This is a genomic window from Escherichia sp. WS3227_2, from assembly GCF_046486495.1.
Classification (GTDB): Bacteria; Pseudomonadota; Gammaproteobacteria; order Enterobacterales; family Enterobacteriaceae; genus Escherichia; species Escherichia coli.
In genome coordinates this window covers 230,066-287,736 of record NZ_JBJQLG010000003.1, presented here as the reverse complement: position 1 = coordinate 287,736, position 57,671 = coordinate 230,066, and the positions used below count along the sequence as shown (strand labels likewise).

General features: G+C 47.4%; 46 protein-coding genes and 1 pseudogene (2 of these 47 running past the window's edge). 9 read left to right on the top strand and 38 right to left on the bottom strand.

Going from position 1 to position 57,671, the window contains the following annotated elements; genetic code table 11:
• The 9 genes from ddpX to ACJHXB_RS06625 all read right to left on the bottom strand — a co-directional run.
• On the bottom strand, window positions 1-320 hold the 5' portion of the coding sequence (ddpX, locus tag ACJHXB_RS06665; RefSeq protein ID WP_001285824.1) for a D-alanyl-D-alanine dipeptidase. 262 nt of this gene lie to the left of the window's left edge; 320 of the gene's 582 nt are visible here — the first part of the coding sequence; it begins with the start codon at window positions 318-320; its stop codon lies beyond the left edge, outside the window.
• Window positions 321-577: 257 nt separating this feature from the next.
• A complete protein-coding gene (dosP, locus tag ACJHXB_RS06660) occupies window positions 578-2,977 on the bottom strand; it encodes an oxygen-sensing cyclic-di-GMP phosphodiesterase DosP (protein ID WP_001604573.1) in 2,400 nt (799 codons plus the stop codon).
• Window positions 2,978-3,001: 24 nt separating this feature from the next.
• A complete protein-coding gene (gene dosC, locus ACJHXB_RS06655; protein ID WP_410233478.1) occupies window positions 3,002-4,384 on the bottom strand; it encodes a diguanylate cyclase DosC in 1,383 nt (460 codons plus the stop codon).
• Between the two features lie 375 nt (window positions 4,385-4,759).
• Window positions 4,760-6,079 (bottom strand): family 10 glycosylhydrolase, encoded by a 1,320-nt coding sequence (locus ACJHXB_RS06650; RefSeq protein WP_000350347.1) that lies wholly within the window; start codon window positions 6,077-6,079, stop codon window positions 4,760-4,762.
• 130 nt (window positions 6,080-6,209) lie between these two features.
• Window positions 6,210-7,745, bottom strand: a complete 1,536-nt coding sequence (gadC, locus tag ACJHXB_RS06645; protein WP_000246026.1) for an acid resistance gamma-aminobutyrate antiporter GadC — start codon at window positions 7,743-7,745, stop codon at window positions 6,210-6,212.
• 155 nt (window positions 7,746-7,900) lie between these two features.
• Window positions 7,901-9,301 carry a glutamate decarboxylase gene (locus tag ACJHXB_RS06640; protein WP_000358930.1) on the bottom strand — a complete coding sequence of 467 codons (1,401 nt, stop codon included), beginning with the start codon at window positions 9,299-9,301 and terminating at the stop codon, window positions 7,901-7,903.
• A gap of 361 nt (window positions 9,302-9,662) precedes the next feature.
• A complete protein-coding gene (locus ACJHXB_RS06635) occupies window positions 9,663-12,446 on the bottom strand; it encodes a M16 family metallopeptidase (RefSeq protein WP_001469134.1) in 2,784 nt (927 codons plus the stop codon).
• Window positions 12,447-12,502: 56 nt separating this feature from the next.
• Complete coding sequence (locus ACJHXB_RS06630; protein ID WP_000832474.1) at window positions 12,503-14,875, bottom strand: TonB-dependent receptor plug domain-containing protein; 2,373 nt, start codon at window positions 14,873-14,875, stop codon at window positions 12,503-12,505.
• 37 nt (window positions 14,876-14,912) lie between these two features.
• The gene (locus ACJHXB_RS06625) at window positions 14,913-16,598 is read right to left on the bottom strand and encodes an ABC transporter ATP-binding protein/permease (protein ID WP_000628565.1); all 1,686 of its coding nucleotides are present in this window, start codon (window positions 16,596-16,598) and stop codon (window positions 14,913-14,915) included.
• Window positions 16,599-16,800: 202 nt separating this feature from the next.
• Here ACJHXB_RS06625 and ACJHXB_RS06620 point away from each other — a divergent pair, with 202 nt between their 5' ends.
• Window positions 16,801-16,923 (top strand): hypothetical protein, encoded by a 123-nt coding sequence (locus tag ACJHXB_RS06620; protein ID WP_122987202.1) that lies wholly within the window; start codon window positions 16,801-16,803, stop codon window positions 16,921-16,923.
• On the opposite strand, the gene ACJHXB_RS06615 is transcribed toward ACJHXB_RS06620, so the two are convergent.
• The 22 genes and pseudogenes from ACJHXB_RS06615 to ACJHXB_RS06510 all read right to left on the bottom strand — a co-directional run bounded on the left by ACJHXB_RS06615 (window position 16,889) and on the right by ACJHXB_RS06510 (window position 37,751).
• Window positions 16,889-18,046, bottom strand: coding sequence for an anaerobic sulfatase maturase (locus ACJHXB_RS06615; protein ID WP_001604576.1), 1,158 nt, complete (start codon window positions 18,044-18,046; stop codon window positions 16,889-16,891). The two genes, ACJHXB_RS06620 and ACJHXB_RS06615, sit on opposite strands and share 35 nt — an antisense overlap.
• 51 nt (window positions 18,047-18,097) lie before the next feature.
• Window positions 18,098-19,780, bottom strand: coding sequence for a sulfatase-like hydrolase/transferase (locus ACJHXB_RS06610; RefSeq protein WP_001303114.1), 1,683 nt, complete (start codon window positions 19,778-19,780; stop codon window positions 18,098-18,100).
• Window positions 19,781-20,181: 401 nt separating this feature from the next.
• Window positions 20,182-20,943, bottom strand: coding sequence for an acid stress response transcriptional regulator YdeO (gene ydeO, locus ACJHXB_RS06605; RefSeq protein ID WP_000060482.1), 762 nt, complete (start codon window positions 20,941-20,943; stop codon window positions 20,182-20,184).
• Window positions 20,944-21,017: 74 nt separating this feature from the next.
• Window positions 21,018-21,215 carry a two-component system connector SafA gene (gene safA / locus ACJHXB_RS06600; RefSeq protein WP_001309504.1) on the bottom strand — a complete coding sequence of 66 codons (198 nt, stop codon included), beginning with the start codon at window positions 21,213-21,215 and terminating at the stop codon, window positions 21,018-21,020.
• 247 nt (window positions 21,216-21,462) lie between these two features.
• Window positions 21,463-23,742 carry an acid resistance putative oxidoreductase YdeP gene (ydeP, locus tag ACJHXB_RS06595; RefSeq protein ID WP_000726668.1) on the bottom strand — a complete coding sequence of 760 codons (2,280 nt, stop codon included), beginning with the start codon at window positions 23,740-23,742 and terminating at the stop codon, window positions 21,463-21,465.
• A 332-nt stretch (window positions 23,743-24,074) separates the two neighbouring features.
• Window positions 24,075-24,989, bottom strand: coding sequence for a fimbrial protein (locus ACJHXB_RS06590; protein WP_000520700.1), 915 nt, complete (start codon window positions 24,987-24,989; stop codon window positions 24,075-24,077).
• A gap of 58 nt (window positions 24,990-25,047) precedes the next feature.
• Window positions 25,048-25,551: a fimbrial protein gene (locus ACJHXB_RS06585; RefSeq protein ID WP_000825458.1), complete on the bottom strand. Its 504-nt coding sequence runs from the start codon at window positions 25,549-25,551 to the stop codon at window positions 25,048-25,050.
• A 12-nt stretch (window positions 25,552-25,563) separates the two neighbouring features.
• The gene (locus ACJHXB_RS06580; RefSeq protein WP_000876770.1) at window positions 25,564-26,094 is read right to left on the bottom strand and encodes a fimbrial protein; all 531 of its coding nucleotides are present in this window, start codon (window positions 26,092-26,094) and stop codon (window positions 25,564-25,566) included.
• A gap of 13 nt (window positions 26,095-26,107) precedes the next feature.
• Window positions 26,108-28,759 (bottom strand): fimbria/pilus outer membrane usher protein, encoded by a 2,652-nt coding sequence (locus ACJHXB_RS06575; RefSeq protein ID WP_410233477.1) that lies wholly within the window; start codon window positions 28,757-28,759, stop codon window positions 26,108-26,110.
• 41 nt (window positions 28,760-28,800) lie between these two features.
• Window positions 28,801-29,511, bottom strand: coding sequence for a fimbria/pilus periplasmic chaperone (locus ACJHXB_RS06570; RefSeq protein ID WP_001195171.1), 711 nt, complete (start codon window positions 29,509-29,511; stop codon window positions 28,801-28,803).
• 362 nt (window positions 29,512-29,873) lie between these two features.
• Entirely contained in the window at window positions 29,874-30,437 is a 564-nt protein-coding gene (gene fimA, locus ACJHXB_RS06565; RefSeq protein WP_001296758.1) for a type 1 fimbrial major subunit FimA, read from the bottom strand.
• 433 nt (window positions 30,438-30,870) lie between these two features.
• Window positions 30,871-31,137, bottom strand: a pseudogene (locus tag ACJHXB_RS06560) (helix-turn-helix domain-containing protein); the annotation flags it as partial.
• Between the two features lie 402 nt (window positions 31,138-31,539).
• Window positions 31,540-32,343, bottom strand: a complete 804-nt coding sequence (locus tag ACJHXB_RS06555; protein WP_410233476.1) for a carboxymuconolactone decarboxylase family protein — start codon at window positions 32,341-32,343, stop codon at window positions 31,540-31,542.
• A 15-nt stretch (window positions 32,344-32,358) separates the two neighbouring features.
• Window positions 32,359-33,054 (bottom strand): putative quinol monooxygenase, encoded by a 696-nt coding sequence (locus ACJHXB_RS06550; protein ID WP_000909116.1) that lies wholly within the window; start codon window positions 33,052-33,054, stop codon window positions 32,359-32,361.
• A 145-nt stretch (window positions 33,055-33,199) separates the two neighbouring features.
• Window positions 33,200-34,219: an aldo/keto reductase gene (locus ACJHXB_RS06545; RefSeq protein WP_001200459.1), complete on the bottom strand. Its 1,020-nt coding sequence runs from the start codon at window positions 34,217-34,219 to the stop codon at window positions 33,200-33,202.
• Between the two features lie 2 nt (window positions 34,220-34,221).
• A complete protein-coding gene (locus ACJHXB_RS06540; RefSeq protein WP_000789913.1) occupies window positions 34,222-34,794 on the bottom strand; it encodes an NAD(P)H-dependent oxidoreductase in 573 nt (190 codons plus the stop codon).
• 150 nt (window positions 34,795-34,944) lie between these two features.
• Window positions 34,945-35,097, bottom strand: coding sequence for an amidohydrolase family protein (locus ACJHXB_RS06535; RefSeq protein ID WP_001322417.1), 153 nt, complete (start codon window positions 35,095-35,097; stop codon window positions 34,945-34,947).
• Window positions 35,087-35,506 (bottom strand): amidohydrolase family protein, encoded by a 420-nt coding sequence (locus tag ACJHXB_RS06530; RefSeq protein ID WP_001327999.1) that lies wholly within the window; start codon window positions 35,504-35,506, stop codon window positions 35,087-35,089. The genes ACJHXB_RS06535 and ACJHXB_RS06530 overlap by 11 nt, the downstream gene beginning before the upstream one ends.
• A complete protein-coding gene (locus ACJHXB_RS06525; RefSeq protein ID WP_001327998.1) occupies window positions 35,466-35,621 on the bottom strand; it encodes a hypothetical protein in 156 nt (51 codons plus the stop codon). The genes ACJHXB_RS06530 and ACJHXB_RS06525 overlap by 41 nt, the downstream gene beginning before the upstream one ends.
• A 102-nt stretch (window positions 35,622-35,723) precedes the next feature.
• Window positions 35,724-36,671, bottom strand: coding sequence for an aldo/keto reductase (locus ACJHXB_RS06520; protein WP_000854795.1), 948 nt, complete (start codon window positions 36,669-36,671; stop codon window positions 35,724-35,726).
• Window positions 36,672-36,744: 73 nt separating this feature from the next.
• Window positions 36,745-37,434 (bottom strand): type 1 glutamine amidotransferase domain-containing protein, encoded by a 690-nt coding sequence (locus ACJHXB_RS06515; RefSeq protein WP_000801313.1) that lies wholly within the window; start codon window positions 37,432-37,434, stop codon window positions 36,745-36,747.
• An 8-nt stretch (window positions 37,435-37,442) separates the two neighbouring features.
• A complete protein-coding gene (locus ACJHXB_RS06510) occupies window positions 37,443-37,751 on the bottom strand; it encodes a hypothetical protein (RefSeq protein ID WP_001221046.1) in 309 nt (102 codons plus the stop codon).
• Window positions 37,752-37,890: 139 nt separating this feature from the next.
• Between ACJHXB_RS06510 and ACJHXB_RS06505 the strand changes: the two genes are divergently transcribed.
• Window positions 37,891-38,790 carry a LysR family transcriptional regulator gene (locus ACJHXB_RS06505; protein WP_001057775.1) on the top strand — a complete coding sequence of 300 codons (900 nt, stop codon included), beginning with the start codon at window positions 37,891-37,893 and terminating at the stop codon, window positions 38,788-38,790.
• 150 nt (window positions 38,791-38,940) lie between these two features.
• On the opposite strand, the gene hipA is transcribed toward ACJHXB_RS06505, so the two are convergent.
• The 5 genes from hipA to lsrR form a co-directional block, all read right to left on the bottom strand.
• Window positions 38,941-40,263: a type II toxin-antitoxin system serine/threonine protein kinase toxin HipA gene (hipA, locus tag ACJHXB_RS06500; RefSeq protein ID WP_001125419.1), complete on the bottom strand. Its 1,323-nt coding sequence runs from the start codon at window positions 40,261-40,263 to the stop codon at window positions 38,941-38,943.
• The gene (gene hipB / locus ACJHXB_RS06495) at window positions 40,263-40,529 is read right to left on the bottom strand and encodes a type II toxin-antitoxin system antitoxin HipB (RefSeq protein WP_001366357.1); all 267 of its coding nucleotides are present in this window, start codon (window positions 40,527-40,529) and stop codon (window positions 40,263-40,265) included. The genes hipA and hipB overlap by 1 nt, the downstream gene beginning before the upstream one ends.
• 210 nt (window positions 40,530-40,739) lie before the next feature.
• Window positions 40,740-46,160 (bottom strand): ECSE_1600 family autotransporter, encoded by a 5,421-nt coding sequence (locus ACJHXB_RS06490; protein ID WP_410233475.1) that lies wholly within the window; start codon window positions 46,158-46,160, stop codon window positions 40,740-40,742.
• 530 nt (window positions 46,161-46,690) lie between these two features.
• The gene (gene lsrK, locus ACJHXB_RS06485; RefSeq protein WP_000113143.1) at window positions 46,691-48,283 is read right to left on the bottom strand and encodes an autoinducer-2 kinase; all 1,593 of its coding nucleotides are present in this window, start codon (window positions 48,281-48,283) and stop codon (window positions 46,691-46,693) included.
• Between the two features lie 78 nt (window positions 48,284-48,361).
• Window positions 48,362-49,315 carry a transcriptional regulator LsrR gene (lsrR, locus tag ACJHXB_RS06480; protein ID WP_410233474.1) on the bottom strand — a complete coding sequence of 318 codons (954 nt, stop codon included), beginning with the start codon at window positions 49,313-49,315 and terminating at the stop codon, window positions 48,362-48,364.
• Window positions 49,316-49,563: 248 nt separating this feature from the next.
• Between lsrR and lsrA the strand changes: the two genes are divergently transcribed.
• From lsrA to tam, 7 genes are read left to right on the top strand one after another with little or no spacing between them, the layout of a single operon-like run.
• Window positions 49,564-51,099, top strand: coding sequence for an autoinducer 2 ABC transporter ATP-binding protein LsrA (gene lsrA / locus ACJHXB_RS06475; RefSeq protein ID WP_001194903.1), 1,536 nt, complete (start codon window positions 49,564-49,566; stop codon window positions 51,097-51,099).
• Window positions 51,093-52,121 (top strand): autoinducer 2 ABC transporter permease LsrC, encoded by a 1,029-nt coding sequence (gene lsrC, locus ACJHXB_RS06470; RefSeq protein ID WP_000911181.1) that lies wholly within the window; start codon window positions 51,093-51,095, stop codon window positions 52,119-52,121. Before lsrA ends, lsrC begins: the two co-directional genes overlap by 7 nt.
• Entirely contained in the window at window positions 52,121-53,113 is a 993-nt protein-coding gene (lsrD, locus tag ACJHXB_RS06465) for an autoinducer 2 ABC transporter permease LsrD (protein ID WP_001222731.1), read from the top strand. Before lsrC ends, lsrD begins: the two co-directional genes overlap by 1 nt.
• An 11-nt stretch (window positions 53,114-53,124) precedes the next feature.
• Complete coding sequence (gene lsrB, locus ACJHXB_RS06460) at window positions 53,125-54,147, top strand: autoinducer 2 ABC transporter substrate-binding protein LsrB (RefSeq protein ID WP_000172483.1); 1,023 nt, start codon at window positions 53,125-53,127, stop codon at window positions 54,145-54,147.
• A gap of 26 nt (window positions 54,148-54,173) precedes the next feature.
• Window positions 54,174-55,049 carry a 3-hydroxy-5-phosphonooxypentane-2,4-dione thiolase gene (gene lsrF, locus ACJHXB_RS06455; protein ID WP_000774158.1) on the top strand — a complete coding sequence of 292 codons (876 nt, stop codon included), beginning with the start codon at window positions 54,174-54,176 and terminating at the stop codon, window positions 55,047-55,049.
• Between the two features lie 22 nt (window positions 55,050-55,071).
• Entirely contained in the window at window positions 55,072-55,362 is a 291-nt protein-coding gene (gene lsrG / locus ACJHXB_RS06450) for a (4S)-4-hydroxy-5-phosphonooxypentane-2,3-dione isomerase (protein ID WP_000558527.1), read from the top strand.
• Between the two features lie 56 nt (window positions 55,363-55,418).
• Entirely contained in the window at window positions 55,419-56,177 is a 759-nt protein-coding gene (gene tam / locus ACJHXB_RS06445) for a trans-aconitate 2-methyltransferase (protein ID WP_410233473.1), read from the top strand.
• Window positions 56,178-56,180: 3 nt separating this feature from the next.
• On the opposite strand, the gene ACJHXB_RS06440 is transcribed toward tam, so the two are convergent.
• Window positions 56,181-57,095, bottom strand: a complete 915-nt coding sequence (locus ACJHXB_RS06440; RefSeq protein WP_001469144.1) for a bestrophin family protein — start codon at window positions 57,093-57,095, stop codon at window positions 56,181-56,183.
• Window positions 57,096-57,291: 196 nt separating this feature from the next.
• A protein-coding gene (gene uxaB, locus ACJHXB_RS06435; protein ID WP_000854633.1) for a tagaturonate reductase crosses the window boundary here: on the bottom strand, window positions 57,292-57,671 show its final stretch. It continues 1,072 nt past the right edge of the window; 380 of the gene's 1,452 nt are visible here — the last part of the coding sequence; the start codon falls outside the window, past its right edge; it ends in the stop codon at window positions 57,292-57,294.

The following is a 57,671-nucleotide window of genomic DNA, read 5'->3' as shown; positions in this document are numbered from 1 at the left end:
GTCAGGTCGATCGCCGTGCCACGGCTGTGATTAGAACCGACCGCCACATCAACAACATATTGCGGGTCTGGGCAGGCTTGCCACAACATCGCCTGTGCTTGTTGTGGGCGATACGCATCGTAAATCACCAGTTGTAAGCCTGACAGCTGGGCGATACTGATACTTTTCGCCAGCGCGGTAATCGCATCCTTGTGTAACAGACAACGCGCTTGCTGGTAAATAGCTTTACCTGTGATGTTATCAGCGCAGGCGTATTTCAATTCGATCTCCAGATCAGGGAAGATCACGGCTAAATCAACCAGTTCGGTGGTATCCGACATAAACGGTTCCTGTATAAGACAAAAATTGCTGCGCTTTCCGCTTATGCAGATCTCATGCCATGCCGGGATAAGCGCCAGAATGCTGGCTTAAAGTTATATTTTTTAACTTTTGATCAACATTTGTGCAGCGTAGTGCAGTTTTGGTGCAAGAGGGGAAATTAAGGAAGGAATCTCCCGGAATCGTAGCTGAAATCACAGTATTTAAGTGACAGTGTCACGTTAAATGAAAACCCGCGAGTGCGGGCGAGAGGAATTTGTCAGATTTTCAGCGGTAACACGCTGCTCATCCAGCCTGGAATTTCTTCGGCGGGTAGGGGGCGGGAAAAGAAATATCCCTGAATAACGCGACAGTGGATCTTGCGTAGCATCTCAAATTGCTCTTTGGTTTCGACGCCTTCCGCCACGACGGTTAAATTAAGGCTTTGCCCAATGCTGGTAATGGCTTCAAGTAAGGCAAGGATGCGTTTTTCGGTCAGACAACGATCGACAAAACTTTTGTCAATTTTGATTTCCGTTACCGGAAGACTGACTAAGCGGGATAATCCGGAAAAGCCCGTGCCAAAATCATCTACCGATAAACCCACGCCCATATCGCGCAGGATCTGAATGCGCTTAAAGATTTCGGTATCGTGTTCCATCATCATACTTTCCGTGATTTCCACCGTCAGCTGGTGGCCGTCAATACCCCAGGCGTGCATTGCATCAGACACCTGATTAGGCAGTTGATTACTGCGAAAGTGCAGCGCCGACAAGTTAACGGATAACGCCGGGATATGAATATTCTGGCTACGCCATTCTGCTAACTGACGACAAGCTTCCGCGATGACCCAGCGTCCAATATTTTCGATTTCACCGATCTCTTCTGCGAGAGGAATAAACCGTGAAGGGGGCACATGACCATGCAGGGGATCGTGCCAGCGAGCAAGGGCTTCGATGCCGTACAGTTCACCCGTTTCTGCGAAGATTTGTGGCTGGTAAACCAGTTTCAGTTGGTTATTGCTAATTGCTTCTTTCAGCGCCGCGCCTAAAACCAAACGCTCTTTTACCATTTCGTTCATCGCCGGGCTGAAGAACTGCCAGCCGTTACCGCCATTTTTGCGAATATAATCCATTGCATTGTGAGCAGTGGAGAGCAGGTAATCGCGGTTTTTACCCACGTCGTAGCTGATGCCAATACTCAAGGTAAGCGGGAATGGTTTATCGTCAATCATTATCGGCTTGCTGACCACATTCCGTAGCTCATCGGCGATCTGGGTAATGTTACTGACGTCGTTTTCGAGGCTCACGAGGACAAACTGCGTACCTTCGATACGACAGAGATACTGATCCGGTTTGAGTTTTTCACGAAAGCGATTGACCACTTCCAGCAATGCCTGATCGGCCCACGCATAGCCAAGGCTATCAATCACATCCTGAATATGGTCAACACCGATGAGATAGACCACCGGAGAGACGGCTTTGTCGACCAGGTCATCGAGGTAATTGTGCAGGTTATTGCGATTTGGCAGACCGGTCATCGGATCAAATTGGATGAGTTGTTCAATATGCTGACGGCTTTTTTCCTGTTCCAGCGCCAGCGCGGCCATATGCTGGCTGATATCTGCCACGCGTTCGATAAAGGCGCTGGTTTCTGCTCCTGACGAGGTTTTAATTTGCAGGATCCCCGCAGGCGCACCATCACGCTGACGAATGGTCGCTGACCAGCTTCGCGCATTTTGAACTTCTGCACCGTGCGAAGATGACGCCCAGTGTATCGGCATCCCGTTGCGCAGCGCGAACAGCGAAACATGCGATTCGTTGAGTACAGATTCGATGTTACGACAAATAATTTCCCCCATTTCATGAAATGGCGGGCTGCTGCACATGGCGGCGAGAATATTGCCTTCAAGCTGGCGGATTTGCCGTTCTTCGGTGATATCCGAGAAAGTCATTACCAGGTTCTGCAGATGCGCGAGCACATCATAGACCGGGCTGATAGAGGCTTTAATCCAGATTTTTTCACCGGTGCGCGTCAACAGCAGAAATTCGTCCTGATCGCGGGCGGTTTTCCATAGCAACTGTTGTAAACGAATGCGGTTATCAGCAGGGAATTCTGGAATGTTCAGGAGTGAATCGGGCTGCATACCGCTGGCTTCGCTAATGCAGTAACCAAACATTTCGGTAAATGCGCGATTGCACTGCACAATATGGCGTTCCGGATCGAGGACAATCACCGGTCGGTCGAGATGGTCAACGGCAATAATCAATTGTCGGGTCTGTTCTTTTTGCGCCATTTCTACGCTGGCATCCCGTACCAGCGCCAGGTAATAAACTTTCCCCTCGGCGCTCACTTTCGATAGCGCAAAACGGGTCCAGATTTTACTGCCGTCTTTTTTCTCCAGCTGCAGCTCCCGACTCATCCCCTCGACGCGCGCTTTACCGCCTTCACGGTTGTGACGGATGTATTCAGGATGCGCGGGACGCAAATCCCGCGGAATCAGCATATCAATGTTATTGCCAATGACTTCTTCACGTTTGTATCCCCAGAGCTTCTCTGCGGCGGGGTTGAAAAACATCACTTCATCATTTTCGTTAATTAACACCGCGCCCATCATATTTTGCTCAAGGGCGGGGAAAAAAATGCCATCGGCGGCATTATCCGCATCGGTTAGCTTCATGATTACCTCTGCATCCTGGCGCATCTAAAGACTGGCTTTCCAGAGTTCAACACGGTTTCTACCTCGTCTTTTGGCGATATACAGAGCTTTATCGGCTATTTGAATGAGGCGCTCATAGTCAGGATGACCATTAAACATGGCGGCACCGATGGAAAGTGAGAGGGCAATATCTTCGCCGTTTGCGGCTTTCAGTTTGGTTTTCTCCACCCGACTGCGAATACGTTCTGCGGTACGTAACGTTTCGTTTTCAGAAGCTTCAGTCAAAACAATGATAAATTCATCGCCCCCGTAGCGGAAAACATAATCACTACTGCGGACGTTGTCATAAAAGGCCTGAGAGACTTTACGCAGAATTTCATCGCCAGTGTTATGGCCCCACGTATCGTTAATCTCTTTGAATTTATCAACGTCAATAATCAGCACTGACAGCGGCGTACCGGTCCGGTTGGCATGGGCAATTTCGCGTTTGAAGATCGTCGGCAGGAAACGGCGGTTAAGTAATTTCGTCAGTACATCCATACCGACTTCGTGGCGCGATACTTCTTCAAACAATTCACGCAGCAAGGTAATAATTTGCGATACGGTATTTCTTATCTGTAATAAAAATTTCACCCGTAAACTTCTGTTATTCAAATTCCTGGTGTTACGCATGGTTTGATTGAAAATACCGTCAAAATCCTGAATCAGACGGGAGATATGGCCCACTTCGGCTATGCCGCTAAAATAATGTCGACCTTTATGGTTAAACCACAGGCCAAAATCAGCCTGGCTTAAAGGCAAACTACTGCCTAAATCAGAATCCAGCAGGACTTTATAGATAATATCTATTTCCCATGAAAGTAATGAGGCTATTTGCCGTTCTTTTTCTTCTTCGGCATTTTCCAGTAACGAGAAGATACGATAGTTTTCATCTTCTTTTGAGGCACTACTGTCACTAAAGGTAAACGCGCGGGTCATCACTTCCATAGCGATATCAATACTGTTAATAGAGAAATGGTAGACCTGAAGTTTCTCTGCGGCGGAATAATCCGAAGAGAAGATGACCGGATAGAGGATTTTTTTCAGCACCCGAAACCCCATCTCGACAATTTCTACCGGAATTCCTATGCGGGCATGCACTTCCGCGACGGTATGCTGGATTTGTATTAGCCTTTCGACATCGTCAACCTGGGCAGAAAGCACGTTTATAATCCAGCGTTCCATCGCACTTTTCAACTGCCGCTCAACTTGTTCATTACTTAAGAATTCTTCGGCATGTGGGTCGATACGGACAATTCGGTAAAACTCAATACTCAGATAATGGGCATGCGCAACGGCAATTTCCGCGGCTTTAGCACGAATGAGCGGATCTGCCTGTTCGACAAGCCCGGTCCACTCATCTTTCATTCTTTTAAAATACATCTCCATAATTCACACCCTTATAAGGCTGGGAAAGCAGACGGAATCAAAACGAAACGCAACGTGCGAGATCGACTAACTACACCATATTCTCCTGAAATATGAAGATATACTGAAAACAAATAAGCGACTTAGGACAGTTTCAATCTACGCTACTGTTCTTCAGAAGAGTATAGCCCATCGTAATTATTTTTCGGTGACAGCGAATATCGTATGTTTTTTCATATTCATACATTTTTATTAGGGGATTTTGACTGTTTAACTAAGTGGGGTTAATTGCGTAGTTAATTTGACTTAAGTAAGTATGATTACTAGTGGGATATTTCAAGAGGGTAGCAAGCCGGTGGGTAAACCACCGGCTTGTCACAAAGTATGAATGGGAGTTTAACTGCCCCAACGACTTTGCAGATAGCTAACCGCTTGTTGAGTCTGCGGTTTATTCAGATAGTCCTCACGGAACAAGATTGTGCCGCTAATTTCTGGCACGGCATCGTTAAGATCGAGCTGTTTTTTCAGTTCCGGTACGCCGCCGTTAATCATCCAGTCTGGCTCTATCTTTGAAGGTTCACCCACTTTATAGAAGGCGATACCGATATACAGGCGGGTCCTGGTCGGTTTAACGACATCCGCCCACCATTTTGCCAAAACGTCATAACGTGCGGCACTCCGTGAGAACGGCCAGTAAATTTGGGGAGCAATGTAATCCAGCAATCCTTGTTCCACCCATCGACGGGTGTCAGCGTAGGATTCGTCATAGGCTGCCGCGCCTCGGGTATCGGAACCGAGCGGATCGTGTGATCGGTTACGCCACACGCCTGCCGGGCTAACGCCAAATTCGACTTCCGGCTTAATGCTTTTAATGGTGTGCGATACCTTCGCAATTAACTGCTGAGTATTGTTGCGCCGCCAGTCTGCTTTTGACGCAAATGCGCCTCCGTATTTGCGGTACGTTTCGTTATCATTTAGCCGTGAACCCGGTGACTCAGTATAGAAATAGTCGTCAAACTGCACGCCATCTACCGGATAGCGGGAAACCACTTCCGCGACTATTGATGTGATCCAGTCCTGAACTTCAGGGATGCCCGGGTCGAGGACAAAGCGATCGCCGGACGTTCTGATCCAGTCGCGGTGTTGCACATAGACGCTCGCTGGTTGTTGAGCCAGAGTGCTATTCAGTTCCCTGATAGTACCGGGCTTCGTATTAACCGATACGCGATAGGGGTTAAACCATGCGTGTACTTTCATCCCACGCTTGTGGGCTTCGTCGAGCATGAATTGCAGCGGATCGTAACCCGGATTTTCACCAATCTTACCGGTCATAAGATCGGACCACGGCAAAATTTTCGATGGCCACAGGGCGGTACCGTCTGGCTTGACCTGGAAAAAGACCGTGTTTATGCCGAGACGTTGCAGATGATCCAGTTTGTCGATCATCGCCTGTTGTTGTACACGGGCCCGGCTGGTGGGGTTACTAATGTTAACCGAGGAAACCGGTGGCCAGTCGAGGCGAGACACCGTGGCCAGCCAGATGCCACGCATCGGTTGTGACGATTGTTGCGTCGTGGCTGGTGGCTTTGAACCCGCTGGTGGTGTCACCATGGACTCTGGAGGCGTGCTTTTACAACTACACAGTAAAAGTGCCAGTGCAACCAGTATCGCTGGTCTTCTAATCGCTAATTTCTCGTTTCGGGAGCAGATATCCATATGTGCTGGTTTCCGGTAAACAGATGTGCGCTCATTCTCGTACTTATCCCGGTTAAGTCAATACGACAGCAAGCACGAAAAAGGGAGCGATGAATTATCGCTCCCTTATCTTATAACCATTCAGACATGGTTAGTGTTTCTTGTCATTCATCACAATATAGTGTGGTGAACGTGCACGCGGGTGCAGGAAGAAGTGACCTTTTGGTGCGTTCTGACTGTTGATTGGCTCCAGAGTGACGCCGGTATTCCCTTTGCCTTTACGATCATGAACAGCATAGAGAATAAAGGGCAGGGCAAGTACCACCAGGAAACTCACGACCAGTAATTCAACATACATATCAGTAGAGTCACCCTGGATGTTATCCGGCGGCAGGAAGGAAACAATAAACGCCATAATTGAAGTCAGCAGACCGACAACAGCCACGACCAGTTTCACCCCTTTACCACCAGGGATATTAAATGTGCGTTTTAAGTCAGGATGTTTAAGAACCAACACAATGTAGCCAATAAACAGCATGAAATAAGCACACAGATAAATCACCACCGTCAGCGCCAGTGCGATCAGGAAGGACATGTTGTTACCGCCACCGGTATTGGTGAGGATGATCAACGCGATAGAAGTAATCACCAGCTGCGAAATGACCAGCGTTACCGGTACGCCATTTTTGTTCATTTTAGCGAATGCTGCTGGCAGCAGGTTTTTCTGCGCTGTGACATACATCCCGCGAGAAGGACCAACAATCCAGGAGGCGATTTCCGCCAGAACACCCAGCAACAGCAGTGCGGAGATCACGCGAACCGTCCACTCAATTTCCGGTGCCACATGGGACATCAGAACGGTAAAGGTTTGCATTACCCCTGCGGAGAGGTTGATTTCATTACCCGGAATGACCATCGCAATAGACAAACCGCCAACAGAGCTTAAGCAGATTGCCGCCACCATCAGCAGTAACATAGCCAGTGGATAGTCGCGCCCTGGATTGCTCATTTCATTGACGTGGGTTGCGGAAGCTTCAACGCCCATATAACTCAAAATGAAGGCAACAAATACAACCAGGGTGCCCACTTTAGAGAAGTCAGGGAAGAAGGTCTTCGAATCCATTTCGATAGCAACGGGGGCACCGGAGTGCAGATAAATAGCCGCTAATGCGATCAAAATAAATGCAGGTAACAGGATACCGGCGAAGAAGCCAACTTTAGCAATTCGCGCCGTGTATTTCGTGCCACCAAACTGCGTTAATGCCAGCGCCCAAAGAATGATGAGTGCTGCAATAGTTTTGGTAATAGGGTCTTCATTCAGCGCTGGCCATTTCAGGATGTAGGAGAGTGCCCCTAACACGAAATAGAGCATCGGAATAAAACCAATGGCGATTTGCAGATAGCCAAATGAGATCGCTGCAAATCCCCATCTCGGCCCCAGAGTATTTGATACCCAGGCGAAGACACCACCTTCTTCCCAGCCGTCGACGGTGGCCATTTCCGCAGCACAAAGTCCCACGGGAATAAACCATAAAATCCCGCCTAATAGCAGGAAGAAGACTAATGAAAAGCCCGATGTTGCGAAGGTAGGGTATTCATAAACAGCCATTACCATCGATGCCGTTATGGCAAAAAATCCGAGTAATGTGAGCTGCTTAGCTTTACCTGTCTGTACTGATGTAGCCATATTATCCCCCTAAAACGGTATTCCTGTCGGAACCGCACCTGTTTTGTTCTGAAGCGTATTCAGAACAATATTTTCCGTTGCTAATGCCAGTGAACAGACTTTGGAAATTGTCCCGAAACGGGTGTGTTTCGGGACACCGTTACCGTTAAACGTTATCAGGTATGTTTAAAGCTGTTCTGCTGGGCAATACCCTGCAGTTTCGGGTGATCGCTGAGATATTTCAGGGAGGCTTTGTAGTCTTCCAGCAACAGTTCAGCAAAGTCCATTTCGAAGCCGCGACGACACATAATGCGCATCACCACGATGTCAGTGGCTTCACCGCCGAGAGTGAAGGCCGGAACCTGCCAGCCGCGCAGACGCAGACGTTCAGAGAGGTCATACAGGGTGTATCCCGGGTCTTCACCATCTTTCAGTTTGAAGCAAACCGCCGGGATGCCTTCGTCCGGGCGACCGGTACAGATGAACTCATACGGCCCCAGTTTGGCGATTTCATCCGCCAGATAGGCAGCAACCTGGTAGGAAGCGTTCTGTACTTTGGTATAGCCTTCACGGCCAAGGCGCAGGAATTCATAGTACTGTGCAATCACCTGACCCGCCGGGCGGGAGAAGTTGATGGCGAAAGTACCAATCTGACCACCGAGGTAGTCAACGTTGAACACCAGTTCCTGCGGCAGCGCTTCTTCATCACGCCAGATAACCCAGCCGCAGCCCAGCGGAGCCAGACCGAATTTATGGCCTGAAGCACTGATCGATTTCACACGCGGCAGGCGGAAGTCCCAGACGATATCCGGGGCGACGAACGGTGCCAGGAAGCCACCGCTGGCGGCGTCGATGTGCATGTCGATGTCGATACCGGTGTCGGCCTGGAATTTATCCAGCGCATCGTGCAGCGGTTGCGGGAACTCATAGTTACCGGTGTAGGTCACGCCGAAAGTCGGCACCACGCCGATGGTGTTTTCGTCGCAGGCTTCAATCATGCGTTTCGGGTCCATAAACAACTGACCGGGGCGCATAGGGATCTCACGCAGCTCCACATCCCAGTAGCGGGCGAATTTATGCCAGCAGATTTGCACCGGACCGCACACCAGGTTTGGTTTATCCGTTGGTTTGCCTGCAGCTTCCATACGCTTGCGCCAACGCCATTTCATCGCCATCCCGCCGAGCATACAGGCCTCGGAAGAACCAATGGTGTTGGTGCCAACGGCCTGACCATTTTTCGGCGCAGGCGCATGCCACAGATCGGCAACCATGTTTACGCAACGCAGGTCGATTGCTGCAGATTGCGGATATTCTTCTTTGTCGATCCAGTTTTTGTTAATGGATAAATCCATCAACTTATGGACATTTTCGTCGTCCCAGGTCTGGCAGAAAGTGGCCAGGTTCTGACGAGCGTTGCCATCAAGATATAATTCGTCATTGATAATCTGGAATGCGACATCATCGCGCATTTCGTGCAGCGGAAATCGTTTTGATTCTGCGATAGTGGAAATAGACTTCGCACCAAAACGTGAATCGAGTAGTTCCGACCTTAAATCCGTTACTTGCTTCTTATCCATTTTAAACTCCTTAAAATGATTGGATCGCATTAAAAAAGTAGGATTTATCGATAAAGTAAGCAAGTGCAAAGGACTCTGGTTTAAATAACAAAATCCTAATGTTATTTATCGTGAGATATTATGCGAATAATATTTTTTCATTGAAAATCAATACATTGTTGAATTATTTGGTGGTGGCAAGGTGTTTTGTGTTGTTATTTTTATGCACTTTCTACGCCTCCTGAATTATCACGTAAAAATCAGACCTTAAAATATCACTATTAGTACTTGGTTATTATTTTGAACGCATTTATAAAATTATTACATAAAAATAGCGAATATTGATAAAATCCCCGCCAACGAGGTGTTGACGGAGCTGTTATTATTTTGGCAATAATACTCCGGTATAGGTATTCACCGGATGAGAAAGATATTGTTTAACGGCAGTGTTAACATTCTCTACCGTCATTTGTTTCAATAATTGCTCCTGCTCAGTCCATGCTGCAGGATCGTCATATTGAATAAGACTATTTACAATGGTGTTCGCTAATTGTTGAACGCTACGCTGTTGGATATCGAGGCTGCGCTGAACGTTTTGCTGGTATTCGTTCAGTTCTTGCTCACTGATCCCTTTAGCCAGACGCTTAACCATCACTTCATTCGCTAACGTTAACAGTTCATCATGTCGTTCTGGTTGACAAGTAAAAGCCAGCAAATGACTGATATCTTTGGCCTGAGGATCAACCGAGAGGCGAGAAGAAACGCTGTATGCCCCAGAGGCCTGTTCACGAATATTAACGCGTAGATCTTTTGCCAGTGCGACGTTAAAAGCATCGAGCGCCATACGCGTCTCCAGATTTACAGGTGTCCGGGAATCATAACGCTTCCACTGTGAAACCTGTGCCACAGGTTCATTTTGTTCTTTTACAGTAACCGATGCGTTGTCCGTCGCGCGAGTTAATGGTTTACCTGCGGCTAATGGCGAATCAGAGTGTTTGATTGATCCTAAGTAACGCGTAATTAACGCCACGAGTTTGTCTTCTGCGACATTACCGACAATGACAAACGTGATATCCGCTGGAGATGAAAACAACTGGCGATCGGCAGCCAGCGCATCTGCGGCAGTAAACTGTGCAATCTGATTTTCTTGCAGTAATTTCGTGCGGTCATCAGCATAGCGCGTCTCATACATCTGCTGGGCGAATTTCTCCGCTGGACGCTGGTCGAGCGTTTTCAACGCCTGAATTTGAGCATTTTGTAGCGATGCCCAAATATTATCGTTAATCGTGCTGTGGGTGATTCGCTGGTTAATCAACTGGAAACCAGGTTCAGGGTTATTAGCCCGCGCGCTAACAGAGAGCAATGTATTCATGCCACTGACTTTACTGCTCATGGTTACCGAGTTTTCCGCACTCCAGCGTTTCAGGCTGGAAGAGGAGAGTTCACCAACGCCGCTTCCGCTTACTGCTTTATTTGCCAGCGCGATAAGTGATTTTTGCTGCGCAGGGAAACTTAAATCGCCTTTATTAGATACGGCAGTAATTTGTAGCTTTTGCTCTTCACCCGCGGATTTTGCCAGAATAACCCTGGCACCATTGGAAAGTGTTAATGATGTCAGATTCTCAGCCAGCGTTTCTTTGCTGCTAATTTCCGCCTGTGGGTCAGCGTCTACTGTTAACGATAAATTTCTGCCTGGGAAGATGTAAGCCGCCAGCTTTTTGTTGGCGTACTCTTTTTCCAGCGCCAGGATAGCCGCAGGAGACAATGCTTTTTTGGCAGCAACCTCATTGTTTACCATTTGCTCCCAAAATGCATCCTGGTTCTTTCTTAACTGCTGCCATTTTTCCGCCAGACTTTGCACGGTAATTTGCTGCCACAGACGTTTCGAAAGTTGATATGTCTCTTCCGGCGACAAGAACGGCGTATTATTTAATGAGCTGGATGCCAGGCGACTGGTCAGCATACGTAAATCACGTTCAGCTTGCTGATCAACCGCATTTTTCAGCCAGGTGAGGCGGGTAGATTTGACATCATCGAGTTCTTCAGCAGAAAAACCATGCTGATCAATAGTTGCCAACTCTGCCATTAATGCATTCGCAGCATCCTGCATATTATCGTCTCGTGCATTTACACGGAAAAACAGCGACTGATAATCGGGTGCAATTTTAACGCTGCGCGCAGTGCCGCCAGAAATAGTCTTCAACTCGCCCGACTGTATGCGTTCCTGCAGACGCTGATTGAACAGCTGAACCAACATGCTCCATTCAGCTTGTTCGATAAAGCTTTGCTCATCGCTCACTTGCACCATTGGCAGGCGATAATAGAGTGCGATGCCGTTCACCCGGTTTTCTTTATCATTAATGATATTAAAGCGCAGGTGGTTTTCGGCTTTTGTCGGCCAGACGCGATTTTCAGCTGCTTTGTTAGCCGGAAGCTTACTTAAATTATCCTTAATCAGCGCCAGCGCTTCTTTACTGTCAATATCGCCGACCACGATAAAAGTCATATTATTTGGTTGATACCAGCGTTGATAAAATTGGCGCAATTGTGCCGGTGTGACCGTAGCGACAGTATCCATCAGGCCGATAGGTTCACGGTCTAAATTACGGGTATTAGCCAGCAGGAAAGGGCGGCGCGCCTGAGAGGTGCGCCATTTCGCATCCTGATGGGCACGCCATTCCTCAGTAATTACGCCGCGTTCAGCGTCTACTTCGAGTTTTTCAAAGGTTGCGGCATTACTCCATTCACTGAAGATTGCCATCACTTGTTGCAGATTTTGTTTCTGCGTAGTCGGCAAACTCACCTGATACACCGTTTCGTCATAGCTGGTATAGGCATTAACATCGCGACCAAAGCGCAGACCCATCGACTCAAATGTTTCGATGACTTTATTACCCGGCCATGTTTTTGTGCCGTTAAACATCATATGTTCTACAAAATGAGCCACGCCGCGCTCATTGTCTCCTTCCTGCAATGAACCCGTATGAATTTGCAGCCATAAATTTACCTGATCCTTTGGTTGAGCATGCGGATAAATCATATATCGCAAGCCATTGTCCAGTTGCCCGGTAATTAACTTTTCATCCTGCGGTAAGGCGGCGGCAATCAGTCGCCCGGGGAGCAACAGAGTTGCCACTAACGTCAGTAAGAAACAGAGGTTTCTCATAATTATCTCCATGCGAAAACCGGGCAAATTTACCCGGTTAAGTAAAATCCGAACTATTAAAATTTCATGCTGACATCAAGCCAGAAAGTACGGCCACTGGCGTAGGTCGCCACACCGGTATTCGTTGTATCAACCGCGGTTTTGCTATCCAGTACATTGAGAATATCGGCACTGATCGTCAGGTTTTGTTGTTTCAGAAATTGTGGCGTCCAGGACAAGCGGGTGTCCCAGGTCAGGCTGCTATCCAGTTTTTCGTCAACATACTGCTTGTAATCTGAATATTCGCTGATGTATTGCGCATTCGTCTTACCCAGGATAATGCGAGCTTTACGCGCTTCTTGCCAGGCCAGCGTATTCGCCCACACCAACCCGCTCGGTTGATGCGTGAAATCCATGTTTAAGGAGATCTTTAATGGGTTATTAAAATCTGCCACTGGAACGCTATCGTAAGAGACCAGATTACCGTTATAAACCACCTGGTTATCACCGGTATTGCTTTCCTCATAACCATTGTTTAACGACAAGTTGCCCTTGCTCTTGATATAGCTAAAGACAATTTGCGGGTTAATATCTACCTGGCTGATATGCAGGGGTTCGGCCAGTTCAAAACTGAGGTTGAACGAATGCGTTTTGGTTTTGCCGTCGTTGTTATATTCAGTAATGGTGGTTTTAGTCGCGCTGTCGGTACGACTGCTTTTACTGATTTGATCATGCGCTTCACGATAAACATAGTTTGCACGCGCAATAACGTTCTTACCGATTTTCTGCTGCAACCCCATTGCCAGTTCATCGTTATAAGGCGTTTTCAAATCCTGATAACGCGTCAGGGTTTTATTGCCTGATACCGATTCCGTCCAGCTATTGCGGATATCACGTAATCCCATATCAAGAATATTCCCGCCATAGTAACGGTTATAACCTGCGGTAATCATTGAGGTTTGATCAGCAAAAATATCCCATTCCGTCATAAATCGCGGGGAGATATTGTGGTTTGACAGATAGTTGTCATAGTCATACCGCACACCGGGCATTAACGACACATTCCGCCAGCTAATGCGATCCGCCATATACAGCGTGTAGTTGTCAATTCCCAGACTGCCTTTACCTTTATGGTAAATGGTATGGTTAGTTTTCTTTCCTGCAGCATTAATCACATAGGATTCAGACTGGTTATGGCGTTCAGTCCAAGCATCGGAATAGATGTATTCCGCGCCGAAGTAGGGTTGATGCGAAACATTACCCACGGCGAATTTTTGCCAGTCCAGGCGTGTTTTGAAGGTGTAATTATCTACAGCCTGGGAAATGTGTCCTAATCCGCCACGGGTGCAACGCCCTGAAATATCACCATATGTACATGAAAGTTCGGTGTACCAGATGTCATGATCGTGACGGGTATAATCACTAATATGATCCCAACCAACGGTGGTACGCAGTTTGGCCCATGCGAGCTGGGTATCCATATCCCATGCCAGACCATAGGATTTATTACCCATTTCGCGATCAGACTCCGGGAAGGTGCTGGTATTATAATCACGGCTGGAGCCGGTATATTTTAAGGTTAAATCGTGGGTAAAGCGGTCGCTGGCAAACCAGGTAAATTTGCTCAATGCGGTATCGATAACATTTTTATACTGTGCCCGACCGGCGACAATGCCGTCATTCGAAACATAATCCGCGCGGGTGATATCAGACTGGCGGCGCGATAAACCGGCAGTAACGCCAAAGTTATCAGCCAGTTCCTGATTAAACGACAAGGTATAAAAGTTCTTTTTAAAATCTGGAGAGAAATAAGTACTTCCTGAAGAACCTTGATTAAATGCGCTCTTGTTATTCTCATCGATATGCGATGTTAACCAGTCCGAACGCGTAGTGCGGTAACCCAGTTTCACGCTGCTATCATCAGCGTTGAAGCGTTTGATCTTTGCATCAATTACCCCGCCATTGAAGCGACCAAATTCAACCGGCACAAAACTGTCATAAAGCGTCACATTGTCCAGTAAGCTGACATCAAGATAATACCCCTGTGACATCCCGCTAATATTGGTTGCACTACTGGCATCGGACTCATTCGCTGGGTTCAGGTTATTAGTTGCACTAATACCATCAATCAAATAGGCATTCTGGTAGGGCGACGCACCGTGAATAGAGATTTTTTCCGGGCGAATATCTCCCTGGTTCAACGAGGTACTTTGCGTTGAATCCATGCGCACCGCAGGGTTTGTTCTCAGCAGATCGCTGATATTGCCATTCCCGGTCGGTAAACGCTCGATGCTTTCACTGGTGTAATGCGTGTTGCCGTTTACGGGTACAGGGACAGGAGCATAGACCGTCATCTCTTCAAAAACATGCATGTACATGTTTTTGTCATCGACGGCCTGCGCCACATCAGCGCCACATAAAATGACGCCAGGAATAAGAACTCGCTTCATTTATTTTTATCTCCGTACAGCAGGGCTTTTATTGTTTTTATAAAACCGCGCTAATGTCACAAATATCATCGGCCAGGTTCCAGACACCGGGTTGATGTGTAACCATAATGACGCCGCTTGAGGGTAGTTTTTCACGCACTAAACGCAGTAAGCGGATAGCCTCTTGTTCCTCAAGATGAGAGGTAGTTTCGTCAAGAAATATCCATTTCGGACGTCGTAAAATTAATCGTGCCACGGCGATACGTTGTTTTTCGCCGCTGGAAAGAATATCTCCCCAGCGATCGTGGTCATGAATACGCGCAGCCAATTTCCCCAGACCAACCTGATGCAGTACTTCGCTCAACGATTTATCGTCTACGGGCAGGGGAAGTGCTTTACAAATTATCTCTTTCAGTAAGCCGGTTTTGATTAACGGTGTTTGTGACACATACCAACTGTCAGCAGGAGACGAAATATCACCTTTAAACCACGGCCAGCAGTGGGATAATGTTTTAAGCAGTGTGGTTTTTCCCGCACCAGAGTAACCTTTCAGTAATAGCCATTTGCCTGGCGAAACATGAAAGTTTAGGTTCTCTAATATGATCTTATTATCAGGAGTACGAATACTCGCGTCAGCCACTTGTACCGCATGTTGGCAATTTTTAGGCTTATTCGTAGGGCGCTGTTCGGTGAGTTGATGGAACTCATACAAGCGATCGATAACCGCAGCCAGTTCAGCAAGTTCATCATATTTATAAATAAACCAGCTTAAATTGTTCGATACCAGCATAAATGCCTGGCGCGATTTCATCAGTCCGCCCAGATTGATCTGTCCGCTAATAAACTGCGGCAATAACAGAAAGTAGGGAAGAACGCTAAGCGAGCGCGAATAAATATTCTGCCAGTAATCAAGCCACCGCTGACGATTCATTAAACGATGCCAGTTATCTTTAATGGTATGAAAATTGTCGCTCAACTCCTGGCGTTGTAGAGACTCAGCATTGCTTAGCGCAATCAGTTCAGCCTGCTTATTATGCTGCACAAGATTAGTTCGAAATGTCGCTTCGCTACGTTGTTTTTCCACATTAAGCGGACGAATACGTTTACCCACCTTATGAGTAAATAAAGTTCCACCGATCACAATGAGCACGACGGTATAGACCATATACCCCTGGATATTCCATTCTGTTCCACCAACAGTGAATGAGAGCGTACCCGCGCTTTGCCAAAGAATAACGGTAAAGGTGATCAACATGCTAAGTGACTGGATGAAGCCAAATGAAAGACTGAGCGTTTTGCTGATCAGTAAGAGAATGTCTTCAGCGATACGTTGGTCAGGGTTATCTGTATTTTTATGCTCACCGTAGATCTGCGTGAAGTAGTAGTTTTTATCTGCAAACCAGCGATTAAGGTAGTAATCTGTTAACCATTCGCGCCAGCGAATAGTCAGTAGTTTAATTAGCCATGTTTTGTTTACGGATATTAATACAAAGATCCCCAGCAGGGCAGGGAACCAAAGGACAAGCTGCCAAAGCTTATCGGTTTCTTTCTGGCTTAGCGCATTGAAAAAATCATTATTCCAGTCGTTTAACCAGACCTGAATTTTAACCACGCCAAGGATCATGGCGAGGATAATAATGATTAACAGCACTGAAGTTTTATTATTCTTACGCAGCCAAAAGGGCTTCAGCAGACAGAGATACTTTGCTATCAACATACGAAACGTAATGGGAATGGTTATCATTAGCGAAAATTGATTGTGCCATCCAATGATTATCTATGGCAATGATTTACTGATGAAATTTATTTAAGTATCATTTAACAATATGAAATATAAAGGAATATTTCATTTTCAGTGGTTATGGTTATGCTATTGATAATCAAGGATATTGCTAATGCCCTGACGCATACCACGTAAGCCAGAATTTTCGCAAGGGAAGATGATGATGACGAAACACCCGACAGGAATATGTGTCGGGTGCATTGTTAAGGTCATAAGAAGGAGGCTAAGACTGGAGCTAAGAGGGAGCGTTATTAATTATTCTCCATTTGTCTTGCAACATCCATGATGTGGTAAAGCGGTACTCTGTTCTTAGCTAACTCCACCATGGCGTTCATATAAGGTACCATGGTTGAAAAAAGGATTTTATAACCTTCGCAAAAATAAGAAACAGTCTCATTGTTTACTTTAGTAATACGATGCTTAGGACAACCGCCATTGCAGATAGGTTTATATGCACATTGCTGACATTTCGCTGAAATCCGTTTTTTTTGCGCTGTCAGTTGTACACTGTTCATCGTTTTGAGTTCAGATTTATTAATGTTTCCAATTTTGTACTGTGGATAGACAAAATGGTCGCATTCGTAAATGTCTCCATTACTTTCAACAACCAGATTATCCTTGCAGGACTCCTGGAAAATACAACTGGTATGCCCATTCCCCAAAAAACGGCTGACAAAGCTTTCAAACTGACGAATGAAAATTTCACCCACATCGTTTTTAACCCATTGCATAAAAATGGTTGACATAAACTTGCCATAAGCCGTGGGAGGCACAGAAAAATCAATGATACGGAATGTGTTCTCACTATGACCACTGAAATCAATATTCGGCGTCCCGGTTTCGAGCAATTCGATAAATTGCATATGTTTACTGCCGATGGATTTTAAAAAATGATAAACCTCAAGAGGGTAATGGACATTAACGTTATTAATGACGGTTAACGTATTAAACTCTACTTGATATGATTTCAGACGCTCGATGGCTGCTATCACTTTTACAAAAGTACCGTTACCTGAATTACTGCGTCTGTAACGGTCATGTAGCTCCTGGGGGCCATCGATCGAGATACCAACCAGAAACTCATGTTCTTTGAGAAAGGCACACCATTCATTATTCAATAAAATGCCATTCGTTTGTAATGCATTAAAAATACGTTTTTGGCCTGCATAGCGTTGTTGATAGTGAATAACTTTACGGAAAAAATCCAGGCCAGCCAGAGTGGGTTCACCGCCTTGCCAGGTAAAATAGACCTGATTGCCAGACGCTGCGATATATTGTTTGATGAACTCTTTCAGAGTGCTGTCATCCATCCATTTTTCATGAGTAAACTGCGACTCTTTTTCAAGGTAAAAACAGTAATCACATTTGAGATTACATTGAAAACTGGAGGGCTTGGCTGTAACGTGCATCGCTATCTCGCTCAATAAGGCGGCGGAAAAATCCGCCGCATGAAGGTTTAGTTATTTCGCTTCGCTTAGTGCTTTCTTGATATTGTTAAACTTCTCCTGATTTACCTCGCTAAGCGGTGGCTGGCTGCTGTCGATAAACTCTCTTACCACGCCTTGCATCTCTTTAACGACCTGCGGATTGGCGGCGGCAAGGTTATCTTTTTGCTGTAGATCCGTCAGTTTGTATAGACCTAACTGATTGTTTTCTACTGTATAGACAAGCGAATAATCGTTATTTCTCACCGTATAAGAGAATTGGCTTAAGTCCTCGGTGTTGGGGTTATGCGGGTAATCGTCTGACTGATGGCGGACAAATTTGTGGTAATTATCCCAGAAGGGAATATTTTCTTCATCAAACCAGTGAGAATAAGAGGTTATCCAGGTCAGATTTTTATGTGGCTCGCCTTGTTTCTTATCTTGCAACCACGGCAGCAAGGAAACGCCATCCAGCTTAAGGTCTTTTGGAATGCTGATATCGGCTGCATCAAGAGCTGTCGGGTAGAAATCCATTGCGGAAATCAGCTTGTCATAATTACCGGGTTGAAGTTTTCCTTTCCACCACATAAACATTGGGGTGTGAGTACCGCCAGGATAGGTCTGACTCTTATAGCCTTTTTGCGCCCCATTCAGAGGCAGAGGACCATCGATAACCGCACCATTATCGGAGGTAAAGAGAATAATAGTATTGTCATACTGTCCGTTTTTCTTCAGTTGTTCGAGAATGCGTTTTACACCCTGATCAACAGAATAAACGGAAGCGTAGTAGTTATCTGCTGTTTGACTACCGGTATTAAATTGCTTCTGATATTGCTCCGGTGCAGGATTATCATTTGGCAGGTGCGGAGCATTATAAGCCAGGTAAAGCATAAAAGGCTGGTCAAGTGTTTTGGCACGATCAACAACGCCAATTGCCTCATCGGTTAACTGATCGCTGATATAACCTTTTGCGGGGACGCGTTCACGGTTTTTGAACAGTGAAGGGGAGTTGTAATATGCCGTTCCTGCAGCGTGGAATCCCATAAAGTAATCAAAGCCACGGTTTTGAGGTTGCCATTCTTCCGCAGAAAATGTGGTGAAGTTGTCATGATAGTCACGCGTTTGTTTATCTTCCGGTACTGGCACATTACTGATTTTTGACAAGTGCCATTTACCTACTGCTGCAGTGTAATAACCATGATTCTGGAATAATTCAGGCAAGAAAGTTTCTGTTAGCGGAATACCATCCTGAGCATCGGTATTGGAATAGACACCAAAGCGGGCGGGCGCTCGACCGGTCATTATTGCGGCGCGGGAGGGGCCGGAAACACCGTGCGCCACATAGCCGTTAGTAAAACGTACGCCTTCATCCATTAATGAAAGGAGCGTCGGCGTTGATTTTTGCGCAGCTTCAATGGCTTTATCTATCCCTATTTTGTAGGTATCGACAACTTCACGATTTTCCATTGTTTTTGGGTCAAAAGATCCCTTATCAAAAGGAAGTTGTCCATAACCAAGATCATCCATAGTCAGTACGATAATATTTGGCTTTCCCTTGGTACTGTATTCAGTCGGCGTAAAGTCTGAGAAAGCAACGTTTGTTTTGGTTGCTTTCAGCTTTACATCATCTGCCGCATGAGCAGCAAATGCAGCCATACCAGATGCCAGTATCAAAGATATCGAGGTACTTACGACACTTTTCTTTAATGCAGACTTCATAAATGTTCCTCTTCTTATTGTACTTAATTCCAAAGTAATTTTACGAAGAGAAATAAGTGAATGTAAGTGAAGTTAGTCACATAAAGAGATAGCAGATTTAGCTAAAAAAAGGGAAATAACAGTCCATAAAGCGTTGACATTACTTTCTGTTCTACTAAGTAATTTCTCGATGATAAACAACTAATCTATTGATATTTAATAAATTATTGTATTTTACTGACAAAATTCCGAATTGAGATCATAAATAATCATGCAACGGGTTATGCAAATGCATAAATATGTGATGAATGTCACTTATTTATTTCAATAAATATATCGCCTAAAAACAACGCGGGGCAGGAAATGGCTGCCCCATTTAATTCTTACGCAGCGTGTGTGGTTGACTACTCGTTAGCAAATAATCAAATAGCTAAAGCACTCATCGTGTTGTCCGTGTTCATACCGGTGTGCCTTTGACAACGGTACTCCTTAGAAACTCTCTTCGGACTATTGCCGAAATGTTTGCGGAACGCATAAATAAAATAAGATGTACTGGCATAACCACATTGTTCGGCAATTTTATTAACTGAACCTTCTACTCGTATCAAATTTTTTGCGTGCTGCATTCTGGCATCTAAAAGAATCTGTGAGAATGTCGTTTGCTCTTGCTTTAGTTTTTTCTTGAGCAGGCTTTCACTGATGTACAGGCAGTCACAAATATCTTTCAGCTTCCATGGGTGCGCCAGCTTCATGTTGACAATATTTCTCACTTTCCCGGAAACGGATAGCACACCGTTAGTTAATAGTGTAATGAAACCTTTGCATGTGGCAAAAATAGACAGGCAAGAAAAAAGCAAAAGTTCTGAAAAATTATGATGATTGCGTTCTTCCGAGTTGAGATAAGCAATCATTTCATTAAGCAATCCAGTCGGTACATTTGAAGCACGTAAAAACTTCGCAGGAACAGGCACCGTCACTGTCTGGATGTTAGTGCATTGTAGATATTTTTTAATGGTATTTTCATTAAATCCGATTTCTTTGAAATGCCGCTCATAAGGTTCAAAATGCGTACGAACAGCGTTATCTACCATCAGGATCTCGCCGTCAGAGAAGGCGTAATCTTTATCTAAAATGTTAGCGTTGAAGGCATGATGAATAAATATAACAGAGCAAACGAGCGACATTTTATCTCCTTAAAACAATAAAGTTTTTATCGATACTTTTTTAACATTTCATATTTATAATTTGCTGTTTATTTTCAGTCTTGCAAACTATTGATAATGAAGTGTGTAAGATCCCTTGCAATGCGACCCATTTCTGAAATACCCAGCTGATCAATTGCCGAAAAAATGGCTATCAATGTAAGGGTCAGTAATAAGACAACCACAATTACAGACATGATCCCTTTATAGTTGTCTCTTTGCGTGATTTTATTTTTCACTATGGTCGCATGCATTTCAAATGTGTTTATTAAACGAATGACGTTAAGCATCGTTAATCAGTATGCTTAATATAACAGGCTGGAGAATAGAGGAAATAGGACTGGCGCTTCAGTACTGAGCGGAGTTTCTTACAGCTGTAGGCGGAGGTATATATCTTATAACGAGCAGTTTAATTTAGCACATGTGAGTAAATTGCGCGACAATGGTCAATGAGGAATTCTTCTGCTGTGCGGATGACAGCAGAAGAAATGAGGAGGCGAATTAATTTGATGGTTCTAATTCAACCGGAATACTTTTATAGCCAGGAATGCCACTCAATGGATCGTGGTTATCAAGTGTTAGCATGTGATTCGATTCTGGAAAATAGGTCACCAGTGAGCGGTCAGCCATAGGGTAAATGACCACTTTTAATCTATCCATGCGGCGTGAGCTTCGCTTACCGTCTGGCGTAAGCGCAATAAGATTAACTCTTTCGCCGTTTTTTACACGGCAAATTTTAGCTTGTTTAGCACTCATAAAGACCACATCTCGTTGACCGAATACCCCTCGATAGCGATCATCCATACCATAAATCGTCGTGTTGTACTGATCGTGACTGCGTACTGTCGCCATGACTAGCTTACTGTTAAACGCTGAAGAGGGATCTTCTAACAGCCCTTTACTGGTAATGAAATTAGCCTTACCTGACGGCGTCATCCAGCGCCTTTCAGCAGCTGCATTTATCAGGTGAAAACCACCGGGATGACGGATGCGCTGGTTATAGTCGGCGAACTCTGGCAGCACAGCTTCAATGTCATTGCGAATGCGATCATAATCTTCCACCAGATACTCCCAGGCTACCACGCTCTGGGGTAGTGCTGCCTGCGCGATTCCCGCGACCACTGCACACTCTGATTTCAGCATTACACCGGCGGGTTTTAACACGCCACGCGAGGCATGAATCATCGACATTGAATCCTCAACGGTTACCGCCTGCGCACCGCTTTTTTGCATGTCAATCTCGCTGCGTCCCAGAACCGGCAGAATATAGCTATGCCGTGCGGTCAGCAGATGAGAGCGGTTAAGCTTAGTGGCTACGTGTACCGTCAGATCTAATTGTGTTAACGGTACAGCGCTTGCTTCCCGATCTGGCATTGCCAGTGCAAAGTTGCCCCCCATGCAGATCAATGCTCGAGCCTGCCCCGTACATATTGCTTGCATGCTGGCAATTGCAGCATGTCCAGGTGCATGAGGTGGGGTGAAACCATAGCGCTCACCCAAGCGAGCCAGAAACTCTGCAGACGGTTTCTCGGTGATACCGACGGTTCGGTCGCCCTGTACATTAGAGTGACCTCGTAGTGGGCAGATACCCGCACCAGGCTTGCCAATGTTACCTTTCATCAACAGCAGATTGACCAGTTGCTGTACATTCTGGGTACCATGTTCGTGCTGAGTGATCCCCATTCCGTAACAGATAATGGTGCGTTCGGCAGCGGCATATGCATCAGCCAGTTCGGCGATTTGAGTCTGACTTAGTCCAGAAATACGCTCGATATCTTTCCACTCGGAATTGAGAACGTCACGGCGTAGCTCGTCAAAGCCGACGGTATGCGTTTGAATAAATTCGTCATCCAGCAATGAGGGCCGACCTGCGGCGCTTGCAGCATCATCGCGCTCAATTAACAGGCGCATCATCCCCTTGAGCAACGCCATATCACCACCAATGCGCACGTTGTAGTAGGCACTGGCCAACTGAGTCTCAGAGTTCGTCAGCATTTCAAACGGGTTTTGCGGTGCGGTAAATCGCTCCAGGCCACGTTCCTGTAGAGGATTGATGGCGATCATTTTCGCTCCCCGTTTCACTAAAGCGCGCAACGAAGTCAACATGCGAGGGTGGTTTGTACCAGGGTTATGCCCAATGCAAATGACTAAATCGCATTTCTCAAAGTCTTCCAGCAACACGGTCCCTTTACCTACACCGATACTCGCTGCCAAACCCACACTGGTCGGTTCATGGCACATGTTGGAGCAGTCGGGGAAGTTATTGCTCCCGTATTCACGGGCAAAAAGCTGATAAAGAAAGGCAGCTTCATTGGAAGTGCGGCCCGAAGTATAGAATTCAACCTGATTGGGATCACTATAGCTTTGAAGGCGTTCGCCAATTTCGTCGAAAGCTTGTTGCCAGCTTAATGGCTTGTAACAGTCGCTGACGGCATCATATTTCAAAGGCTGGGTGAGACGCCCCGCAGCCTCAAGCTCGTGATCTCCCCAGGTAAGTAATGATTGAACCGAATTCTCAGCAAAGAAAGAGGCATTTACCTGCTTATCCGTGACTTCCCAGGCGATTGCTTTTGCGCCGTTTTCACAAATGTCGAATGACGCACTGTGCTTAGGATCTGGCCATGCACAACCCGGACAGTCAAAGCCCTCTGGCTTATTCATGTCAAACATGGCAATAACATCCTGGCGTATATCCATCTGCTTACGTACTGCATTCGCTACGGATTTAACAGCACCCCAACCACCGGCAGCTCCCTGGTAGGATTCAATTTTTTTCTTCATCTGCTTATCCTGTGTGGAAATGAATTATTAGGATTTGTAATAGCGATGATGCACAGTATATACAAAGGGATTATCGTCAACATGGATATATAAGAGTAGGGGACTACTCTCTTTCTATTTTAATCTATTATCGTTAAACAAAAGATTAAATACGATAAATTAAGCATCATCTCTCATAGTGTTTAAATTAACATATTTTTCAATATAAAAAATAAGACTCTGGCTTCAATTGTGCGCGGATTTTCTTACAGATGTAGGATAATAGCCTTCACAAAATAATTTTCCGCGCAATTTTCGTGAATGGAGCGCATAGACCAATGTCAAAATCACAATTATTCATAGATAAAAGTGACACCAATGACTGACTGGACGGTTCCGGCTGCAACCTTGTTTCCTGTTTGTCCATAGGTTGCGCTTAAACCAAGAGGTACTTTGCTTTTATTTACTGTCCCCAGGGAGACATTTTCTCCTGTTGCCAGTGTTTTTCCATTACGCATCAGAGAGACACCCACGCCCGATGCTTTTGTTGCATCTGGTGCTGTGTTAGCAAACACTTGTCGGGCACTGTCAGTGGTGGCACCCGAAAGATAAAATGAGAGCTTTTGTTCGCTAGAGCAATATACACTAAGGGGTATTTCTGCGCTTCCAGGAAAGTCCGGGAGATTCACGGTGACATTACGACTATCAACGGTGCAACCGCCTGTTGGCATAACAACACTGTTATTTGAAATAATATTCCACGTAAAATTACGCGGATTTCCGCTTCCTAACGTGGCAATTTTATACATATGAATACGGGCAATAACTTCCCCGGCTTTTATGACAACTCCACCGGCCGCACCGACTGGGGTAATATAGAGTTTTAACGGTAATGGCATCGGTGTCTTATCACCAATATCTAATACATTAGTATTTGTCGTCAACGGGAAGGGGTAGGTCACATTATTCCAGTACAGCGATCCTTTATATGACTGTAGAGAGCCTGCGAAAGCTGAGCCTTGTACCAGGTTTATATGATCAGTGTCGTACCAGCCGCCATAATCATTCCAGCAACTTATATGCTGAGACAAGTCTACAACCAGATTCTGGCCCGGTTGTATTACAGGGTCGAGATTAACATAAACAGAGGTTGTACCTGCTCCAATACTTGACCCGCCATCGACATTACAACTGAAGGCAAAAACTTTGCCTGCCATTAATAGAAGATAAATACCGAACAGAAGCTTCATACTTATTGTTTTACCCATGATATATCCTAAGGTTAAAAAATTGATTTAAAAAGAGGCTAAGAAAATCGAATCGACGTTATTGCCAGGTGTAGATCACATTGATTAGCGCCTCGATCGTTCCCTGGCTTGCGTTTCCATTCACCGTGATAGCTCTTGCCTTAAGTGGAAACTGTGCATTACGAGTGATCTCATCAACAATAACCGTTTTGCTATCGCCATTTTTTAACGTCGCATCCTGGTCATCCCTTAGCTCTATCTGAATATTTTCGGCAGTACCTTCATTTTTGTAATAACCCGTATTGTCAGTTGAACCTGTCACGATTGCCGTCACTGCACTTGTTTCAACCGGACAATCGGTTAATGACAAAGTAATATTGTGCCAGCCTGATGCAGAACCAGGTTGTTGCAGATTGCGCGTATAAAGATCCCCGAGATTAACGTTAGCTTCTTTGGTTTGAATAGTGCAGGGTTTAGCGACTACCCGACCATTAACAGTGATAGTGACATCGGCGGCCTGGAGAGTTGCTGTGAATAACGCGCAAAACGTAGCTAACAGGAACCTCTTGTGAAGTCTTTTCATATCTGACTCTGATTATTGAAATTCAAGGGTAAAGGTTGCCGAAGCCCTCACCAGTCCCGGATTGACGGACTTCTGAGTTGACTTCAGACGAGCGGAGTAAGGCAAAATATTGTTCTGTTCTGGTACCAGTGGGATCCACTGCATCCCGGCATGAAGGTCATTCAATTTCACCGGACGCATATTTCCGTCCAGTATTTCTATACCCAAACCGGAGGCCGTATTGCTTCCTTCATCCAGTTTCAACAGAGTATTATTTTCTGCATCCTCAATACCGTTAAATGCAACCCGAACCCCCGTTGTCCCTTTACTGCATTCACTTAACGTAATCTGAAAAGGGACGGCTGGACTTGTGCTACCGGTCGTTGGAAATTGTCTGGCACTGTTTTTTTGGAGATCTACGGTAAAATTAAGCGAATCCGATGAGACTGTGCAGCCATAATCGAGGACGCGCCCGCTAATTTTAATAACGCTATCTGCAGATAAAGCAGAATAGGTGGTTAACCCCAGACATAAACCGAGGAAAATAATGTTATTGTATTTCATAATCTATTGTTCCTTAGCGACAGATTGCTGTCTGCTGATTCAGTAAGGTACCAGGAGAAACTTCAGGAAGCTTGTACTCGACAATACAGTTTGAGTTTTTATCTTTGCCCCATGAAACCTGTAATTTCCCTGACTGTGGAAGTCCAGTCAGATAAACCTGACCGTTTTCCGCGACAATGCTGCCATTTTTATTCTCACCATGTGTGACAATTGCACCGAATGGAACGCTCTTATTACCGTACTTCAACGTCATTAATACTTTCCCGCCGATTTGTGCATTAAATGTTGCTCTGGCAATAGCACCGTGAGTTGGGATGACAGTGACAACGGTTTCATCCAGTTCAACATTATCTGCAAGGGAATTCGCGTTAAGAGCGACACGATTTTCTCTATATTCTGTCGCAAATGGTAATATGGCATAGCCACGCCAGTCGGTATGAATACCGGTCTGGTTCTCTATTTTGACATTATCAGCGCCAGGAGCCTTAACCAGAACCATTGTGTCGCCCAGCGGCTGTCCAAAGGTGATGCCATCAGCATGAGCAATAATGCCACCACTCATTCCGTAATAAATCTGGCTGCTGTCACCACTCCGACTGTAACCGACATTCGTATTACCGTAAGCTCCACGATAATTAAGAGAACTGTAACCACTGGTGCCAGACGATGTATTACCTCCGTGGGTGTTACCGACCTGAACGCTATAATTCAGGTTATTATCCGGCAGCAGAGTGCCATAAACCCCCGATAGATTGGTCATGCCGCCTTTCAAATCGTTTGACATACTGTAACTGGCGTTTGAATTACGAAATGCCGACTGACTGTCTGTACGCATCCAATGACTGAAGGGAACATTAAGCGTAAAAGCAAGTAAATGATCCCGATCGTTTTGCCATATATTATTGGAATAGCTGTAATTCAGCGAAGTCGTAATATCACCAAACGGCACATTTAATCCAAATGATATTTGCTGGTCGCTACGTGACGTGTTCCAGTAACTTTGGCGACTGGCACTGAAAAATGTCGTAGCGTAATTTCCAAGCTGCTGAGAGATGCTTATTTGTTCCTGACCACGCTTACTGTAGAACAGATTAAAATAATCAATAAATTGTGTCTGCTCATTGCTGTCTCCGGTAGGAGGCTTGACGGTGTAACCACTCATTCGACTGTAGGCACTGTCGGATAAGTTATAAAAACCTTGCGTAGAATAGCGATATCCTGCGACCTGGATATTGGTTCCCGTCTGGTAGAAGGATTTGCTGTAGACGGATTTAATCGATTGCCCGCTGTGACGGGTGCCATCTGCAAGTGTCGTATTGGCCTGCGTGATATCGAAAGAAAAGGCACCAAAAAGTCCTAAATCTTTACCAATACCAAGGTTGAAGGCTTGATAATCTTCTGCAATTTGCATTCCGCCATAAGGTGTCCAGTTTCCTTCCAGTCCATGCATCAAGCTACCTTGTATGAACTTGGGGGAGCTTTGCAGGTTATTTCCACTACGATATTCCCCCATGGCAAGCGCATAACGCGTATATCCAGCACGTTGGAGAACCGGAACAGACGAATAAGGAACATATAATGTCTGAATACTGCCGTCTGCCTCTTTTATGGTTACTTGCAGATCACCACCATTGGCCGCAGAGTTGATATCATCAATAGTAAAAGGGCCGGGTGGGACAGTAGTCTGATAAACATCGTATCCATTCTGTTTTACACTCACTTGTGCGGTGCCACGGGCAATACCATGAATCACCGGAGCGAAACCATGTTGGCTATCGGGCAACATCGCTTCTGTTGAATTTATTTTGAGGCCACGAAAGTTCACACTATCAAAAATATCGCCATCGGTATAACTATCACCTACCGTTAAGCGTGAGCGTAAGGGAATAATGTCACGTTCAGCCGACGTATTGATATGCTGCCATTTATTGCTGTCAGATGAATTGCTACTCCCACTGTTATAACTCCACGTTGAGTTATCGCGCAGTCGCCAACTACCAATGTTGATGCCACTCTGTAAATTCAAATATGCATAGTTGGATTTTCCTGCATTATGGTTACTACGATTATTAATAGAATTACCATTAAAACTATAGTTTAGAAGCCCAGCATTTATTCCTTCTTCCCACAGATCAGGAGAAACATAGCCGCGAGCCATTCTGCCAACATAAATTTGCGGAACGGAGAGTGACAAATGTTGCTGACCAACATCAAACTCAGTTGATGCGTCGGCCAAACGATCCTGAAGTGGTGTGCATGCGCTGTTGTCCGGCACATGTTTTTCTGCCAAATGTTCTTTATTGTCTAATAACGCTGATTTTTTTATGCCAAGACTGACAAGAAGATCTGTACTCAGGCATGGGATGAGATCTGCGTTATTATCATCTGCAATAAAAGTAATATCCCGACTAGTCATAAATTCGTCGTTCAAATAAATGTCGACCCGATATGTACCAGGTGGTGCCTCGCGTCCCTTAGTAAAGGCGGATAAATCGACAGATTCAGCAAGATCATTGCTTAAAAACCGTGGATTAAAATAATACTCTGCGTCAACGGGAAATACCGCAGTTGCTAAGCCAAGGGCAATGGTAAGCCGTGCAAAGCGAGGCAGTAGTAACACCTGATGCATACGATATGCCTTAAATGCGGCACGAAAGGCTGTCATTTTTAATTCCGATTGAGTTTATTATTAATTAGGTCACTGGCTTATTGCATGGTTGCCTTAATACGCGGAGTTAATGCACCGTAATCATTGATCGTCTGAAAACTGATATCCCCGGTTGCAGCATGCGGGATATCCACCGATACTTCACCTTTTGGCGGCACCATGGTGTTTGGGAGATTGCTATTTCCTGCTTTCATATTTGTTACGGTAATGAAGTAGGGCGTTGGATTAATAAGAGTGAGTTTGCTGCCGCTGCGACGAAACCGAAGCATTGCAGGCGCTTCTTCAGGTGCCATTGCCAGGTTCGTGGGGCGATAAAACATTTTTATGCGGCTAATAATTGCCAGCTGTAATGTATTCTCATTCTTCTGATCTTTTTCCATAGCAGGAATAGCTTTAACATTAACCCAGAACAGGCTTTCACGGTCGCCTGGTAACTGATGATTAGTGGCGTTGATTATCCGCAGCGTATTCTCTTTTTTACCTTGCATGGAAAAAAGCGGTGGCGTAATGACAAACTGGGTGTCTTTTTGGTCACCCTCATTTTCTATCCATGACTGAATGAGATAGACACTGGCAGGATCATTATTCGTGACAGGCAATAAAACCTGTTTCTGGTTTGCCGGATAAATTACCCGCGTCGCACCCAGTGCGACAGCTGCGTTGGCAACGGTGCTATGGCAAGCAAAGAGCAATAAAAGTAACACTGTCGCCATAAAGGAAATAGAGTAGGGGGTACGCGTAGTTTGCATCTGATGCATTCTCCATGTGTTAAGAGGATAAGCGGGGAAACCGTTACATCAGACAATCGGTAAATGTTGCTAATACATTGGCGACTCGCCGGGTTTCCAGACTTAATGCGTTTGTAATAAATGTTGGTTCTCTTTTAATAGGAAAACCTTGCTACAAAGTAAATATTTTAAATAACAGTAAGTTTAACTACTGTTGTTTATTGATCGTTTAGATATTATGTGATTTTTTCATACCGCTCCAAAACACAAACTATTCCTCATTAATAATGAGATGAACATTGGTGAATTGCTCGGGTGTGCGTAGCCATGCCACACACACCCTGTTTCAATTTCAGATGACGTATAGCCACCTTAAGATTGAATTATAGATATTGAACTTTGAAGGTCGCATCAGCGTTTGCAGTACCAGCTACTGACTGCCCGAGAGCAATATAACGAGCCTGGAACGGCAGTATATTCGTGCCATCAATCAAGTCAGTTTTAGCGCTAAAAGTGGCACCATCAAGTATTAATACCTCACCCGTACGGTCCAAAATTTGAATACCGACATTTTGGGCAGAGCCTGCCGCTGAACTCTGCAGCGCTAACGTATCGTCATTACTGGTGACAGTAGTACCCAGGAATGCAACAGCTGCATTACTGGAAACATTGGTATCACAATCATTCAGCTTGATATTGAAGCCAACGGCGGAGCTGAGGTCACCCGCTTTAGCCAGACGAGAAGAACGGACCTGACCCAGCTCAACCGTTTGGTTCATTGATTCTGAATCAATCGCACAAGCGGCATTTACCACTTCACCTTTAAAATGAATAACACCGCCATTAACAGTGGTCGTTACTGATTCATCACCCTCGGCTGCGCTTACCGCAGCAGACGACATCGCCAACACAGAAACGACAATCATACCGACATGTTTGAGTTTCATAATTCTCCAAAATTTATATTTAAGTAGCTGAATAAAGAAAGTTAACAATTAAGTCATTCTGTTATTGCTTATAAAACAAGAATCATTCTTGATGGGATATTGCCCTGAGAATATAGTTTCCAGGGTTATTACATTTCACGAAGAACGATAATATCTTTAAATTACAAGGACACCTAATCACAACAAGTTTATTGCAGCACTTGTTGTAGAGGGTATTTGCAAAGACATTTTATGTCGCTAAATAACATTACGATTTCATTATGCATGTTATTTATAAACAGCGACTAAACAGAATATTATTGCGAACAAGGGAAGTGTCAGGAAAGGTCAAGAGCGGCCAATGGTTTATATGGCTATAAAACATTAGCTATGGTTAATGTTTGACTGGTGTAACTAACACGGAATTGCTCTAAACAGATAAGTGCAGGGTTTATTAAAGCTGACCGACAGACTTTCTTAACCCGGTAATATCTCTCTTAGGTGACTCTCCAAACATCCGCGAATATTCCCGACTGAAATGGGATAAGCTTTCGTAACCGACAGCATAGGCTGCAGTGGTGACATCGTAATGTTCATTCAGCATCAGTCGCCTGGCTTCATTGAGGCGTAGCCATTTCTGATACCGGAGTGGACTCATTCCCGCAAGCTGTCTGAAGTGTTGATGGAAAGTGGGGGTGTTCATTTGCACGCGGTTTGCCAGCCTGACTCTTCAACGCAGGGAAGATGCGGCAAACGGCAAACCTGCATACCAGCCAGCCTATATCCGGTATGCACAGGCCAATCATGAAAGAGGAGAGGCTTTATGTTCTGGAACCCTGAAGTAATAACGACGACTGGAAAATCGCTTCGCATCACTCAAATTCCATTTAACTATTCTGGGTTTGAGGGATATACATAATTGACTTCAGCACCAGAAACAGCATAACAAACTGTTTTAAATGGATATTAATCAAATGGCGATTCAAACTCACAGTTATGAACTCAGTTTTGGTTCATAACTGTGTTAAACGCTGTCCATAAATCACTCGATGTTACGCTTATTGGTTCATGAACTGTTCGTTCTAATGTTGTGATGTGCGTCAAGTTTTAGTGTTCGGTAATGTTACCTTTTACTCGATGATCGATTGTTTAGCACCTCTCCCACAACCGGAGCAGCGGTAAATGCGTTTGGCCAGCCAGCATAGAAGGCGGCCTGGGTAACGATCTCACCAGCTTCCTCAACAGAAAGTCCATTATCCATTGCTCTATTGAGGTGATAGCCAATCTGCGCGCTCTGTCCGGATGCGATTAAGGCGCTGACCGTAATCAGGCTTCTGTCGCGGGGTTTCAGCGCGGGTCTTTGCCATAGATCCAGGAAGAGTGGATCAGCAGTGAATTTAACCAGGCCTGGAGATATTGGGCCAACATTTTTTTCCACTGTCTCTGAACGCTGCTTTTCTGCTTCCTGATTGAGAGGAAGCAGGTCCGGAGAAGCGTCAGGAAGCGCATCTGGCGTGACGCCACGAGTTTCAAATACTGCTTTGGTCACGCTGACGGCTGACATTGCATTTGGCCAACCTGAGTAGAACGCCAGATGGGTAATGATTTCTGATAATTCCGCTGGCGTCACGCCGCTATCGAGAGCGACGTCAATATAGTGCTTAAGCTCGGCAGGCTGGTTGCGGGCAATCAGCATGGCGACGGTCACCACACTACGATCCCTCGGTGAGAGGGCGTCGCGTGTCCACAGATCTTCAGTAATAGCTTCGCGACCAAAGCGCGCGAGAGCCGGTGAGACGGAACAAATATCAGCTTCCGAAATCGCTGACGGTTCTATTTTCATCATAGCTTTACCTCTTGTTTCCTCAGCATTAGCAAAATCAGAAATAACAAGCGACATAGCCGCTGCTGCAAGTACGCTTTTCATGTTAATCCTTACTGGTCAACGTTGCGGCTCCTGTTTGATTCCGCCTTTGTTACGAAGAAATACCGGTTTTACCGGGATTGCGTCCTTCCTGGCGCTCATATGCGCCGTTTGCCTGAGGTAATCCAGGAAGTGCAGCGTTTGTCGGTGCAGTTGATAATCCTCCTCACTGGCGTAAATCTCATAGAAATACCAGCGTTTTGGAGTCTCTGAATCTGTACCGGCATACATGGCTAACACGCCTTTCTCTACTTTGAGCGACTCGACCATTTCAGGAAGGACGATGTTTCTAAATTCGCTCTGAAATTCAGGCTTTACTTCGACGATCACCAGATTATTGATAGTTCGTTCATTCGGTATGATGTGTTTGTCGCCCAGAAACTGTGGCTCCAGGGTAATTTTCTTCTTCCTGTCAATAATGTCAGGTGCACGAGCAGCGAATGCTTTGTATGGGGCGGCATTGAGATGTTTGCGATAAGCACGCTCATTTTCATAGAGTTCGAACATGAATGCCTGACCTGAATTGTCGCTGCGTTGCAGGGCATACATCGCCAGTGTACCTGCTTCATGATCAACCGAAGCGGAAATCGTCTGTCTGGCCACGTCTGCAAAGTCGTTGTCCCGATCGGGTCTGATGCCGAGCTCGAAGATATTCATCTCCGGCTTATTCGGCGCGTCCGGTTTTGTTGCAAAGACAGGGCTGCTTATTAGCATGCAAATTAAAAGCATAAAAGTCTTTTTCACGATGATCTTTTTACTGACATTACTGTTTAAGACGTTCGATCAACTGGTGCTGGTAAGAACGTAACCGACCGCTACTGGCGCTCTCAAAGACGAGAGGAGGAAAAGTGAATAAGGGCTATCGCATCCAGACCTGCTTAACATCTTTCGTTTGCGGCGTATTTTGCGCCATGATTCCCGTCAGAACATGCGGCTGGTAGGTTTCTTCCAGAAACTGAATTTCCTCCGGACTTAGTTGAAGATTTACTGCGTTTACCGCGCCATCGACATGAGCTTTTTTTGTAGCCCCTACGACAGGTGATGTGACTTTTGTCAGCAGCCAAGCGAGAGATATTTCCGTCATTGACACCAGATGACGTTCGGCCAGTTCGGCTACACGCTCAATAATGCTGCGATCCTGTTCAGCCGTGCTGTCATATTTTCCACGCGCATAGTCATCCTCTGTGGCTCGCCGTGTATAGCCTTCTTTACGAGAGAGGCGGCCGCTGGCCAGCGCGCTATAGGGGGTCATTGCGATATTATCCTCAGTGCACAGGCCGAAGAGCTCCCGTTCATCTTCGCGCATAATTAGATTGTAGTGGCTCTGTACGGAAACAAAGGGCGTCAGCCCTTCGCGTTCAGCAAGGGCGTTCGCCTTCGCCAGCTGCCAGGCATAGCAGTTTGAAATACCAACAGCTCGTACTTTGCCAGCAGTAACAGCGGTATGTAACGCTTCAAGCACGTCGATAATGGGCGTGTTGTAATCCCAGATGTGGTAGATGTAGAGGTCGATATAGTCCATCCCCAGATTCTTCAGGCTCTGGTCAAGGGATTGAGCGATTGCCTCTTTTCCGCTGATCCCTCCGGCAATTTGTGCGGGGGTTCGCGGCAGAAACTTGGTGGCCAGGACGATATCATCGCGTTTCGCCATCTCCCGTAATGCCCGGCCAACGTATCGCTCACTGGAGCCATTCTGGTAGGCTATAGCGGTATCGTAAAAGTTGATGCCCTTTTCAAGGCCATAGCGAATGATGTCGCGGCTTGCTGTTTCGTCCAGCGTCCAGCTATGCTGACCCGTCGACGGATCGCCAAACCCCATGCATCCCATGCAGATGCGGGAAACAAGTAAGTCACTTTTACCGAGCCGGGTATACTGCATTGTTATTCTCCCTCTGGATTATTCACGACGGAATTGAGCAGTTCGACAAGCCTTGAAGCGTGTTCCCGGGCAAGCGTTTTTTGCTGCGCGATTTTGTCGGCATCCCGGTCGGCATAGCTGATACCGCAGGTATAAACCGGCGCCAGCAGCTCAAGATTGCACAGCCTTGCCGTGGTTTCGAACGGAATAAGATACTCTTCAATGGTATGGCCAAAGAAACTGTCGACGGTATAGAGCTCCTCTGGCGCTCCCGTTGTAAAGGAGAGGATCAGCTTTTTACCGCCCAGTTTCGCCGTTGAGCCATGCGCGAAGCCGTGAACAAAGACCTCGTCCAGCCATTTTTTCATTAATCCTGGCAGCCCATACCAGGAAAAAGGGAACTGCCAGACAATCACATCGGCCCTGAGCAGGCTTTCCTGCTCCGCCGCGATGTTGAATTTGCCATCCGGATAGAGCCTGTCCAGACGACGAATCTCAACATCGGGAAGGGCGGTCTCCACTTCATCAAGAATAGTGGCATTGGCGACGGAATGGGTAAGCTCAGGATGACCTGAAATAACAAGGATATTTTTCATTTCAATCAGTTAAACATCTTTGGTGAATATTAAATCCAGTATAGAGTGACAACATTATTTTTTTAGAGCAGTAAAGGCTCATTCACTTTTAGGCAAAAACTAATAATTGTCGGCTGATCACAATGTGCTCAATCATCATGAAACGGTGAACTAAACCGTGATGCCCAGTAAACGTTCTGCATTGCGAAACGCGATGGCCTCTTTTTCAGCCTTGTTGACGGGCAGACTGTCTATAAAGGTTTTTACACCGTCCAGGGTCTGATAGGGATAATCGACGGAGAACAGGATCCTTTCAGCACCCATTAACGCGTAGATAAACTGGAAGTGCGGCAGTGTTAGCATATGACGGGGTAACGTAAACGTGTTCCTGGAAGGTTCTCGTTAGCGTGCGTGACAGACCTGTTGCAGCCAGTGGCAGGCTGTCATCAAGACGCTGGAGCCAGAAGGGTAACATCTCCCCCCAGTGGCCACTGATTACCTGCAGGTTGGGATATTTATCAAATGCGCCCGATAACATCAGCCGCAACAAATGGATCCCCGCTTCGTGATGCCAGCCCCAGGCAAACATAGAAAGCCTGGCGTTGACCTCTGCGCTGAAGCCCGTGAAGTAGGCCTGCTGTACGCTTTTAAGCGGTAACCCGGGATGAAGATAGAGTGGCACATTCAGTTTATTAAAGCGGGAAAGCAGGGAGTCGGTCAGGATTATGACCATCAGCGACGGTTTTCCCCCAGTCGCCAAGGAAAGGTGCCTGCTCAAGCGCAACAGGCATACACGCTCGCCCTAACTCGCTGTCGAGATAATGTTCTTCGAGGCAAATGATTTTCATATTCTCACCATTCATACAAAGCAGTAAAAGTGATACAGATTAGAATCACCCGGAACAGCCCGTTCGTGTGTGTCATTCATGACAGTCTGTTCCGGACGGGCTTTACCCCATCGGTTTTTCCCAGGCGCCTCGTGTATCCACTCTGGTCTCTGCGGCGAGTTGTTCCAGCAGGATGATTTCCTCATCGCGTAACTGGATGTCTGAAGCGCAGGCGGCGTCCAGAACGTGATGGACTTTAGTCGCACCAACGAGGGGAAGGGTACCTTTCGCAATAGCCCATGCGATGGCTATCTGTGCCACGCTGGCATTCCTTTCGGCTCCCATTTTTTTCATGGCGGCGGTTAGTCTTTCTATCTGCGGCAGTACTGCGTTATAACTTTCGGCCCGGCCACTCCCGGCAGGCATGGGATGATTTGAATCATAACGACCACTGAGCGCGCCTTGCTCCAGGACCATGTAAGCAAAGAACGTGATGTTATTTTGTCGGCAATAATCAAGGATCCCGGCCTCTTCAGAAGCGCGATAGAGCAGGCTGTAGTGATTTTGTACTGCACTGAGGGAATAACCGGAAGCGTTAAGGATTTCATTGGCGCGTCTGATTTGTGCCAGATTGTGGTTGGAAACACCTACGCGTTTTACCTTACCGCTTTGTAAAAGTGGGATCAGTCCTGGCGTCCATTTTTCGACGTCGAGGGGATTATGGATCCAGTAGATATCAATCGCGTCCACGCCCAGGCGCCCAAGGCTGGCCTCAAGCATATCGCTGACAGGCTGCGCAGACTGCTTGTCCGCAATCTGCGGCGTGAATTTGGTGGATAAAATTATGTTCTCGCGGGGAAACTGACGGACTAATGCTCCCAGCGCAGTCTCGGAACTCCCCATACCATATACTGCTGCGGTATCCCAGAGATTGAGGCCCTTACTCATGGCCGCAGTGAACACTTCTGCCATCTGAGTATCAGAAAGATGATTACCAAAGACGGTGTCGCCGCCGGCAAAGCCTGTGCCCCAGGACCATGTACCTAGTGCGACTGGAGGTAGTGTTTTCATATTCAGCTCCTGAAAAAAGGCCGGATCGTGGCTGACTTAAACCGGCCAAGTAAGGTGAGTAACGATGAATTAATTAAGCTGTCCGGCGGAGTGCATTTAACAGCGCCACACCAACCCCATGTGCTGAAGCGGGATTCTGCCCCGTGATAAGGCGATCGTCGGTAACCACGTTTTCAGACCAGTTTGGAGCTTCATGATAAAGCGCACCATGCTCGCGAAGTGCGGTTTCAAGCAGGAAGGGAACCACATCTGTTGTGTGAACTTCTTCCTCTTCCTTGTTGGTAAAGGCCGCCACATTTTTCCCTTTTATCAGGTATTCGCCGCTACTGAGTTTTGCGTCAACCAATGCCGCAGGCCCGTGGCAGACGGCTGAGACAATCCCATCACTTTCATACACTTCGCGGATAATACGCTGGGCATCCTGATTATCACGGAAATCCCACATGGTCCCATGACCACCTGCAAAGAAAACTGCGCTGTAATCGGCACCTTTCAGCTCGGATAACGCAGGTGTTGTTGCCAGGCGCTGCTGAAAATCGGTTTCGTTCCAGTACCAGGCGTTAACAGGGTCGCTGAGGTCAAATCCATCCACCGGTGGCTGCCCCCCGCGAATACTGGCTATTGTTGTTTTTATTCCGGCATCTTCCAGTACTTTCAGCGGATGAGTCAGCTCGGCCAGGAAAAAACCGGTTGGTACACCGGATGCGCCTTTAATCGGATGGCTGGAAACGACACATAGCACTGGTTTATATGCAGGTTTCATATCGGTCCTCACTCTTTATTTTTAAATTCATCGGCGAAGAGATTTTCCCAGTTAATAAAGGAGCCAAGCGGTATACACTCGAAGCTTAGTAAGCCTGCTTTTGCCAACGGGAATTCGGCCATAACGTTCATCGCTTCATCGACAGAGTCACATTCAAGAAAAATAGCGACGCCAGGTCTGTCCTGACGGAAGTAGATGTCGCGGATGAAGCCTGATTTATACAATCCCCAGGCGTGCAGCGCTTCAGCGTTGAGGTGCGGAGCATATTTCTCCAGCGATGCTCCAGGGGCAGGGATATCCAGACATAAAATTCGCATCATAGTCTCCTGAACTCAGGTCGTAGTAGAAAGAGACTAAAGTATAAGAGGCGTATTTCAGGAAGATTAGAGGGTCATTGACTTAAGCATTTTTAGACTGTACTTAATAATCAGGCGAGAATTGCTTTAGGAAAACATTATGAATAACGCTCTTTATAACCAGATTCGCATCTTCCAGAGCATTGCGCGGGAGGGCAATATTTCGGCAGCCGCAAGGAAACTGGAAATTACGCCTCCCTCCGTCAGCAATGCACTAAAGCTGCTGGAAGAGTATATCGGCCATCCGCTTTTTGTGCGTACGACCCGCCGTATAGAGCTGACGGAAACCGGTCAATTATTGCTGGAACAGACCGCTGCGGCGGTGGAGTCGCTGGAAAACTCGCTTGAAAGCATTCGCGACCAGCATCAGGAGCCCTCTGGGATGGTGCGAATTACGCTCTCGCGTTTTGCCTACCTGTTAATTCTTAAGCCTGCGATGGCAGAATTCTGTCAGCAATATCCGGGTATACAGTTAGAAATTTCGGTCTACGACGGTACCGTGAATATCATCAAAGAGCGTTTTGATCTGGGGATCCGTTTTGGCGATATTCTTGAGGGAGGGGTGGTGGCCCGACCGTTAATGAAACCGTTTCGAGAAGGATTATATGCATCCTCAGCGTATCTCTCCCGACATGGAACGCCTGAAGTGCCGGCAGATCTCTGTCATCACCAGCTGATTGGTTACCGTTTTATCACCAACAACCGCATCCTTCCGCTGCTCCTGAACGATCGCGGTGAGCAGTTGACCGTTGAGATGCCGGGGCAGTTAATCAGCAACGATATTGACGTTATGGCAGACGGGATCCGTAACGGGCTGGGAATTGGGCGCTTGTTTGAGCCTGTCTGGCAGTTACAGCCGGACAGGGAGCGCTTTATTCCGGTGATGGAGAGCTACTGGAAAACCTACCCGCCAGTGTATCTCTATTACCCCAAAAACGCGGGTAAAACGAAAAGAGTGAAGGCCCTGATTGATTTTCTGATATCCACTACGGGGGGATAAGCTACTGAAAGAGCGGAACACATGAACTTAAGAACAAACCCACCATATTTAACATAATATACATTATGCGCACCAACATAAACCAAGGAAGAATCCAGTCGTTGGCGGTCATGATTGTCGTGCTCATTAACAACGACCAAACCCCATATCTCACTTACTACCGTATTCTCGGCTTAACCGTCCATGCAACCTCAACACATTGGTTTCAACTGCCGTCACCACGTTCTCCGGAAAATCTGTCGGTAATGAAGTCTTCACGTTATCCAGTGCTGCCGGAATCATTCTGGCAAAGTCACTCAGGATTTCATGCATCTGCACTTCCGGAAATTTCAGCACCTTTGCTGTCGCCAGAAAATGTCGCGGATAAATTTTATCGATTGCCGTTTTTTTGCCTTTGGATGCGTTAAGCCCCATTGCCAGTTTGAGATCGCTGATGTGTATTCCTGCGCCACCCAATACCGGAAATGCTGAAATGATGTCGTAAAATGGCGTGAGTCGATAACTGCCGCCAGCCTGAATAAATACGGAGAAGTTTTTTGCATGGCCATCCGTTGCGCCAATCAACCACTGGAACACCTGAAACTTCATAAAATCATAGCGATCGCGAAGCGCCTCGCTGGACCCCATCAAAAAAGCCATGATCCGCGCGATGCCTGGGCCTCCATCTGATTCATATTTCACCGATGAAGGTAAACCAAATGTCTGACACATATCCTCCTGTGGCAAGCGAAGTAAAACCGTTCGCTCAGCATTCCAACGCCTGTCAAAACGTTCGACCGCTAACGCGCGCACATTTCCCGCTTTAATGATTTCTGCGTTCGGCACATTCAACCCAAGTTCTTTCGCCAGCAGCAGACAGTAATACTCATTATCAACGCTTTGGCTGAGATCGAGCGTCGCATTGGGCTGCCTGATTTCGCCAATCGGTAATTTAATGATGTGCGTCGTCGGCGTTATTCCTTTCGGAATGCACCAGTCATTGCCTATTCTGAGCAGCGCTGTCTTCTCCTGCGCGCCAGCAACCGAGATGCGAAAGTCATTTTCTTCTCTAATCATGCCCAGAGGGATATCTGCTTTATAAGCCGTTAATACTTCTTCAAGCCTGGCTTCAGTGAGCTGTTCCCATGCCATTATCGGGCGCGTTATGGTTTCATTTTCGGGTAATAACGTTACGGCACCAACGCTATCTCGCCCTATTTCTGACAATAAATCAAACGGTTGTCTGGATTTAGCATGATAACGTTTAACGATCCGGTCACGTACAATCGGGCTATCGGGTAACAGGTTATCGAAGAAGTTAAATACGGCATCAGAGGTGATATTCCCCCTCTGCAATGGCAGCGAAAGTGACAACGGTCTGGCATAACGGTTAGCTAACCACTCCGGTGCATACTTAAAGGTGTGCGCGCCATTGGCTAACTTCGTTAACTCGCCTACCCGCTGGTTGTTCATCCAAGTGACAAGTTTAGGCATTACCACTCCAGATCTTGCTGTTCTGTTGATTCTGGCGAGGCATTTTTCGTGTCGCATAGCGTCATTGAGAGTTCAAGCGACTGTAAAATCTTAAAAAATGTCATGAGCGTGGTATTGTCAGGGTTGTTTTCGAAATTGGAAATTGTCGCCTGCTTAATACCGATTTTTTTCGCCAGTTCGCTCTGCGTCCAGCCATTTTGCTGACGAACCAGTTTCATTGCATTCGCTAATTGCGTTGGGCTATAGATCTTCTGAAAGCTCATCATGTCATACGTCCACAGCATATTTATCCGCTCAAGGGGATATTATCAGTTTTATCCTTTAGTGGGGATAAAGTCAATCAGGAAACACATCTTATCCGCTCTACGGGATAAACGCTGTGATATCCGCGATCGCGGATAAAAAGGAGGATTTAAAAGTCGTTTGAAGTCGGCAATATTAAGCCGCATGCATCTTCGACATGCGGCTTATACGGTTTACCAGCTATATTTCACACCCAGCATGCCCTGAGTATCGCTATAGCCTTTATCACCTAGTTGCACACCGACATTCCCCCACAGGCTAAGGTTGTTATTTACTTTCGCCTCAACTCCGGTACGTACTTCACCGAGATTACGCGCACCATCACGGCTTACGGTTTGACCATTCATCTTCACGGCGTAGACTTCGCTATTGTTGATCCAGTTCGCTTCAATGTAAGGCTGGAACTCACGCTCTTTACCATCGTCACGCTGGTGATGGCTGTTCAGGTAGGTTTTCACCCCAAGTCGCGTTTGCACGTTTCCGTCGCCTTCTGTTTCAATGCGTGTTCCGTCTTTCCGGATATGGTCAGAATCTTTCACACCCATCCAGGTGATTTGCACCTGTGGCTGGACGTACCAGGTATTCAGCGTCCCTTCGCTGCCGCTAAATGTTCCCGCTTCAAAGGTATACCCACCCTCAACAGAGGCCGTCACACCGCGAGAATCATAGTCGTCAGCAGAACGGTTATCGGAACTGACGCTGTTATCAAACCAGTTATACAGCGCCCAGCTGTCAACATAAGCGCCGGTCTTATTCGCATCGTCCTGATACCAGGTCGCGTACATCCCAGCGCTGTAACCGCTGATGCGCCCATCCGATTTATAACCCACACGATTACTCTGAGTATTACTGTGCTGATTGGCGTAGCCTGCCATCACGCCAAGATGCCAGCGATCCTGCGCGTTGCTACTCCACTGCGCCAAATCGCCTCCTAGCTGCAATACATAGCGGTTAGCCTGAGTATTTAGCTGGCCGTCACCGGTCCTGAAACGTTCGTGCCCTCCGACATGACGCATCCACATATTGGTTGCCGAATCCTGAACTCGCAGTGAATCTGTATACTGCGGCTCACCCAGACGGTCGTGTAATCGATGGCTAAACAGCGAGTTGGCTGCGGCAATGTTGCTGATATAGCTTCCGGCCTCCGGGCGATAAACTGATGGGCCTTCCGGATCCACAACAGGGGGATTATTGATGGGATCGGGTGTATCCGCTGGCGTTACGCCGTCCCATTTACTGGTCAGATACCAGTTTTTCTCGTCATTCCCCTTCCCTTTAGCCAGCGTGTAGACGTAAGCCCCAGCTTCGACAGTTCCGGTGGTCAGCGCGAAGTTACCTGCAGAATTACCGCCAACCTCAATGAGTTCAATACCGTTGACCGTTTGTGCACCGACGCCGCCAATGTTATCAACCCGAACGCGAGTGTTCCCTTGGGTATCGCCTTTCACGTTCATCTTATCGGTGGGCGAATTATCGCCGCCCAGCGTCGCGTTGAACGTCATCAGGCCATTGTTTCCGGTATAGTTACCGTTAACGGTCAGTACATTCCCCGGTTTCCCCCCTTCGCTGTTCATTTGAACCGTGCCACCATTCTCCAGGTTACCGCCGACAGTGGTTTTAGCGACACGCAGTGTCCCCCTTGGCATAACGTTCACATCACCTGCAGTGGTGACATTTCCCGACATCACACCGCTGTTATGGATATTAATGTGCTGACTTGCCATATTAATGGCAGAGTCGGAACCGAAAGCAATTTCACCACCCACGATATCCGTCGTACCCTGATACGCCGCGGAATCGTTGTTAAGAGTCAGGATCCCGGTCCCCAGTTTTGTCACATCGCCGCTACCGGTGATACTGTGCGTCATCGCCCAGCTACGCTCAGTGGCGATGGTGAGCAGGCCATTATTGATAACGGAAGCATCACCCAGGTTTTTCTGCTCGTTGACGCTGAGCGCGCTGCCTGTATCAATGTTGAATTGCCCCACAAAGCGGCTATTATCGCCATTCAGCTCTACGTCTGTCCTGGCGGTTGCGCTCACGATACCCTTCCCGCTTATGCTATTACGCAGTTCGCCGGTCACGTTTTTTAGCGTTAACAGACCGTCACTAGCAATATTTCCTCTGCCTAACCCCTGCGTATTGTCGAGGCTGACTTCCGCATTTGGGCTAATGCTGGTTAAGGCATTGTAGCGTGCATTAAGCCCCTCGATAGCCAGTGTTCCCCCTGTAACATTCAGGTTTCCGCCACCTGTCAGTTCGCCCTGACTGATCCCACCTTTATTCACCGTCAGCGACCCCTCTTTAAACAAAACAGTCGAACCCATCAGCCCGGTGAATGTCTCTACCGTCTGGGCCGATCCATTAAGATCGACGATGGCCGCGTTGCTGATGTTCAGTTCCCGAGTATTGCCCAGCGCGCCATCCGCATCGGTACGTAATGTCCCCATCTGAACGTAGGTTGCCCCCTGATAGTCGTTCTGACCGTTGGAAAGCGAAACCTGTCGCACCGTATTGATTGCCAGATCCCCTTCACCACCGATTTTTGCCGACATATCGGCCGTTGCGCCATAGACTCCGCCATGTTCGGCTAACGTCAGCTTTTGCCCACCATGGATGTTCAGCGCTTTCAGCCCATAGTTAACATACAAACCATCACCAGGTGCGGTCGTGAGGCGGAATCCATAATCACCCTCGGCGACCACTGTCCCGTTTTGTGCAATACGTAACGTTTTGTCCGCTTCCACCTCGTCGCCCTGTAAATCACGTAACGTTAATGAGCCACCCGACCCAATAACCATTTGCGCCTTCACCAGTTGAACGCCGACATGACTATCATCGTGTTCCAGCAAATTGAGCGTCGTCAGAGGGTTATTCGCCATGGGATCATTCCACGGTTTAGGCACGTCGATAAGCACGTCGCCCATCCCGTTTACCTGATAGTTACGGCCTTTCCAGGTGTAGTCACCCGCGCCGACAACCAGCGTATCGACGCTGATATATCCCTCCGCAAGCGTCGCAGCAGGTATATCCGTATCGAAAGTGAGCGTACCGCCATTCATGGCTAGTCCACCAATGGATTGCTCTCCCACTTTTACCGATGTGGTATTTTCACTGTCAGACTGCAGCATCGCGTGAGTAAGCGCAGCGGTGTTGTCGCGTTCCAGTGTGAAGGTACTGTCTTTCAGTTGGGCAACACCGGCGAATTCAGTCCCTGCTGCATGGGTAAAGCCAAACATTTTGTCGGAGGATGACAGTTGCACTCGCATCAAGCCATCGCCTTTGAGCGCATTGGTCAGCGTGTAATCTCCTGCACTGTTCGTTGATGCGAGAATGTCGAGCGTACCGGGGCTTGCAATGGTTACTTCACTCGACCCCATGCCTGTTACCCCATCTGCCGTATGTGACGCAATGGTCAGGAGGCCGCCATTGACCAACGTTTTACCGCTATAAGTATTCCCTGCATTGAACACCGTATGGCCTGCATCATGCATCACTTTTCCGTCTTTATCGTCACCCGTAATCAGCATATCGACCTGGTAGCCGGCATCACTGTTATTGGTATGATTAAAGACAAAAACGCCTTCGCCAAGACCAAACTCCACTTTCGTCGCATTGGTGATAAACCCGGCATCTGCCGCCGCCTCACCGTGAGCAGCACCAATGTTTAGCGTTCCTACAGCAGGCTCAAAAACACCTAAGTAAACTTCTCCACCTTCGACATTCAGCGTACCGTTATTCGTCAGGGTTAACGTACCCGTGCCTGTCGTCCCTACGTTCATATTGAATGTTTCAAGAAGAGAGTTCTGCCCATCCACCCGCACGTCGCCCTTACTTTTGTCATTGAGAGCTATTTGTGTATCACGCGCTTTAACTATACCTCCGGTGGTAATATTCAGTTCACCCGTGCCTAATACACCGACCTGTAGCAATTGGGCGTTAGTAGATGACGTTTTTAAATTCCAGAGACTATCCGTTGAAATATTAACTATCCCCTTACCGGAGGCATTTCCTCCGATAAATCCATAGCCCGTTGAATTAAGAGTGGCACCATTACTGACATTTACGATGCCGCTACCAAAATTACCGACATTGATACCTACAGTATCGAACAATGATGTCGCATCCATCAGGTTCAGTGTGCCGATACCGCTTGCTTTATCGCCCAAAAAAGTAATATTTTGCGATACGAACTTACCGCCATCGCTGATATTGAGGTTTCCGACGCCCGCAACACCAATAGTGGTATAGACATTCTTATTGACCTCCCACATCCCCCCCGTGGTGATGCTAACCTTCCCGACGCCGGTTTCTCCATAACCGAGTGAGCTTCCTCCGTTGCTGACAACAAGCCCCTCATTACTGATATTCATTTCGCCGTGGCCGTCATAACCAAGATTAGTTCCGAGATTAGTGATAACGGAGTTCTTATCCTTAACAGTAATGTTGCCTGTGCCTGTTTCTTTCATCCCCGCAGTGATAATTCCCGAATCTACTTTGCCTTCACTCGAGACATTAAGTTCACCGTCGCCAGCATCACCGATATAGATATAGCGGAAAGCTTCGCCCGTTCCGAGGAAATTCCAATGCCCTTTATCGGTCACGTTGACGACACCGTGGGACCCGTCCTGAACGCCCACCAATGAATATTCTTTATTATTAATCAGTCCATTATTGGAAATATTGACTGTGCCATTACCGAAATATCCATTATAGAGTCTGCGTACCGTGATGACAGAGTCTTGATCCTGCACATTCAGGGTTCCGATACCGGTGGGATTGCCACCGATAATCGTATTTTCAGCCGTAATTAGCCCCCCATCGCGAATAGTTGCTTCGCCCGTCCCTTGATTACCAATTTGAAATTCAATTGAGGAATCATTATTTTTTATTAGCCACTCGCCACCCTTTTCAACGACAACCTTACCATTACTGTTCGCCTGATATCCTACAATGGCGACTATTGAACTCGTGACGTAACCCTTATCCGTAATATTTAATGAGCCTGTACCGTAACTCCCTATTTCGAATAATTCGGTCGTCAGAACCGAGTCCTCTCCCTCAACATTGACCGTCCCGACGCCTCCTGTCGAAGAACCTATCCTTAAATATCCTCCATCAACGTGACCCTTCTGTTTAATATTCAGCGTCCCCGTTCCGGATTGACCCACATTTAAAGGCCTTGCATTATTTCCGCTATCATACAATCGCCAGGTACCACCCAAAACGTTAACGGTGCCCTCCGAGTCCTCATTAGCGCCAATGACGCTGGTAGTAATAGTGGTTAAGGAGGCATTACCGCCAGCCAAAATATTAAGCACTCCAGTGCCATACCACCCAACCAGGTAGGCATCGTAAGCAACATCAGTATTAATATTGGTAATCTGACCATTATCAACTTCCAGACTCGCACCTGACGCTGAACCGCTTAGTGCCAGCAAAACACCCAGCGTCAATCTACTGAATTTCGTTGTCAGTCCAGAGGACTTACGTAAATTAACCGTTGATGTTTTACCTACCCTGCGAGTTAATTCCGAGCAGGCCTGAAATACCTGTAGGGTGCAATTCCATATCACGCGATAGATTCTATTCATATAAACGCTCCATATACAAACAATACAGCCACGAAAGAGATGAGTCATCAGACGTTAAAAATGAAACTTATTAAGTTGTCAGAGGTCTGTATTGAGTGTTGGTTGGAGGTGGGAAGGTGTCAATTTGGCTAATTTGCTAATACTTTCGAATCGATAGATTAAAAATTGCATAGTTCTTATTTTATTTAAAAATGAACCATGAGTTATTGTTGCTTAATAAGAAAACTGTTTCTTTCAATAAGAAGATTATCATCATCATATTTAACAAAGAATAGCACTAATTGCTAAAAAAAGAAGTTTATTAAACCCCTTTTTCATCCATTAATGCCTTTAGGAATATTCGCTATAAAATAATGGTTATGCTTAATATTTTAAGAAAAATAGCAATTTCCCCTTGAATATATTACTGGCGATGGAACGATGAATTTGCAAGCTGGCATTTAACAAGCCAGCTCTAAAAGAAGGGAAATGAGAATACCAATACTCAAAAACTAACAGCCACGGTCATCATGATGTGGCTGTCAATGAAACTATAACCCAGGCGCTTTCCATAACGAAGTCGTCAGTCCATGATCAACCAGCCCCAGCTGATCCTGATAAACTGCCTGCCACTTATCGCGTGAATCCTGATAAAGTTCATGCTTTTCCGGGTCTGGTGAGTGCGTTCGTTCCCAGCGAACCAGGCGTTCTCCGGTTTCTGCCATTGATGAAAAAATTCCGGCACCGACGCCAGCTGCAATGGCACATCCTAATGCGGTGGCTTCTTTGACTACCGGAATATTGACGGGTAATCCCGAGACATCAGCGAGAATTTGACTCCATAATTTCCCTTTTGAACCTCCGCCTGCAAAGACTAACGATGAAGGATGAATATTCGAGAAATCAGCGATTTGTTGCAAATTACACGCTGATACAATCGCCGCATTTTCTTCCAGCGCACGGAACAATGTCGCTTTGTTACATTTATCCGGATCAATAGACAAATTAATAAAGGAAGGCGCAGCGTGATACCAGGTTTTAAAGCGCATTCTGTCGGAGAATATCGGCATTACCCCCCACGACCCTGGCGGCACCCGACTTGCCATCTCTTCAAGCAGCGTATAGGTGTCGATGCCTAAACGTTCGGCAATCAGTTTTTCTTCGGCACAGAAAGCATCGCGGAACCAGCGCATGGTGAGTCCGGTAAAAAAGCTTATAGATTCAGCTTGTACCATGCCAGGAATAACATGAGGATTAACGCGCACGTTCATTTCTGGGTCTGTCACCGGCGCGGCTAAGTTTACAACTTGCTGCCAGAATGTACCGCCAAGAACAGCGGTTTGTGCCGGACGGACAACGCCTAACCCCAGGCAACCAAGTTGCACGTCGCCTCCTCCAACGACCACCGGAGTGCCCGCCTTCAGACCGCAGAGTTCCGCCGCTTGTGAACTTACCACGCCCAGCAATGTGCCGGTTTCTTTGACAGGAGAAAGAATATCGGCCCGTAGTCCGGCCATATCCAGCAATGCAGGTTTCCAGTCACGGGTGGTTAGGTCAAGAAGTCCCGTGGTGCCAGCGTTAGAGGGATCCACCGCCAGTTCGCCGCTGAGCATATAGGCCAGCCAGTCGCTGATCATGGTGATGGTTGATGCCTGACGGTAAATATCGGAACGATGGTGCGCCAGCCAAAGTAATCTGGGAATAGCGCTTAAAGCCAGCGTTTGTCCGGTGGCGCGATAAACTTCGTTTTCAAAGGTATTGTTGTGCAGTTCTTTAAGTTCGCTAACTTCGCGCGCCGCTCTGGCATCCACATTGGCGCAGGCCCAGATCGGTGTTCCTTCATTGTTATATAAAACAATGCCTTCGCGCATCGAACATGCCGAAACGGCAGCGATATACTCCGGGGCTATGCCGGCGTTGTGAAGCGCCTGGCGCATACACTCACACGCCAGTTGCCAGTTTTTGTTGAGATCAAACTCCATAGAACCAGGAACGTCCGGTACTGCCAGGTGCCGCCACTCCGCCTGTCCCACTGCTATTTGATTGCCTTCCAGGTCGAATATCACAGCCCGAATACTTCCGGTGCCTGCATCCAGCGCCATCAGGTAGTACTTTGATTCTGAAGGGGTAAAGAGTCGAGCCATTAGATTATCCTCGGCTTATGCGTTCTGTCTGTTCCTCTATACGTTCTCCATCATTCCCGGTAATAAGGTCATGCAAATTTAACTACGTAAAATCGCCGCTGCTGTGTCCTGATCGGTAACCAGTGCGTTGATATAGCCGCCTTTCATTGCAGCGGCAATGGCTTCGGCTTTATTTTCTCCCCCTGCTACGCCAACCCGGACGGGAATGGTCTTCAGCGCGCTTAAAGGTAAGCCAATCAGTTCGTTATGTATTTTAATATCCGTGACAACGTCACCTTTTGCATCAAAAAAGTAGCCTAAAATGTCGCCAACCGCCCCTTTTCGACCAATCATTAACTGTTCGCCCTGGCTGATATAGCCGGAGCGAATGATTGTTGCGTCGTCTTGTTGACTCACAGCCCCAATGCCGACAATCGCCACATCCGCTGCTTGCGCGGCTAGCAGAACGTCTTTGACGCAATTTTCATTTTTTAGCGTACGGGCAATGTCAGCGGAGGATGCCCGCAACGGAGCCGGAATAATATTCACACTGCACGCCGCGTTAAGCTGCCCGATACCCGTCATATAAGAACCGACGCCACCGGAGAGCGTGACCAGGCGAATTTGCTGTGACGAAATAAAACCACTTAAGCGTTGCAGCGTATTCATGGTTGCCTCGCCAAAACCAATCGCCAGCATCTGTTGTGGTTGAAGTAAACTCATCAACATATGCGCCGTGCCTATCCCCAGTCGCCCGCCGACATCAGCATCCGCAAGCCCAGGGATCACCCGGACATGTTGTAGCGAAAACTGACGACGTAATTGTGTTTCATATTCCAGACAGCCTTCAAAGCGAGAATTAATCTGCACGCGAATAATGCCGGACTGATGCCCTTTCTCCAGTAATCGCGACACTTTCAAACGGGTCAGCCCGAGACGATCGCTGATCTCGCTCTGGGTCAGCCCGTCGTGGTAGTAAAACCACGCGATCCGCGCGACCTGTTCTTCTTCACACATTCCCTGTTCTGAAATTGCCGAATCGTTGATTGTCATAATTCATTCTTCACTTTGAACATATTTAAATCTTTAATGCAATTGTTCAGTTCTTGCGCATTTATATCTGTGATAGCAACCACAGTTTGACTCTACGAGCATGAACAAACGCAACCGTGAAAATCAAAATAGCATAAATTGTGATCTATTCGTCGGAAATATATGCAATGCCCGCCTAAGGTTATGAACAAATTAAAAGCAAAAATACATTTGTTCAAAACTCACCTGCAAAACTGAACGGGGGAAATATGCAAACGAGTGATACCCGCGCGTTACCGCTACTTTGCGCCCGCTCGGTTTATAAACAGTATTCAGGGGTTAATGTCCTGAAAGGCATCGATTTTACGTTGCATCAGGGGGAGGTCCACGCCCTGCTCGGCGGCAATGGTGCCGGTAAATCGACGTTAATGAAGATTATTGCCGGTATTACCCCTGCTGATAGCGGTACGCTGGAGATTGGGGGCAACAACTACGTCAGATTAACGCCAGTTCATGCTCATCAGCTGGGCATTTATCTCGTTCCCCAGGAACCGCTGCTTTTTCCAAGCCTGTCGATAAAAGAAAACATCCTGTTTGGTCTGGCAAAAAAACAACTCTCCATACAGAAAATGAATAACTTGCTGGCGGCGCTGGGCTGCCAGTTTGATCTGCATAGTCTGGCAGGATCGCTGGATGTCGCCGATCGCCAAATGGTGGAAATCCTCCGCGGGCTGATGCGCGATTCGCGAATTCTGATCCTCGATGAACCTACCGCCTCGCTTACTCCCGCCGAAACCGAACGTTTGTTTATTCGCTTGCGGGAGCTGCTTGCTACTGGCGTGGGTATTGTTTTTATCTCGCATAAGCTGCCGGAAATTCGCCAGATTGCCGACCGAATTAGCGTGATGCGCGACGGAACCATCGCCTTAAGCGGCAAAACCAGCGAACTGTCTACCGACGACATTATTCAGGCCATCACGCCAGCGCTACGGGAAAAATCGCTCTCTGCCAGCCGAAAATTATGGCTGGAGTTACCTGGCAACCGCGCACAACATGCCGCCGGAACGTCGATGCTGACACTAGAAAATCTGACCGGCGAAGGTTTCAGGAATGTCAGCCTGACGCTCAATGCCGGAGAAATTCTGGGTCTGGCTGGGCTGGTGGGTGCCGGACGCACAGAACTGGCCGAGACGCTCTATGGTCTGCGTACTTTGCGTGGCGGACGCATTATGCTGAATGGTAAAGAGATCAATAAATTATCCACTGGAGAACGTTTACTGCGCGGTCTGGTTTATCTGCCGGAAGATCGCCAGTCATCCGGACTGAATCTCGATGCTTCGCTGGCCTGGAACGTCTGCGCCCTTACTCATAACCTTCGTGGATTCTGGGCGAAAACCGCGAAAGATAATGCCACCCTGGAACGATATCGTCGGGCGCTGAATATTAAATTTAACCAACCGGAACAAGCTGCACGGACATTATCCGGTGGCAACCAGCAAAAAATCCTGATTGCCAAATGCCTGGAAGCTTCGCCGCAAGTATTGATTGTCGATGAGCCGACGCGCGGCGTGGATGTCTCGGCGCGTAATGATATCTACCAACTGTTGCGCAGCATCGCCGCACAGAATGTGGCTGTGCTGCTTATCTCCTCTGATCTCGAAGAGATCGAACTGATGGCAGATCGCGTGTATGTGATGCATCAGGGCGAAATTGCCCACTCTGCACTGACCGGGCGCGATATTAATGTCGAGACCATTATGCGCGTTGCCTTCGGCGATAGTCAGCGTCAGGAGGCGTCATGCTGAAATTTATTCAGAACAACCGTGAAATCACGGCACTGCTGGCGGTGGTGCTGCTGTTTGTATTACCCGGTTTTCTCGACCGTCAGTATTTAAGTGTGCAAACGCTGACCATGGTTTATAGCAGCGCGCAAATCCTGATCCTGCTGGCAATGGGCGCGACGCTGGTAATGCTTACGCGCAATATTGATGTTTCAGTGGGTTCGATTACCGGAATGTGCGCGGTGCTGTTGGGGATGTTACTGAACGCGGGGTATTCACTACCTGTTGCTTGTGTCGCGACTTTACTGCTTGGTTTGCTCGCGGGATTTTTCAACGGTGTCCTGGTCGCGTGGCTAAAGATCCCTGCCATTGTTGCCACCCTTGGAACGTTAGGGTTGTACAGAGGCATCATGTTGCTGTGGACTGGCGGTAAATGGATTGAGGGATTACCCGCCGAACTGAAACAACTCTCCGCCCCGCTGCTGTTTGGCGTTTCCGCGATTGGTTGGTTGACGATAATTCTGGTGGCATTTATGGCCTGGCTGCTGGCAAAGACGGCGTTTGGACGCAGTTTTTATGTCACGGGCGATAATTTACAGGGCGCTCGTCAACTGGGCGTTCGTACGGAAGCCATTCGCATTGTGGCATTTTCGTTGAACGGCTGCATGGCGGCACTGGCGGGAATTGTGTTTGCTTCGCAGATTGGTTTTATCCCCAACCAGACCGGTACCGGGCTGGAGATGAACGCAATTGCAGCCTGCGTGCTGGGCGGCATTAGTTTGCTCGGCGGTTCCGGCGCGATCATCGGTGCGGTATTAGGCGCATGGTTTCTGACGCAGATCGATAGCGTACTGGTGCTGTTGCGCATTCCGGCATGGTGGAACGATTTTATCGCGGGCCTCGTGCTGCTGGCGGTGCTGGTGTTTGATGGACGCCTGCGTTGTGCGCTGGAACGTAATCTGCGGCGGCAAAAATATGCCCGCTTTATGATGTCACCGCCATCCGTTAAACCCGCTTCGTCAGGTAAAAAACGGGAGGCCGCATAATGCGTATTCGCTACGGTTGGGAACTGGCTCTTGCCGCACTGCTCGTTATTGAGATTGTCGCATTTGGTGCAATTAACCCGCGGATGTTAGATCTTAATATGTTGCTGTTCAGCACCAGTGACTTTATCTGCATTGGCATTGTCGCCCTACCGCTGACGATGGTGGTTGTCAGTGGCGGGATCGATATTTCGTTTGGTTCGACCATCGGCCTCTGCGCCATTGCATTGGGCGTACTGTTTCAAAGTGGTGTGCCGATGCCGCTGGCGATTCTCCTGACCTTACTGCTCGGCGCATTGTGCGGGCTGATCAACGCCGGATTAATTATCTATACCAAAGTTAACCCGCTGGTGATTACGCTTGGCACGCTGTATCTGTTTGCCGGAAGTGCCCTGCTGCTTTCCGGGATGGCCGGAGCGACGGGGTACGAAGGTATTGGTGGATTCCCGATGGCGTTTACAGATTTCGCTAACCTGGATGTGCTGGGACTCCCCGTTCCGCTGATTATCTTTCTGATATGTCTCCTCGTTTTCTGGCTCTGGCTGCATAAAACCCATGCCGGACGTAACGTGTTTTTGATTGGGCAAAGCCCGCGCGTGGCGCTTTATAGCGCGATTCCAGTTAACCGCACCTTATGTGCGCTCTATGCCATGACGGGGCTGGCGTCTGCAGTCGCCGCTGTGCTGCTGGTATCGTATTTTGGTTCAGCACGCTCCGATCTCGGTGCGTCGTTTCTGATGCCCGCCATCACCGCCGTGGTGCTTGGCGGTGCCAATATTTATGGTGGTTCCGGTTCCATTATCGGCACCGCCATTGCGGTTTTATTAGTGGGATATTTGCAACAAGGTTTGCAAATGGCAGGAGTGCCAAATCAGGTGTCCAGCGCCCTTTCCGGTGCGCTACTTATCGTCGTTGTCGTAGGTCGTTCCGTTAGCCTGCATCGCCAGCAAATTAAAGAGTGGCTGGCGCGTCGGGCCAATAACCCATTGCCATAAAGGATATCTTCATGACACTTCATCGCTTTAAGAAAATCGCCTTACTTAGCGCGCTTGGCATTGCCGCAATCTCTATGAATGTGCAGGCCACAGAGCGTATTGCATTTATTCCCAAACTGGTTGGCGTGGGATTTTTTACCAGCGGTGGCAACGGCGCACAACAAGCGGGTAAAGAGCTGGGCGTTGATGTGACCTACGACGGGCCGACAGAACCCAGTGTTTCTGGTCAGGTACAGTTGATTAATAACTTCGTTAATCAGGGTTATAACGCCATTATCGTTTCTGCGGTTTCGCCTGATGGCTTGTGTCCGGCACTGAAACGCGCCATGCAACGTGGTGTGAGAGTGCTGACCTGGGACTCTGATACTAAACCGGAGTGCCGCTCTTACTACATTAATCAGGGAACGCCCGCCCAGTTGGGAGGTATGTTGGTGGATATGGCGGCGCGTCAGGTAAATAAAGACAAAGCCAAAGTCGCGTTTTTCTACTCAAGCCCCACCGTTACGGACCAAAACCAGTGGGTGAAAGAGGCGAAAGCGAAAATCGCCAAAGAGCATCCAGGCTGGGAAATTGTCACTACGCAGTTTGGCTATAACGATGCCACTAAATCGTTACAAACTGCAGAAGGAATATTAAAAGCGTATAGCGATCTCGACGCCATTATCGCCCCCGACGCCAACGCCCTGCCCGCTGCCGCACAAGCCGCAGAAAACCTGAAAAATGACAAAGTTGCGATTGTCGGATTCAGTACGCCAAACGTGATGCGTCCATATGTGGAACGCGGCACGGTGAAAGAATTTGGCCTGTGGGATGTGGTTCAGCAAGGCAAAATTTCAGTTTATGTCGCGGATGCATTATTGAAAAAAGGATCAATGAAAACGGGCGACAAGCTGGATGTTCAGGGCGTAGGTCAGGTGGAAGTCTCGCCAAACAGCGTTCAGGGCTATGACTACGAAGCGGATGGTAATGGCATCGTACTGTTACCGGAGCGCGTGATATTCAACAAAGAGAATATCGGCAAATACGATTTCTGATGTGCATTACTTAACCGGAGTAAGTTATGGCAGATTTAGACGATATTAAAGATGGTAAAGATTTTCGTACCGATCAACCGCAAAAAAATATCCCTTTTACCCTGAAAGGTTGCGGTGCGCTGGATTGGGGAATGCAGTCACGCTTATCACGGATATTTAATCCGAAAACGGGTAAAACCGTGATGCTGGCCTTTGACCATGGTTATTTTCAGGGGCCGACTACCGGACTTGAACGCATTGATATAAATATCGCCCCGCTGTTTGAACATGCCGATGTATTAATGTGTACGCGCGGCATTTTGCGCAGCGTAGTCCCCCCGGCGACTAATAAGCCAGTGGTACTGCGGGCGTCAGGTGCGAACTCTATTCTGGCGGAATTAAGTAATGAAGCCGTGGCGTTATCGATGGATGACGCCGTGCGCCTGAACAGTTGCGCGGTGGCGGCGCAGGTTTATATCGGCAGCGAATATGAACATCAGTCGATCAAAAATATTATTCAGCTGGTCGATGCCGGAATGAAAGTGGGAATGCCGACCATGGCCGTGACTGGCGTGGGCAAAGATATGGTGCGCGATCAGCGTTATTTCTCGCTCGCGACTCGAATCGCCGCTGAAATGGGGGCGCAGATTATCAAAACTTATTATGTCGATAAAGGTTTTGAACGGATTGTTGCCGGATGTCCGGTACCCATTGTTATTGCTGGCGGTAAAAAATTACCGGAGCGCGAGGCGCTGGAAATGTGCTGGCAGGCTATCGATCAGGGCGCTTCTGGTGTGGATATGGGGCGTAATATTTTCCAGTCTGACCATCCGGTGGCGATGATGAAAGCCGTACAGGCGGTAGTACACCATAACGAAACGGCTGATCGGGCATATGAACTCTATCTGAGTGAAAAACAGTAACTGCGGATTAAGGAGAAGAAACATGCACGTCACACTGGTTGAAATTAACGTTCATGAAGACAAGGTTGACGAGTTTATCGAAGTTTTTCGCCAGAACCACCTGGGCTCGGTACAGGAAGAAGGCAATTTGCGCTTCGATGTCTTACAGGACCCGGAAGTGAATTCGCGCTTTTATATCTACGAAGCTTATAAAGATGAAGACGCAGTGGCGTTCCATAAAACCACGCCCCACTACAAAACCTGTGTCGCGAAACTGGAATCTTTAATGACCGGGCCGCGTAAAAAACGTCTGTTCAATGGGTTGATGCCGTGAGGCGAATTTATCAGTTTTATCTACACTAGGGGTAACGCGCTGACGGGAGTAAAAATATGTCTGACTGGAACCCCTCTTTATATCTGCACTTTGCCGCTGAACGATCGCGTCCGGCGGTGGAGCTGCTTGCCAGAGTGCCGCTGGAGAATATCGAATACGTTGCCGATCTTGGCTGTGGCCCAGGTAACAGCACCGCCCTGCTGCATCAACGTTGGCCTGCGGCCAAGATAACGGGCATCGACTCGTCTCCGGCGATGGTTGCCGAAGCGCGCAGTGCTTTGCCGGACTGCCAGTTTGTGGAAGCAGATATCCGCAATTGGCAACCGGAACAGACACTCGATCTGATTTTTGCTAATGCCTCACTGCAATGGCTGCCCGACCACTACGAATTGTTCCCTCATCTGGTTTCTTTACTTAATTCGCATGGTGTGTTGGCAGTACAGATGCCAGATAACTGGCTAGAGCCAACCCATGTGCTCATGCGCGAAGTCGCCTGGGAACAAAATTATCCGGATCGCGGGCGTGAGCCGCTGGCTGGCGTTCATGCTTACTACGATATTTTGAGCGAAGCCGGATGTGAGGTCGATATCTGGCGAACCACCTACTATCACCAGATGCCGTCGCACCAGGCGATTATCGATTGGGTGACCGCCACTGGATTACGTCCGTGGTTACAGGATCTGACCGAGAGCGAACAGCAGCAGTTTCTTACGCGCTACCATCAGATGCTGGAAGAGCAGTATCCACTGCAAGAGAACGGAGAGATACTGCTGGCATTTCCGCGTCTGTTTATTGTTGCCCGGCGTACGGAGTAAATATTACGTCAGCTGGTAATGACGATCGGGAAGAATTTTTGCTGGAATTTCTGTTTCATCGTTCATCTGTAACAGGTCAATTTCAATAGCGTTGCAGATGGCATCCAGCGGTAAATCATTGTTTTCAGTACCGAAGGGATCTTCCAGTTCTTCCGCCAGACAATCCAGCGAAATAAAAGTGTAGGAAATCAGCACAGAGATAAAAGGCGTCATGTAATGCAGGTCCACGACCAGCGCGAACGGCAGCATGATACAAAACAGATAAACGGTACGATGCAAAATCAGGGTGTAGGCAAAGGGAATTGGCGTGTAGGCAATGCGCTCGCAGCCTGCCAGAACCGCTGAAATATCGTTAAGCCGATCGTTGAGGCTAATAAACAGGATATCTGAAAGCTGTCCATTGCGGCGCTGAACCGCCAACCATTCTCCCATTATTAACAAGATACGGTTAGCTGGAGAGTTCGAAGCCAGTACACGCTGAAGATCTTCAGTCTTGAGATAATGTGCCAGCACTTCCGCCTGTGGCTGTTTGCGTAATGTCATGCGTAAACAATGGGCGAAGGCAATTTGCAGCCGGGCAAACTCCCTTACACTTGCCGAATCCGGCAATGTCGTTTTTACCTCCCGCAGTAACGACCGTGAGGCAATCATCAACTGCCCCCAAAGTTTTCGCGCTTCAACGTAACGGGCGTACCCGGCATTATTACGAAAACCAAGAAAAATGGCGATGGCGACACCGAGAATGCTGAACGGTGCGAGGGTGAATTTGATGCCCAGATGCGTGTACCAGGGCAGCATGAAAATAACAGCGATAGAAAAGAGAAAATTGAGTAGTAAGCGCGAGGATATCTTGGATAATACTGAGCCATGCCAGACAAAAATACGGCGCAGCCAGTGTTGTTGTGGACGAACAATCATGGTTATCTTCAGGCGTGGAAAAGTCGCCCTATTAAACGTGATTACGATCACATTCTCAAGACGCTACGTACAAATTACCTACAAGCTTACAACATTAACAGATGCTGCATGTGGCACCTGTTAATGATAAAGGCATATAGGATGTTGTAACTAATATAGTGAAATGAGAAACCCGGTCGAAACCGGGTTCAGAGTATTAGCACAACGGGCGTACAGCTTCGCGCATCCCTTTTTCGAGAATCGCATCCAGGTCATTAGCCACCTGCTCGACCAGACCAGGCACTTGCGTCAGGTCCTGCTCCCAGTGGTCTTTTTCTGCCAACACAATCGCTACCAACTCTTGGGTGCCGATAACACGGTCACGATGCTGGCTCCAGAGTTGCTGATAACGTTCCAGCCAGTGTGCATCGTCCTGTACCGGATATGTTTCTCCGTTACGCTCACCGCGATAAAACGCAATCAATGCCGCTAATGCGAAAGTAAGGCGCGCCGGAAGTGTGCCGTTTGCCTTCTGCCCTGCCAGCAGCTGCGGCAGGATGCGTGTGCGGAACTTGGTCATACCGTTGAGCGCGATAG

Bases quoted from the DNA above. Each gene is read 5' to 3' on its own strand.
- dosP (WP_001604573.1), bottom strand. From the start codon at position 2,977: ATGAAGCTAACCGATGCGGATAATGCCGCCGATGGCATTTTTTTCCCC.
- dosC (WP_410233478.1), bottom strand. From the start codon at position 4,384: ATGGAGATGTATTTTAAAAGAATGAAAGATGAGTGGACCGGGCTTGTC.
- ACJHXB_RS06650 (WP_000350347.1), bottom strand. From the start codon at position 6,079: ATGGATATCTGCTCCCGAAACGAGAAATTAGCGATTAGAAGACCAGCG.
- gadC (WP_000246026.1), bottom strand. From the start codon at position 7,745: ATGGCTACATCAGTACAGACAGGTAAAGCTAAGCAGCTCACATTACTC.
- ACJHXB_RS06640 (WP_000358930.1), bottom strand. From the start codon at position 9,301: ATGGATAAGAAGCAAGTAACGGATTTAAGGTCGGAACTACTCGATTCA.
- ACJHXB_RS06635 (WP_001469134.1), bottom strand. From the start codon at position 12,446: ATGAGAAACCTCTGTTTCTTACTGACGTTAGTGGCAACTCTGTTGCTC.
- ACJHXB_RS06630 (WP_000832474.1), bottom strand. From the start codon at position 14,875: ATGAAGCGAGTTCTTATTCCTGGCGTCATTTTATGTGGCGCTGATGTG.
- ACJHXB_RS06625 (WP_000628565.1), bottom strand. From the start codon at position 16,598: ATGATAACCATTCCCATTACGTTTCGTATGTTGATAGCAAAGTATCTC.
- ACJHXB_RS06620 (WP_122987202.1), top strand. From the start codon at position 16,801: ATGACGAAACACCCGACAGGAATATGTGTCGGGTGCATTGTTAAGGTC.
- ACJHXB_RS06615 (WP_001604576.1), bottom strand. From the start codon at position 18,046: ATGCACGTTACAGCCAAGCCCTCCAGTTTTCAATGTAATCTCAAATGT.
- ACJHXB_RS06610 (WP_001303114.1), bottom strand. From the start codon at position 19,780: ATGAAGTCTGCATTAAAGAAAAGTGTCGTAAGTACCTCGATATCTTTG.
- ydeO (WP_000060482.1), bottom strand. From the start codon at position 20,943: ATGTCGCTCGTTTGCTCTGTTATATTTATTCATCATGCCTTCAACGCT.
- safA (WP_001309504.1), bottom strand. From the start codon at position 21,215: ATGCATGCGACCATAGTGAAAAATAAAATCACGCAAAGAGACAACTAT.
- ydeP (WP_000726668.1), bottom strand. From the start codon at position 23,742: ATGAAGAAAAAAATTGAATCCTACCAGGGAGCTGCCGGTGGTTGGGGT.
- ACJHXB_RS06590 (WP_000520700.1), bottom strand. From the start codon at position 24,989: ATGGGTAAAACAATAAGTATGAAGCTTCTGTTCGGTATTTATCTTCTA.
- ACJHXB_RS06585 (WP_000825458.1), bottom strand. From the start codon at position 25,551: ATGAAAAGACTTCACAAGAGGTTCCTGTTAGCTACGTTTTGCGCGTTA.
- ACJHXB_RS06580 (WP_000876770.1), bottom strand. From the start codon at position 26,094: ATGAAATACAATAACATTATTTTCCTCGGTTTATGTCTGGGGTTAACC.
- ACJHXB_RS06575 (WP_410233477.1), bottom strand. From the start codon at position 28,759: ATGACAGCCTTTCGTGCCGCATTTAAGGCATATCGTATGCATCAGGTG.
- ACJHXB_RS06570 (WP_001195171.1), bottom strand. From the start codon at position 29,511: ATGCAAACTACGCGTACCCCCTACTCTATTTCCTTTATGGCGACAGTG.
- fimA (WP_001296758.1), bottom strand. From the start codon at position 30,437: ATGAAACTCAAACATGTCGGTATGATTGTCGTTTCTGTGTTGGCGATG.
- ACJHXB_RS06555 (WP_410233476.1), bottom strand. From the start codon at position 32,343: ATGAAAAGCGTACTTGCAGCAGCGGCTATGTCGCTTGTTATTTCTGAT.
- ACJHXB_RS06550 (WP_000909116.1), bottom strand. From the start codon at position 33,054: ATGCTAATAAGCAGCCCTGTCTTTGCAACAAAACCGGACGCGCCGAAT.
- ACJHXB_RS06545 (WP_001200459.1), bottom strand. From the start codon at position 34,219: ATGCAGTATACCCGGCTCGGTAAAAGTGACTTACTTGTTTCCCGCATC.
- ACJHXB_RS06540 (WP_000789913.1), bottom strand. From the start codon at position 34,794: ATGAAAAATATCCTTGTTATTTCAGGTCATCCTGAGCTTACCCATTCC.
- ACJHXB_RS06535 (WP_001322417.1), bottom strand. From the start codon at position 35,097: ATGGGTGCTGAAAGGATCCTGTTCTCCGTCGATTATCCCTATCAGACC.
- ACJHXB_RS06530 (WP_001327999.1), bottom strand. From the start codon at position 35,506: ATGGTCATAATCCTGACCGACTCCCTGCTTTCCCGCTTTAATAAACTG.
- ACJHXB_RS06525 (WP_001327998.1), bottom strand. From the start codon at position 35,621: ATGAAAATCATTTGCCTCGAAGAACATTATCTCGACAGCGAGTTAGGG.
- ACJHXB_RS06520 (WP_000854795.1), bottom strand. From the start codon at position 36,671: ATGAAAACACTACCTCCAGTCGCACTAGGTACATGGTCCTGGGGCACA.
- ACJHXB_RS06515 (WP_000801313.1), bottom strand. From the start codon at position 37,434: ATGAAACCTGCATATAAACCAGTGCTATGTGTCGTTTCCAGCCATCCG.
- ACJHXB_RS06510 (WP_001221046.1), bottom strand. From the start codon at position 37,751: ATGCGAATTTTATGTCTGGATATCCCTGCCCCTGGAGCATCGCTGGAG.
- ACJHXB_RS06505 (WP_001057775.1), top strand. From the start codon at position 37,891: ATGAATAACGCTCTTTATAACCAGATTCGCATCTTCCAGAGCATTGCG.
- hipA (WP_001125419.1), bottom strand. From the start codon at position 40,263: ATGCCTAAACTTGTCACTTGGATGAACAACCAGCGGGTAGGCGAGTTA.
- hipB (WP_001366357.1), bottom strand. From the start codon at position 40,529: ATGATGAGCTTTCAGAAGATCTATAGCCCAACGCAATTAGCGAATGCA.
- ACJHXB_RS06490 (WP_410233475.1), bottom strand. From the start codon at position 46,160: ATGAATAGAATCTATCGCGTGATATGGAATTGCACCCTACAGGTATTT.
- lsrK (WP_000113143.1), bottom strand. From the start codon at position 48,283: ATGGCTCGACTCTTTACCCCTTCAGAATCAAAGTACTACCTGATGGCG.
- lsrR (WP_410233474.1), bottom strand. From the start codon at position 49,315: ATGACAATCAACGATTCGGCAATTTCAGAACAGGGAATGTGTGAAGAA.
- lsrA (WP_001194903.1), top strand. From the start codon at position 49,564: ATGCAAACGAGTGATACCCGCGCGTTACCGCTACTTTGCGCCCGCTCG.
- lsrC (WP_000911181.1), top strand. From the start codon at position 51,093: ATGCTGAAATTTATTCAGAACAACCGTGAAATCACGGCACTGCTGGCG.
- lsrD (WP_001222731.1), top strand. From the start codon at position 52,121: ATGCGTATTCGCTACGGTTGGGAACTGGCTCTTGCCGCACTGCTCGTT.
- lsrB (WP_000172483.1), top strand. From the start codon at position 53,125: ATGACACTTCATCGCTTTAAGAAAATCGCCTTACTTAGCGCGCTTGGC.
- lsrF (WP_000774158.1), top strand. From the start codon at position 54,174: ATGGCAGATTTAGACGATATTAAAGATGGTAAAGATTTTCGTACCGAT.
- lsrG (WP_000558527.1), top strand. From the start codon at position 55,072: ATGCACGTCACACTGGTTGAAATTAACGTTCATGAAGACAAGGTTGAC.
- tam (WP_410233473.1), top strand. From the start codon at position 55,419: ATGTCTGACTGGAACCCCTCTTTATATCTGCACTTTGCCGCTGAACGA.
- ACJHXB_RS06440 (WP_001469144.1), bottom strand. From the start codon at position 57,095: ATGATTGTTCGTCCACAACAACACTGGCTGCGCCGTATTTTTGTCTGG.